Origin of the sequence: Exiguobacterium sp. s124, assembly GCF_018617485.1 — a bacterium.
Lineage (GTDB): Bacteria > Bacillota > Bacilli > Exiguobacteriales > Exiguobacteriaceae > Exiguobacterium > Exiguobacterium aestuarii.
In genome coordinates this window covers 1-54954 of sequence record NZ_JACSKH010000004.1, presented here as the reverse complement: position 1 = coordinate 54954, position 54954 = coordinate 1, and the positions used below count along the sequence as shown (strand labels likewise).

Below are 54954 nucleotides of genomic sequence, written 5' to 3'. Positions count from 1 at the left end.
GGACAGTCACCGATACCGAAATAATCAAGCTGTTTTTGAAGCCGGTCCAGATGTTGATGTACTCGCTGAGGGTAGCGTAGTTATCGAGCAACGCATTACCAGGGATCAGGGTGAAACCAGATATGACTTCTCCGTTCGTCCGAGTCGCGTTGATGATCATCATCAAGAACGGGATGAAGCATATGATCGCAAGAATAGTCAAACTTGCATAAATCAAGCCTCGAATAACACGATGTTTCGACTTTTCTTTTTTAGGTGGCGCCACTTTGAGTGGACGGTCATTTTTACGTTTTGGCTGCGCTTCGCTATCAGGAAGCATACGCCGTGTTTCTGCATTTTGTTCCATCGCTTACGCCCCCTTCTTCTGTGTTGCGCGTTCGTTGCGGAACATTCCTTTGAAGACGATCGCCGAGAAGATGAGCGTGATCAAGAATAAACCGTAAGCGACCGCAGATGCGTAGCCGTAGTTGTTGTATTTGAAGGCTTGGTTATACAAGTAAAGCACCATCGTATTCAACGAACCGTCCGGTGAACCAATTCCATCGGTAATCAACATCGGAAGGTCGAACAATTGAAGTCCACCGATGAGCGATGTGATCATGATGTAGAGAAGGATTGGTTTCAAGAGCGGCAACGTCACTTTCGTAAACATTTGCCAACGGTTTGCACCGTCGATGTGAGCAGCTTCAAAGTAATCCGTTGAGATTCCTGAGACACCAGCCATCACGATGATAAAGGAGTGACCGAACCACATCCATGTCAAGATGAGTGAGACGGATAATTGAGCCGTCACTGGTTCTGCCAACCAGTCGATCGGATTTGAGATCAAACCGATTTTCATCAACACCATGTTGAGTGAACCGTGCTGCCAGTCGAGCAAAATACCGAACAAAAGCGCGACCGAGCTGATTGTGATCAAGTTTGGAAGATAGAAGAATGAACGGAAGAAGTTTAACCCTTTTAGCTTCAAACGAAGATCTGAGAATAAGAGCGCCAATAAAAGTGCCATTCCCATCTGCAAGGCGAAGTTGACTCCCCAAATCTTGATGGTGTTGAAAAACGCTTCGATGAAGTATGTGTCCGTCAACAACCGTGTATAGTTCGCAAATCCGACAATCTCTTCTCCTGGGCTACCGGTGTAGTTCGTGAAGCTATAGTAAAGCGTCAAGAAAACCGGATAAATGCTAAACGTCAAGAAAACAACCCAGAACGGGGCGATGAACAGATAGCCGTAACGATCTAATTTTTTCACGTGTATTTCTCCTTCCATAAGAACCGAGGGAGGAACTTCCTCCCTCGTGTTGGTCATCGTCAGTCTACTACGATGTCTGGGTAAGCGTTCTTAACTTGTTTCTTGAATTCTTTGATTGCATCGTCTTTCGATTTCTTACCTTCTACGTAAGAGTTAACCGCCGCTCCGTAAAGCGTGTCGAGCTGTTGGTCGTATTTCGTAACAATCCCTGGTTTGATTGATTCAGCTTCGCCGAGGAAGAACTCATAGTTGTTCTGTCCACCGAGGAACTCATCGCTGAAGTCTGTTTTGATTTTTTCTGTAACCGGGTTAAATGCGAGGACGTCGCCTGTTTCTTTCGCCCATTCAGTCAAGAACTCTTCATCTTGTGTCATGAGTTTGATGAAGTCGTAAGCTTCTTCTTTATGTTTAGAGTCTTTGTAAATTCCGACCCATGTACCGCCCCAGAAGTACGGGCTTGGTCCGCTTGTAACAGCCCAGTCACCAGCAGTGTCTTTCGCGTTCTCTTTCAAGACAGCGTGGAGACCCCAAGTTGGGAGGACGTAAGAGAAGACTTCTGTTTCCGTTTCTTTGCCGCCTTCTTTAACTTTGATCGGTTTGTCCATTCCTTCGAACCAAGATGGTGACCATTCTGGTGCGAGGGCAGTAAGGTTATTTTCACGAAGTTCTTTCGCGTAGTCGAAGTAGTTTTGTTTCCCTTCAGTCAAGACAAGCTCATTTTCTTCGTTCACCCATGCTTGTGGGTCATCACCTTGTGCGAACCAACGGATTGAACCTTCGTCTGGGAAGAGTTTGTAGCCTTTATCTTTAAGCTTCTCACCGACTTCGAAGAGTCCGTCCATCGAGCTCATCATTTCGCCGACTTCAGCCGGGTCATCTGTACCGAGCGCTTCTTTTGCAATGCTACGCTTGTAGTAGATCCCACCTGGAGTTGTTTGCCATGAAAGGGCACGAACGTTTCCGTCCTTGTCTTTTCCGAGGTCGAAGACGTAAGGAACGATGTCTCCAGAAACTTCTTCTGCGTTGTATGGCTCTTCAGAAAGGTTTTCCCAGTATCCAGCGTCAATCCATTGTTTAAGGAACGCGATTTCACCAGTGAAAACGTCCGGTGCGCCGACGCCACTCTCGAGAGCTGGCTTCAACTTCGTTGCGTAGTCAGCGGTCGGTACGATTGTCAATTCGACTTTAACGCCGTTACGCTCTTCGAATGTTTTGATTGGCTCTTTCAATTCATCCGTGAATGACCAAATTTTTAAGACATCGTCTTTTGAACCCTCTGAAGATGATCCTTCGCTGCCGCCGTCAGAGCAAGCGCTCAAGACACCGACTGAAAGTGCTCCAATTGTAAGTAAGCTAACAAGTTTACGCATGTGTTGTTCCCATCCTTTTTATAAGTAATAGTAGAAAGCGCTTGCAAAAAGAGGTAAATAATTGTCGAAAGCGCTTTCGGTTTGTTCGAAATAAAATATCGAAAGCGGTTTCGATTCTTTCCAAAATGACTTTCGAAATCGCGCTCCCCTCTCCATCTGCTGAAGAAAAGAGAGCGACTTCGAAATATCATTGACTATAAATCACTGTTTGACCGGAGCACAAGATGCTCGTTCTACTAAGCGTACCGGAATGATGCGACGTTCTGTGAGTCGCTCTTTCGCGGTCATTTGTTCAAGTAAAAGTTCTGCTGCCGCTTCCCCGATTTCATCCGTATCTTGGCGAATCGTAGTCAGTTTCGGCGTAATGTATTGGATCATTTCAATGTCGTCGTATCCGATGACAGAGATGTCATTCGGGACGTGAAGACCGTGTTCGTGAATCGCTTCGATGACGCCGATTGCCATTTGATCCCCGGCCACAAAGACAGCGGTCGGTTGATCGTCAAGTTCAAGCAATCGTTCCATCGCTTGCTTCCCTTCGTCGACTGAGAAGAAACCGGCGTTGACGAGGTAGCCTGGTTGAATCGGAAGGTTCAGTTCTTGCATCGCAAGTTCATATCCTTTGATTCGCGCCGCTCCAGCGTCAATCGTCTCATCCCCAGCGATGTGGGCAATTTTTCGGTGACCGAGTTCATGGAGATAATTCACAGCGAGACGGGCCCCTTCGATGTTATCGGAATAGACGACGCTACAATTGGCGCTGTCCATATCGACGACGACGATTGGGATGTCGCTTCGCATGAGCTCCTGAACTTGCTCATCCATTCGATCCGAGCAGATGACGACGATGCCGTCGACCGCACGGTGTTTGAAGTGTTCGAGATAACTCATATCACGGTTGCGCAGGTTACGCGAGGCGAAGATTAAATCGTAGCCTTGCTCCTCTGTCGCGTGACGAAAACTTTCGATGATTCCGTTGAAGAACGGGTGTTTCATCCCGACTTCGTTTGCTTCTGAGAACATGACCCCGATCGCCCATGATTTTTTTGTCGATAACGACTGGGCATGTGCGTTCGGCAAGTAGTCCATCTCAGCAGCGGCTTGAAGAATCTTCGCTCTCGTCTTGTCACTCACGTCTTTGTAGTTGTTCAACGCTTTGGACACTGTCGTGATTGAGAATCCTGTTTTTTTGGCTAAATCATAAATCGTACCCATGTTATTCTCCTCTTCCCGAAAGCGCTTTCGGTAACTTGATTGTAGCGCATGAATTTGTAGGAATCAATTCTTTTTCAAGGAAACTTTTTGATTCTTTTTTCCATTCCTTGTTTCTTCTATATTACTGCATCTAATAATTTTTTGTCGTTAATGTGTCCGTGTATACAGCCACACAAGATTCGTGAACTTTTGTACTTCTGTCTCGCCTGTCACACCTTTGAATAGTCGTTGGAACGGCTTCAACAACTGCTCTAGAACAATTTTTCGAAGACGATCTTGTTTCAACTCATGTGAGATTGCATCGAACAAATCTCGTTGTTCTTCCGTCATCTCGACATGCTCTTCGATACGTGCAGCCATCTCGATTAATTCTTCAATTGTAATGAGATGCTTATCTGTCGTTCCACGCATTTGATCGACCGTGACCGGGTTCAAGACGTGCTCTCCTGTCTCCATCATCCGGGCGGCAATCAACTCGACATACGTATATAAACTCCGCACGACTTTTTGAGGAGAGTAGGCGGCATTCGTAATCCGGTTCGTGAACAAGATGTGTTGCAACATCCCGTTAAAGAGCACCGTCAATTCCATTGAATATGGTCTCACAGACTCTCCGATGATTTCCGTCAAACGCATCGCAATCCATTCAATTTCATAAATGCGATGTTGAAGTACAAGTTTCTTCAATTCATTCTCGTTCGACGACATGATCGATTCAAACAACGCGTGCAAGTTCCGTTCTTCATTCAATTGAATCAAAATCGAAATCTGTTCGATAAAGACGTCACGATCTCGTTTGTCACGTCCCATCTGCATCTCGATCCGGCGCTGTCCGGCATCATACCGCAAGTTTTCGAGGATACTGGCCACACAATCCGTCTTCGATGAGAAGTAGTTATAAAACGTTCCTTTGGATATGTTGGCACGATCAATGATCTCTTGCACCGATGTGTGTTGCACCCCATTTTCGATGAAGAGAGACATGGCAATATCTGCGACTTTTCTCTTTTTCTCTTTCATATTTCCGTGGCTCCGTTCTGTCTGGTTTGTACATCTACTATAGCACCGAAAACCACTTTAGACTAATAGTACAAAATGGTTGCTTTATTTATACAATGGGTATAAAATCATTTCATCGACACTTACCAACACATAACTATTTAGAAAATAAAGGAGCCATCCATATGAAACCAGAATTCCAAAAGAAACCGCCGTACGTCATGCTGGCGGTCCTCTTTGCGGGTGCGTTCATCGCATTTTTAAACAACTCATTACTGAACGTCGCACTCCCATCAATCATGGTCGACTTAGAAATCGCTGACTACTCGACCGTTCAATGGCTCGCGACCGGCTTTATGCTCGTGACGGGTGTGCTCGTCCCGGCATCCGCCTATTTGATCACTCGTTTTTCAAACCGGAGCTTGTTCATCACCTCGATGAGCATCTTCGCGCTCGGTACGGCTATCGCTGCCTTCTCACCAAGCTTCGGCTGGCTTTTGACTGGTCGAATGATTCAAGCCGTCGGAGCCTCGACAATGGGGCCACTCCTCATGAACGTCATGCTCGTCAGCTTCCCGCGTGAAAAACGTGGGATGGCGATGGGAATCTTCGGGCTTGTTATGATTTCGGCACCTGCAATCGGACCGACACTTTCCGGTTATATCGTCGAGTACTATGACTGGCGCGTCCTATTCGAAATGATTTTACCGCTCGCCATCATCGGTCTCGCGCTCGCTGTTTGGAAAGCGGAAAACGTCATGGTCCAAAACAAGGATCAGTCTCTCGACTACTTGTCGCTCGTCTTATCGACACTCGGATTTGGTGGGATTTTGTACGGTGTCAGCTCGGCAAGCTCGGACGGCTGGGATAACCCAATCGTCTTGGCGACGATGATCGTCGGTGCCGTTTCACTGACTGCTTTCATCTACCGTCAACTTCATATGGAGAAACCACTTCTCGACTTGCGTGCCTATAAGCACCCGATGTTCGCACTCGCATCAGTCATTGCGATGGTCAACGCGGTCGCGATGTTCTCTGGAATGATTTTGACACCGGCTTACGTCCAAAGCGTTCGTGGCATCTCCCCACTCGATTCAGGGCTCATGCTTCTCCCTGGTGCAATCATCATGGGAATCATGTCGCCGATCACGGGTAAACTATTCGATAAATTCGGACCAAAATTACTGGCGATTACAGGCTTAACAATCACCGCGGTATCAACCTACATGCTCGCAAACGTCCAACTCGATTCTACCTATACGTACATCGTCTTGACGTACACGTTGCGTATGTTTGGGATGTCAATGGTTATGATGCCAATTATGACTAATGGACTTAACCAGTTACCGACTCGCCTCAATCCGCACGGGACGGCCATCAACAACACGGCCCAACAAGTATCCGGTGCGATCGGCACGGCAGTTCTCGTCACTATTATGAACTCGGTGACGCGCACAGAGGCTGAATCATTGATGACAGGCGTCGATCCTGCGACGCTCACGGAGAGCTCAATGGGTGCCATCACTCAGCAAGCCCTCTTATCTGGGATTCAATATTCGTTCTACGTCGCACTCGGCATGAACCTCTTGGCGCTCCTACTGGCATTTTTCGTGCAGCGCGTGGATGTGCGGAAGTTCGATGATCAAGTAGAGACTGTTGAAGAATTGAAACAAGCGAATTGATAACAGGAAAAGCCGTTCTGAACGAAAGATTCAGAGCGGCTTTTTTAATTTTCTCATTCCCTTCATACACCAATGCCAAGTAAAAATTAAATTTATATATGGTATTATTTCTCAATAGATAAAGTCACTCATAACGGTTCTTGAAGCAATGGGAATTACTGCGCTTCTTCTTGAATAGATTGGTCGATGAGGTATTGAATCATGCTATTATGAAAGTATCGACTTATTTCCGTAATAAATGGCGGATTACATAATTAGAAAAGTCCTCTTGCTATCCTATTTTGTTATCCCTTTAAAAAAATAGTGGGCTATACGGTAGATCTCAAGTAACGAACTGAGATTCTTTAAAACTGTCGAACACACCGAAACATGTTGCTAAAGCTAAACGTTATGGAAATGTAGGGGTGAAAGAACGTGACGTGCAATCAAGTTAAACTCGTGAGTGGAATCGCGCTATTCGTGACTGGCGTGGTTTTGTTACTCAAGCGATAAGGAGCATTTCGGGCAACGTCCGAGTGCTTTTTTTGATTCTTTTTTATAGCCATATAAAAAGCCGTAATACTCATAGAGCGTTACGGCTTTAAAGATTAGTGCCCCCGATATTTCCCGAGCGCCCGCATATTTAAGAGATATAAGACGGCTGCATAGAGAACCAACCCGAGTAAATACATCCAGATACCTGAGAACCCGCTTCCGTATACCATCACTTCCTTGATTGCCGTCGCCCCGTAGAAGATTGGCATGACATAACTCAAGTTCCCGAGTCCATACGGAATTAAGTCGAGCGGAATGAGTCCTGAGAAGAACACTTGCGGGATGATCGTGAACGGAATCATCTGAACGACCTGTAGTTCCGAACGGGCAAATACGGAGATAGTCGCTCCGAAGAGGACCGCTGTCCCCGCCATGAGTAGCATCGTCAACATGACCCACGCCATATTCCCGAGCGAAGACAGCCCGAGCACATAAATCGAATAGAGTACGATGAAAATCGACTGCACGACCGCAAATACACCGTATCCGAGCGTATACCCTAAAATGACTTGTCCCCGCTTGATTGGCGTCATTAAGAGTCGTTCAAGCGTGCCCCCACTCCGTTCTTTGACGAGTGCCATCGCAGAAAGGATGAACACGAAGAAGAATGAGAAGAGTGATAGGAAAACGAAGCCGAACGAATCGAACGTAGATTGGTCTTCTTCACCGTAGACGAATGACGTATCGATCTCGGCTGCCGGGTTGAGCGTCGTCAACGCATCTTGAATTTCACGAACTGCCTTTGACGATTTCGTCGACGGTTCACGTAACGTGATAGTCGTACCTTCCTGATCCATTTCAAAAACGGCATCGACCTGTTCATTGTCTTCGATATACGTTTTCGGATCATCGAACGATGCCTGTTCCACCTCGAGCGTCTCGTCCTCAAATGCGGTGACAAGCTGTTCTAGTGCATTTTCATCGAGAACGACGGTCGGCACGTAATCCGAGTCTCCGAGTAAGAAGTAGACGAGTGTCAAAATGAGGAGCGGTGCGATTAAAATCAAAGCGACACTGCGCTTGTCGTTCAACGTTTGGAAGATGACACGTTTCGCCAAGTTACGCATGGTCATCCACCTCCTCTTTCCCAGCAATTAAGAACAGTTCTTCGACGCGACCGTTCTCGGTCTGGTCAAGCAAATCTTGCACATGATCGTAAGCAATCAATCGTCCATTATAGACGAGTGCAGCACGGTCACATTCGAGCACTTCATCCATGACGTGTGTCGAGACGATGATGGTCGTCCCTTCCGCCCGAATCGTTTGAAACTGATCCCAAATCTGTCGGCGTAAAATTGGATCGATCCCGACCGTCGGCTCATCGAGAAACAACACGTCCGGCTTATGAAGGATCGCAATTGCTAAGGAAAGACGCTTCTTCATCCCTCCCGAAAAATTACGGACGAGTTTATGCCGATCGTTCGATAAATCGACAAGCGCGAGCACTTCTGTGATCCGTTCTTGAAGCGCCTTTTTCCCTAACTTATAAATCGAACCGAAGAAGGCAAGGTTCGCCTCGGCCGACAGGTCTTCGTACAACCCATCGTTTTGAGGCATAAATCCGATTTGTTGGAGCATGGCCATATTCGGCATCTTTGTTTCCCCGATATGGACACTTCCTTTGTCCGGTGCAAGTGCGCCAATCATGAGTCGAATGAGCGTCGTCTTTCCCGATCCGGATGGCCCGAGCAAGCAACAAATCTCTCCAGACGGGATGGTAAAGTCGATGTTGTCGATGGCGAGCTGGTCACCGAACGACTTCTCGACATGTTGCAATTGAATGTTCATGCCTATCACTCCTTTTCGGCGCCTCATCGTGTATACTCAAGATAATCGACACCGTGTTGGTTTATATGTTCAGTATAGACCTCGTTCAGAACAGCAACAATCGTCAATATTGGTCATCGTGTCGGTTTTCCGACAGATGGATGGATTGTGTTGAGAAAAAGGAGAAATAATATGGAACAAACCGATTTACGCGTCATCCGTACGAAAAAATTGATTAAAGATGCCTTCTTCAGTCTCATCGAAGAGCAAGGATTCGAAGCCGTCACCGTCAAGCAATTGACCGAACGAGCTGGAATCAATCGAGGTACGTTCTATAGTCACTATGTGGATAAGTTCGAGTTGATGGAGAAATGCGTCAACGAAATCTTTCGAGAGGCCGAACAAAAGTTGATTCATCATTTGCCACATATTTTCGGAGACGAACGGACCGACAACTCGTACCATTACCTCATTCCGTTCATCCGCTTCATCGAAGACAACCAAATCATCATGAAGCCACTGTTTGGACCGAACGGAGACCCGACATTTCAGACGAAGCTCCGTGCATTCATGCAGGCTGCCTTGTTTCAGCGTTCGCCTGCTACGTTGTTTGACCCGGACAAAATGATGGTGCCGCCCCCGTATCTAGTCGCCTATCTCTCTTCGGCGCACATGGGGGTCATCTACGAATGGTTGAATAATCCGTCAGCAGAAGAGACAGCGGAAGACATCGCTCGCATTATCTATACGATCACGTTTGAAGGACCGCTCGTCGCCGGCGGTGTGAAATCAAACGACTAAAGCCTCCCGCATATTTTTGCGAGAGGCTTATTTTATGAGACGCGAACCTGTACGTGCAAGCTTCCATTCTCTTCAGTTGTCTCCTGATAAACGTTTTGTGACGCCTCCAAATCATGCCACGCGATGCGGTACGACTTCCCTCGCATCCATTCAAACTCAAAAGTGAGGTGCTGTAAGTCCGCGATTTGACGCAGACGGTCAAACGGTTCCTCGTGTCCGCTCCATTCGACTTGATTCGCTGAATCTTTCAATACGAGGTCGAGTCCATGTATCACTTTTTCTTTAATCACCTGACCATCCGTCGCTACACGCATACCGTCTTTTATATCATGCATCCGACATGACTCAATGTCGTCAAACGGGATCATGATCTCATCGCCGTTCGCAAATTGAAGTGTAATTGTTTTTACGATCATCCTACATTCCTACTTTCGTTCAGACTCTGTTCCCTTACTATACAAAACTTTTCTCCGTTCAGGGATGACATCTTTGTGGATGTGGCAAATCCGTAAAAGCATGTTCAATTCATTTGGAAACGGGAATAGAAGAGGTAGCAATCATTCTGTTTTTTGAAAATAATACTTCGGAAAGGCGGCGAATATATGCCATCAGTGGATAAGTCGGTGATCGTCATCGGCGGAGGGCTCGGCGGATTGTCTGCAGCCATCTCGCTCACTCAAAAAGGATACGACGTCTCACTCTATGAAAAGAACGACCATATCGGCGGGAAAGTGAATCGGCTCGAACAGGATGGGTTCGGTTTCGACCTCGGGCCCTCGATTTTAACGATGCCCCACATCTTCGATAAGCTGTTCCGCGGAAGCGGCAAACGTATGGAGGACTATGTGTCCATCAAACGATTAGAGCTCGAATGGCGCTCGTTCTTCCCGGACGAGACCGTACTCGATTTGTACCATGACCTCGAACAGATGCAACGTGCAAATCCTTCCCTATCTCGAAAAGACATGCAGGAATATCGTGAGCTGCTGAATTACGCAGCACGCATTTATAAGACGACAGAGAAAGGATACTTGGCCGAAGGCTTTGAGTCACCTTTAGAAGCTGTCATGAAGACAGGTATTTTCCCAACGCTCTTTGGGTTCGATTTGACGTCGACCATGTATAGCGCCATCAAGAAGCGCATTAGTAATCCGCATCTTCGGGACATGCTCTCGTATTACGTCAAATATGTCGGGTCGTCTCCATATAACGCACCAGCCGTCTTAAACATGATGATTTACATGCAATATGCCCAAGGCTGTTGGTACGTCGAAGGCGGGACTCACAAGCTCGCGGAAGGATTGACGAAGCTTGCCGAAGAGATCGGGGTGAAGTTACATACCGGAGAAGGCGTCGTTCGTGCCCATACGGTAAATGGAAAGATTTCAGCGATCGAGCTTGAGGATGGACGTCTCCGTTCAGCCGATTATTTCGTCTCGAACATGGAAGTCATTCCTTTCTATCAGAAGATGGTCGACGCGGACGAACAGTACGTCGACAAACTCGTCGATAAATACGAACCGGCCAGCTCCGGATTCGTCCTCCATCTCGGGGTGAAGAAAGCTTATCCACAACTGGCACATCATAACTTCTTCTTCTCTGAGAACCTACATGAGCAAATGGACAAAATCTTTGAGAAACACGAATTGCCGGACGATCCGACGATTTACCTCGTCAACGTCAACAAGACCGACCCGACTCAAGCGCCACCAGGACATGAAAACATCAAAATCTTGCCCCACATTCCGTATATTCAGGATGTGCCGTTCTCGGAAGAAGAGTATGCCGCTTTTGAAGAGCGTGTACTCGATAAGTTAGAACGGATGGGGCTCGAGGGCTTGCGCGAACATACGGTGACACGTGACGTATGGACGCCCCATGATATCGAGCGGACATATGGATCGGATCGAGGTGCCATTTATGGGACGGTCGCCGACAAGAATCGAAATGGCGGCTTCAAACATAAGAAACAGAGTGAACTTTACCACAACCTCTACTTCGTCGGCGGAACCGTCAACCCGGGCGGCGGTATGCCCATGGTGACGCTCAGCGGTCAGCAAGTGAGTGACAAAATCGCGAAACGCGACAAAGTGAAATGATTATCTTCAATCCCTCATTCGATATGAGGGATTATTTTTTTGAAACTTTTCCCAATAACCTTCCGTATATTGTGCTACGATACAAACATTCAAACATTCAAACGGAGGAACAGGATGCATCAAATCACAAGTTATTTCTTTATGTATGCCAAAGTTGTCGTCACTGATAAAGTTCCATTCATCTGGACATTCGGAATTCCGCTCATGATCGCCTTGACGCAGTCGTTTTCAGATATTCGCCAAGCAACGACAGCGGAATACTACCCAGGGCTCTCTTATTTCTGGGTGTATATTATTCTTGCTACATATGTGAACGGGGTCGGCATAGAACTCGCCCGTATGCGTGAATACGGACTAATGAAAACGTACGTGATGATTTCTGGGAACAAACTGACGTATGTCATCGCCGTCATCTTGGCGCAACTCTTATTTGCCTCCATCAGCCTGCTTTTATTCACAACGGTCGTCACGCTCGTACACGGGTTCTTCTCGTTCAAGTTGATTGCAACGTCTCTACTCGTATTGATCGGTAGTATTCCGTTCGCGATTGCAAGTGTCGCCATTACGGCACTTCCAGTGAAAGTATCGAGTCTCGGGACATTCGTGAACATACTGATGTTTCCGCTCTTTTTATTGGCAATCAAGTCACCTGATCAATGGTTCAGCTTCCTCAATCCATTCTATGCGCTCCATGAATTCGCGCTCGGATTGCTGCACCTGACGACTCAAGTCGACCTCTCGTTCGGAGTATGGGCGACATCCCTTTCCATACTCGGTTATTTCATCATCGGAGCGATTGCGTTGAAACGCTTCAGTCTCGTCTCACTTATCACACGCTAGGAGGTTCTTATGCACGTAAACCAACTCACTTATCGCTATCCGAAAGCGACGCGTCCTGTGCTCGACAGCGTCTCGTTCAGCCTGCAACCCAATAAGCTGAACGTGTTGATCGGACAAAATGGTGCCGGGAAGACGACATTGTTTGATTGTATGACGGGTACCCTTCCCGTTGACAAAGCGTCACTCGACCTCGTCCCGACGACGGACATGTTGTATTTGACACAACTCATGTATAACCATCATGAATTGACAGGGAAAGACTTCGCCTATTTCATTGGACGACTGTCGCAACGCCCCGACTTCAAGAAACTCGAGTCTTATGTAAATAACCTTTCGACGTCCCGAGAACAAGAACTGTTCGAACATCTATGGACGATGAAACTCGGGAAGATGTCCGTCGGGGAGAAAAAATGGCTCTTCGTGACGCTATTGTCTTCCATCAAGCGTTCTCTCTATTTATTTGATGAACCGACGAGCGGGGTCGACCCGGCGTCCCGCATTCAAATCATGCGCCGCATGCAACGTCTCGTCGACGAAGGCAAGACATGTCTCATCTCGACGCATCAGTTGCACGATTTGGTTCAACTTGATGCCCACGTCATCTTCCTGCATGGTGGACGTATTTTATATGAAGGTGACTTCCAAGACTGGCTCAAAGAATCTGGAACGACCGACCCGGACGAAGCATTCGTTCGGATGGTCGATACACCGCTTGATGATGTGGCGGTGACACGATGAATGACTCGTTTTGGGAACGACACCAGTTCACATTTTATACAATCGGGATGGTCGTCTGCGGCTTTCTCGTTGCGATGTTCTCATAAACAAATCAGCCCTGACGCGTGTCAGAGCTGATTTTTATTGTTCACGACGTGCGCTTCGTAATTCCCGATTCGTCACATGTTCCGGGTCCGCTTCACGCAGTTTACGGTCCATCGTCATGTACCAGATGAGAAACGGGATGACGCCAATCAATGCGATACCGAGTAGTTCCTGCATCGAATCCAATACGAACCACGTGAGAAAGGTGAATATACCAAGTGACGCAAACATAGCGACGACAATGAGAAATTCCCGACGAACGAGGCGTTGGTATTCTTCGTCTTCGTTGAATGTGCGTAACAACTTCAGCCGTCGCCACGCTTGATAGAGCATCGGCAGTTGGGTCACGAGGAAAGAGAAGGCAACCGTCGTCACCGTGACACCTTTTATGACCGAAACAACCAGAAAGAAAAACAGACCGATGATCCCAAATACCGCACCGACCCCTCGGCCATCGAGGTCATGTTCGACCATTTTTGGTATACGTTCTTGTTTATCCATTTACCTTCCTCCTTCTTTATTTCTCCCGATTCATCAGTCCTAATAAGCTCTCGACGACATGCTCGTCATCGACCTTTAGAATCTTCCAGTCGACCCATGAATCTAAAAGAAGACAACTTGCGATAAGCATGGCCCCTCCAAGACTCATCGTGTCTAGCGTGATGTACTTCAGTGAGTAGAACGCCAACATCGACATGACACCGATCAAGAGAATAAACTGAGACACACCTTTTAAATAGATGAAGCGCCGGTATGTGGATGAATCGTTAAACTGTAAAAACAACTGAACTTTATGCCACGTCGCAAACAGAAGCGGCATGAACATCACCGCGCAGAAAATGAACAGAGACAGGCTCATTTTTGAATCATTGAACCATAACCAAAGTGCCGTCACTACACCGATGACCATCACGAGAAGTGGGCCTTTTTTCGTCCACGATTGATCGTATAAGTACTCCATTCGTTCGTCACGCAACATCTCATACACCTCCAGCAGTAAAAATCATCCAATTCGCTCGGTAATTTTATCTTACCAATCTGAAAGCGAAGTTTCGAGGATTTTCCATTAAAAAGGAAAAAGCACCTGATGGGTATCAGATGCTTGTCGTTAACCCGCCTTTGAGACTTTGGCTGATGTGACTCGTGTCTTACCACTCAACTGAAACACGAGTACCCCACCGACGATTAACACAATCCCAACGACCGTCTTCCATGTGAACGGGACGGCCGTCAATCCGAACCAGCCTAACGTATCCCAGAGGAGAGCAAACAGGATTTGTGACACCATGACAATCGAGATGGCGTAACTCGGTCCGAGCCGCTCGACACCTTGCGTCACACTCATGACGACCCCGACGCCGAGGATTCCGCTGAACCAGTACCATGTCTCCATATCCGTCGTTTGGAACAAGGCACTGCCTTCTCGGAACAACCCAATGAGTAGTGACGCTAAAAATCCAAGACAGAGAACGAGTGTCGTCGTCGCCCATGCACCGACACGCTTTTTGACGTTGGCGTTAAACGTATTTTGCACACAGACGAGCATTCCACCGAAGATGGCAAGCATCATTCCAATCGCCACGGTTCTTCCCTCCTATTCATAAATGCTCTCCCCGACAATCTCTATCAACCCTTCTCGATTAATAATCGTAATCATCCTTCGATTGCGCTCAATCAAGCCTATTTCAACAAAACGCCGAAGCGTTCGATTCACATGACGATAACTCGTCCCAATCAAATCGGCAATATCCGTCAATTGATCCACGGTCGAGCCGAGCGTTTGGTCATCTGGCGTCATCGATAACAGATAACTCGCCAGGCGTACTTCAACGGGATAGAACAGGTTGAAGCTGAGCGATTGCGACTTCCGTTCGAATTTCCGGGTGATTTCTTCTAACAAATAATGTAACCAGGCGACTTCTTGGTGTGCGTGCTGGACCAAGTCTTCGAACCGGATGACGAGCATCTCGACTTCCGTGACCGCTTCGACCGTATTCAAGTAAGGAGTCCGCTGAATATACTCGATATCTCCAATTAAATCGAGCGGATATTTAAAAGAAAGGACGAGTCGCTTGCCGGTAGCGGAAGTGTGTGAAACGCGAATCTTTCCTTTCACTAAGAAACGGAGGTGCTCCGCTTCATCACCTTGTGTACAGATGACATCGCCCGCTTCGTAATGGACGAGTTGCAATTTTTGTTGCGCAGCAACGGGCAAAACGTCTAATTCAAATCGTTTCACGTATGCATCAACCATTTCCGTCTCCCCTTACCATTTTAATAAGATGACGCCCGCAATCATCATGAACACCCCGAACAACTGCGCCGCGTTTAAGTTCCGACGTACCATCCCGAACCAGCCGCGCCAATCGATGACGAGCGCAAGCGCCAACTGTGCAATGAGAAACAGGGAAATCGTAAGTGTGACCCCGAGCTCATGAACGGCCGTCATATTACTGAACAAGATGAGCGCCGCAAACGCACCACCCGATAAATAAAGCGGGTTCACATGACGCATCTGTGCATACGTGCGATCTCGCAGTACTAACATGACGAGAAGGGCGACAGCGAATCCCGTGAACTGCGTCAACGTCGCCGCTTGCCACGTCCCAATCTGTGAACTGATTCGCGCATTCGCCACACTTTGTAGCGTCAGAAAGAAGCCTCCACTGATTGCAAACAACACACCTCTCATCTTTCTCCCCCTTTATGACAAACGAATCAATACAATCCCAAGCACCATGACGATCAGGCTCACGAGTTGAACACCGGTGACCGGGTTCTTCTTCGCTCCGAACCAACCGAAGCGATCGATTAGCAAGCTACCACATAACAGCCCGACAATGACGATGATGACAGCAATCCCTGTCCCGACGATCGGAACGATGAGGACGTTTCCTCCGATGAAGAGCGCCCCAATGATTCCACCAAGCCAAATCCACCATGGTTGACCTTTCAATTGTCCGAGCGGAACCGGTTGACGCGAGACGAGTAAAATGAGTAAAAGTGCCATCGTCCCGACAACGAAGGAGACGAGTGCCCCTTTCAGTGCCGATTCAAGCACCGTTCCCAAATAGCCGTTAATGGCCGTTTGCGTAGCACTCATCATTCCCGTGAAAATCCCGAACAGTCGCCAAAGGTTCAAGTTCTCGGTGTCTGTTTCCATCGAGACGACCAACTTGCCTCTTCGGCGGTTGAGCCAGTCGGATAACGCGACCGTTCCGATGACGCCAAGTAAGACGAGTACGACCCCGAACAAGCGTAACGCCGTGATCGGATGCTCGACCGAGTTGAACCAGCCAAAATGGTCAATCAATAATCCCATTAAAATCTGTCCGAAGATCGGCATGATGACAGTCTGGACACTTCCAAGTCTCGGGAACAACAAAATATTCCCCGTTAAAAACAGGACACCTAATAATCCGCCAATCCACATCCAACCAGGACCTTCCCGAATCACTGAGCTCTCAAAGCCGAATGATTGTCCGGTCAACAGGAGCAACAAGGACAAAAAGATGGTCCCGACGGTAAACGATAAAAATGATGCGACGAATGGGGATCCGACCACCTGGCGCAAACGAGAGTTCACGCTCGTCTGCATCGGCAACAAAATCCCAATCGTCAATCCAATCAAAATAGCCAACATGAATGTCTTCCTCGATTCTTCTTCTAGTTCTGTGTACATTGTCAGCTTACGCCTCGGCAACCAAGAAGAAAAGGACCGATGTCCTCAAACAAAAAACGAACCCTTTTCAGGTGTTCGTTTTGGACTCATGGAAACGCTGATCGCGCGCTTCGCGCAATTCTTTCCCTCGCACATGATGGGGATCGAGGGTGTGCAAGTAGCGATTGATGACATATGGTCCAAGAATTGATAGGGCACCGATTCCGAATAACCCGGCAATCGCTAAAATAGGAGATAACAAATCGGCATAATAGGCGGCCAATAGGCAGATGGTCGAGACGAAGCAGAGCCATTGAATCCCGAAGTCTGTATATACCAAACGTTGATAACGCGCATTCTCGTTAAAGGTGAGGAGCAGTTTTGTCTTCCGCCACTCGAGACAGAGGTACGGAAAAAAACTGATGAACACGATGAGCGGTGCGTACAGTCTGTACTGCGCAGCGATTAGGAATGTCATCACGACAGTCGCGATGGCGACGCCCCATCCCCAACGCCATTGACTGTCATCCTGCTCGAGTAACCGTTCAATTCGCTTTTCTTTCGTCAGCATATGTACTCCTTTCGCAAGATCTGTAGTGCTTTATTGTGAGTTTTTATATTTTTAAGTAACTTTTCGCTTCAATCTTATCTGTGACCATTCGCCCGATGTGACGTGGTGTTCATCAAGTGTGGACTGTTTTCGGTCACTCCAACGTGGAAACAAGATGAGACACGGTCCGCCAATGAGAAGTGTCCAACTCATCCACGGTAAGATATTGATTCCAATGAAATGCATAGCAATCAAAATCATGAACCATATTAAACTGATCAACATGACAGCAAAATCGATTCGCAACAGACGATGATAGCGTGTCGAGGGATTGAAGGATTGCTGCAATCTCATCTTGTTCCATTCAAGCCATGTCGTGTAAAGAAGTGCGGCACCTGGTAAGAGAATGCTATATGGGCTCCATGTCGATAGAAAATAGATGGATACGCCTAGCATGACTACACTCACGATGATGTTGAGACGGGTGAATCGTTTCTCAAACTGTTCAATTCGTTGAAGTCGTTCCGCTTTATCCACGGTGTCACCTCAATCTTTCACGAAGTCGAGTTTGATTTCGTGACGCATTGGCTGCTCCACGTCATACTCAGGAATCTGTCGGTCGAGCTTTTTCTGTGCGACTTGCAATAAGATAACCCCGCCCAAGAATACAACGAAGAGCGACCATTCCGGCCAATTGATCAAGACGATGAATGGGAAGAGAATCGCCAACAAGACGAGTAGCCCCATTTCTGATACATACTGCCAATCGATGATCCGTTTGGCTTGTTCCACATCCGTTAACTTTCTAACAAAGCGACGCTCTCGTCCGATTGCGAACAACATACCCGCTAATGTGATCCCTAATGGAATGATATATCTTGACGCACCGTCTGACTGGAGTGCCAGAAAGACGAACATCCCGGTCAGACCTGCCAGCCCCATTCTCCAAAAAAGCCAACGCTGCTGATAACGATAAATCGTATTGATTCGTTCTTGTTTATTCATCTCATTCATCCTTTCAGAATCGTCGAATCTCGCGACGTGTCGGTTGTTCCGGGTCGAGCCAGCGGATTTGTTGATCGAGCTTCTCTTGCGCCCATAAGATGTAAAGCAATGCCCCACCGATGAGGACCACAGGAATCCAAGACCAGTCTATGATTCGGATGGCTAGCGGATTGACGAGTCCGAGCAATGCGATAAAGAGGAAGTCCAGGTGATACTGCAGTGTCACGACACGTTTCACCTGTTCCTGGTCCGACAATTGACTGATTGCCTCGGCTTCATTCGAAAAAAAGTAACGCGTCGCAAGTAACACTCCACCGATGATGGCGAACCCGATCCAGATGTTCCCGTCAGTTCGCATGAGGAAGTAAACTGCAAGACCTGCCGGAAGCGCTAAAAGTAAGCGTTGCAAAAGCCACTTTCGATTTGATTGTTTGATTGTATGTAGTCGTTCTTGTTTATTCATCTCGTTCACCTCTTATTTCACTATACGGGATGAGCATGAGAAAAGTTCCGTTATTTTACATTTTCGTACCAAAGTCATGTTTCTTGACGATATGACCGTCTCAGCTTATAGTTTAGTTAACTTAACTATATCTTAAAGAATGAAAGTAAGAGGTTATCAACATGAGTTTATTAAGCAATTCCCGATTTGTGTTTACCTGGTTATCCGGGATGACGCTCACGCTCGGGTTTTCAATTTTCTTCTTGAGCGTCTCGTGGTTAACCATTGATGTGTTGAAACAACCGACGCTACTCGGAATCATTTTGACCGCAGTTTCGTTACCTCGCGTTGTCATGATGGTGTTCGGTGGTGTGTTCGCCGATCGGTTCCAAAAGAGTCGCTTGTTATGTTTAACGAATATCGGGCAAGGCGTGTTGATGTTAATTGTCGTCTCGCTCCATTTTGCAGACGCATATTCGGTGGCAGCACTCTTGATCATCTCCGTATTGTTTGGTCTTTTAGACGGCATGTCTTACCCAGCACTGTCATCACTTATGCCTTCAATCGTATCAGGTCAACAGTTACAACGGGCGAACTCCCTCTTCCAAGGGTCACTCGAGCTGATGTTCGTCATCGGTCCGTTCCTCGCAGGGATTCTACTGACGTGGGGAAGTTTTGGTCTCAGTTTCGGCACAGCCGCTGCCTTGATTTTCCTCTCGGCGATTTTGATTATGCCTCGGCTAATTCAAGATCACATTCCCGAGGTCGCTCCACTCTCACCAAAAGATGTACTCGTTGATTTGAAAGAAGGGATTCGTTACGTATCGAAGACACCTGTTTTACGAAGTGGAACGTTCGCAATCGCCATCGTCAACTTGTTCGTCATGGGACCACTCATTATGAGTATCCCGATTCTCGTCGGTGCGGTCGGCGGGACGGCTTTTGATTTAAGTATCATCGAAGGCGGACTCGCTGTTGGAACGTTCGTCGCAAGCTTCCTGATTCTATTATTGCGGTCGGTTCATCGTGGACGCTTCGTCTTCCGCGCCCTATTCCTGACACTCGGTGCATTCTTCCTCTACACGCAAGTTCAATCGATTCCGCTTCTCGCCGTCGCGGCTTCTATGAGCGGATTTATGATCATGCTCGTGTATTTACCGACCGTCACCATCATGCAGGCACAAAGCGAACCTGATAAAATCGGGCGCGTCATGAGCATCATGTCGCTTGCCGCCTCTGGCCTTGAGCCGATTGCGTTCGCCATTTTATCGGTGCTCGTCGCCTTATCTGTACCGATTCAAACGCTCTTATTGGCATTTGGTATAATCGGACTAGTGTGTGGTGTCCTCTTGTATTTCCGGAGCGAAACGTTCCTACAGACACCGTAAAGAAAGGATGAATGACACGTTGAACGAAACACGAAAACAACAAGTCCTCACGATGTATCGTCAAATCGATGAACTCGACTTGCTGTTCACGAAATATTTTACGGAACTGAACGAGTTCGAGTTGAGTTATCAACAAGAACAGATGTTGCTTCTCTTTAAGCGCCAAGAGACGTGGACAACGACAGAGATCGCGACGAAGATGTCCATCTCCAAAAGTGCCGTCAGCCAGGTGCTCAAAGTGCTCGAACAACGTGATTTCGTCGTTCGGGAAAAAAACCCCGAGAACCTTCGGGAAAGCTTCATCCGGCTCGGTCCGAACGGTCTGGCGTACTCGAAACAAATCGATGCGATTGAAGAGCGCCTCGCCGAAGAGATGTTTTCGGTCCTCGAGGATGACGAGATGAAGATGATCAATCGCTCGCTCGCGTTGATGATTCAGAAGTTTAAATGAAAAAGACAAATCGTCTCTAGTCGGACGATTTGTCTTTTCTTTATGTCAACCCTTGAACAACTCGCTCCGCCGACCGCAACGCCCCTTCGATATGTCCCCCAAACTGGGCATCTGTCTCCGAACCAATCAAATGAAGTCGGTCTCCGAGTTCAATCGGACCGTAAGCTGGGAATGCCGTGAGCGGCATGAGGTCGTCAGATGTCGCTGTCTCTGATTCTGTCGACCAGTCCATGTAATGAAATCGCACGAAGTCATTTGCTTTCGGACCGTATAACTTCTCCAGCTGTTCGATGACACGCGTCTTTACCTGTCCTTCTCCTAACGTTTCCCGTTCTCCCGGTGACAGACGGAAGAATCCGAACAATGCGCCTTGACCGTCCATTGGCGAAGCGTCATGAATCTCTTGAAGTGGACCGACCCAGCTCATCCCAAAGCCAGACAGACCTTCTTCTCGCCAGAACGATGTCTTGTATACGATGAGGGCTTTTGCCTGGGAGGCCATCCATGTGGGAGTCGTTTTGAGCGCTTTTCGCGTTTGCGCTGACAATGCCGGTTCAATTTCCACTTCCGCAACGAGACGTGGTGGAATCGCAAGGATCACGTCATCCGTGTGATGCACCGTACCATTTTGGAACGTCAGGCGGACTCGGTCTGACTGTCGCTCGATCGAGGTCAGGCGGTGTCCAAGCCGAACGATGTCATCGGGCAACTTCGCATACAGAGCTTCCACCAGACTCGTCATCCCACCGACTAAACGCTTGGATAAGACGATGCTCTCTTCCGGCAACACATGTCGTTCCGGCGCAAGTGTTGTCTGGCGTTCGAGGACCATTTGTCCTGTCGTATGTTGAACGAATGACTCGAGTCCAAGTCTATCCACGAGTTCAGAGATGGTCTTCTCCGTATCCGGCCAATACCACGTCGGACCGAGGTCATAGCCGTCCTTCGTGAAGATACGTCCACCAACTCGGTCACGTGCCTCAAAGATTGTGACGTCATATCCTTTTTGATGAAGTTGGGTCGCAGCATAAAGTCCACTGACACCAGCTCCGATGATGACGATTTGTTTTTTCATCATATTCACATCCAATCCACATCATTCAAGTAATCAAGAAGCTGTTGATTCGAAATATCGTTTTGTATTAAGAATGTCTTTCCCTGAACCACTTGTTGATCTTCAGGGTAGTAAAGCCTCAAAATTTCCAAGCATTCGTCTACGGTCGTCGCAAAACTCTCATCCTTCACGTTGATGGTCAAATACCAACCTCGGATGACGCGCTTCACGATGGAGCGCTTCTCCAGATGTGACATCTGTCCACGAAGCAATTTAGACTTAGCTGCTTCAATCGAGGAAACCAAGTCTTGGTCCAACGCCTCACTAACGCGAGCATCCGGCTTCATGCGCGGGAATTGAGTCGAAACATCTTCCCCGTCGACACACGTACATAGATGTCTTAGCCAAAATCCCCATTCAAAACGGTTCGCAGGATCGAGCGCCGCATCCAGACGCCCGATATCATAGTCGATTTTAATGACTTCCGGATGCTCCGTTAGCAATCGCTCCGTCTGCTCCACCAATTCCGTCGCATCGACATCCTCATGCACGAGCACCGTCAAATCTAAATCCGATTGTCCAGCAACGGCCGTCCCGCGACCGATGCTTCCGTATAGGTATATGCTATGTAACTGTTCACCGAATGCTTCTTTCACCAATTCGATTGCTTTGAAAAGGACCGTTTCAAACTCAGGCTGTATATGACGGATGGACGTTTGGTTGATGACGTAACCATCCTCGTCCGTGCCAAGACGGGTCGGACACTTTATAGAACGCTGTCGATTTGTTGAATTCATCCTAATTGAGACCTCTTTTCGATTCTTTATGTTTAGCCTAACGAATGTTTAATATAAAATGCTACTGTTACCCTTGTCATGATGGATGGATTTGGAAGTATAATAGGGTATAGACAAAGGGGGAAGTATTCGTGAATATCATCATCAGTTCATTGTTTGCAAGCCTTGCATTTTTCTTACCAATCATCGCCATTGTGTTCGGAATTGTTTGGCTTGTCAAAGTGGTCAATCGATTTGAAAAACGCGCAGCGGAGAAACTTGAACTCGAGCGTCAAAACGCTGAACAGTTTAGGGTATTAATCGAACGTCTCGACCACATCGAACAACAATTAGATTCGAACACAAAACGCAGCTGACGTAAGTTAGCTGCGTTTCGTCTGATCACACTTTCCATTCAAACGGTTTAGATCGAATGAGTCCGAGCTTATACCCGATCCGCCATCCCATCCCCGTTACTCGATCCAACCAGTTGTTACCTCGTCCAACAAATGGCATGACCCCTCGCACTTGCGTAAGCTCGATACGATGGGTGACATACTGATAGATCAACCCGACATTTGGTTGGTCCGCGACGGACGCTTCGCACCATGCTTTGTCAAAGATACGCTCCCACGATTGACGCACGAACAGTTCGTCCGGTTCGTCTTCTCGGTCATATTCTTCTAACGTCTCATACAATGGAAAGTTACTAAGCACATGATGCCAATAGGAAAACTCGGATGCTAACACTTCTTCATCGGGTATCTCAACGGTCAAGACGACACCTCGGTTCCCCTCGCCAATATGTCCATCTCGTCCTAAGTCGGGGAACTCATCCCAACACCAGATTGGATAGTTCCCATTTAATGAAATACCAATACGCTTCTCGTATTGTTCGACCATCCAATCATAGGCAGGCTTGAACTCTTCCAATCCGCCTTCACTGAACAACGCATATTCTCCACTCGCTTCAAGACATCCTTTCTTCAAAGCTTGCTGCCACGCTTCTTCTCGTTGATATGTGTAGTAGATACCCAAAACCTTTCAATCCTTTCATCGTTCCTCTTCTGCTAGTTTAAAAGATTTCAGCAGAAGTACCACGATAAAAAAATAACTCAGTCTTTTTATATGATGGGTCGAAATGAGACAGGAGAAGATAGATTGATCAGAGATGAAGGACGACCATACTCCATCGATTCGTCGATGAACGTCTCTAACGTGCGCACGTTCTCCGTCACCACTTTGACAAGGTAGCTATACTGCCCGGCTAAGCGATGACACTCGATAACAGCCGGCTGTTGACGACAAAATTCACGGAACGCCTCGCACCGATGGGTGTCATAAAGAATAAAGGCAGTCATATGTTTATCCATCTTTTCGGGATTGACGATTGCCCGGTATCCTGTAATGACTCCGCGTTCTTCGAGTCGCTTCACCCGTTCGGTCGTAGCGGGCGTGGACAATCCAATCTGTCGTCCTAATTCGGTTATCGAGATTCGGCCCTGTTGTTGCATCACTTCAAGAATATGACGATCAATTTCATCCATTTGGCATTCACCTTTCAAAAATAAAGTGAAACGGTACATAATCCGTTCTTTCTTAAGTCATTCGCTGAAACTTCCGTCAAACCTTTATGTATCTATACTCCACTGTTGCATACACTTGAAGTAACCAATTCAAGGGGGAAGCTACATGCAAACACCAGTCATTCCATTACTCATCATCGATGTCCAACAAGCCTTTCATGATCCAAGCTGGGGAAGCCGCAACAATCCACAGTGTGAAGAGAATATCGCACGGTTAATTGAAGCGTGGGAAGCGCAAAATCAACCCATCATCTATGTACAACATGTGACACAAGTACCGACTTCACTCTTTTATTTCAAAAAAGACGGTCATTTGTTCCAAGACTTTATACAACCACGGGAACAAGATGTCATCCTGACGAAACAGGTGAATAGCGCCTTCATCGGAACGGACTTACAGGAACGACTCGAATCACTTGGTGCGACACAGATCGTCATCACCGGATTGATCACCAACCATTGTGTTGAGACGACAGCTCGGATGGCGGGTAACCTGGGCTTCAATCCAATCGTCGTATCCGATGCGACAGCAACGTTCGACCGTCAATCGATCAGCGGGACATGGATTCCCGCAGCGGTCATCCATGACGTGTCGATCGCTAGTCTAAATGAAGAATTTGCATCGATTCAGACGACGGAAACGATGCTCCAGTTCATTCAACAAAAAGAAGTACAGCCCTTCTCATGAAGGCTGTACTTCTTTGATGTCATCCTGCTTGATCTTGAAGCGCATAAACAAACGTCAACATTCGTCCAGGTATTCTTGCCGATATCGTGTAGGACAAATCAAAGGGCAGTAAACGTATGCAAGGTTATATGTCATTCAAGTAATGGTAGATGCCCTTCTCCTTTTCTAATCTTGCGTTTTTCAATCAATCTGGCCGGCTTTTCCCCGACTGTACAATCGATGCGTCACATGACATGCGTCGACTTGCTTCAATTTGCGGTCAAGGCTCTCGGATGCAACGATGACAAATAAAACGAGACTACAAGCCAACAGCAATCCCGAACTGTATTCTTCTCTATACAAAATCATCGTACTCAATAGCACAAACGTTCCAATCATTCCAAGACCTAGAGCACACTCATACCAAACGAGTCGTCGATATCGCACGCTTTCGTTAAATGTCAAAAGAACATTCGTCCGAAACGCAATCTTGATACACGCTGTGATGGGAAATAAGACGATGAACCAAGTGATTTCGGCTAACTGTTGATGACCACCCCAGTAAAACAAAGCACCACTGAAGACAATCAAGAGCCCTACTTGAATCGCAAGACGGGTCGAGCGTTTTCCAGATGCGTACATATGATTGAAGCGCTCATTTAATTTCACTGATGCATTCACCTCACGACATAACTTTTCGTTTCATCTGTCTCCAGTGCACAAACGCATTCGCAAACCAGATGACTGTCAACAGCGGAAACATGATGTTCATCCAGTTCGTACGTTCAATGTGAAACAAAGGAATCGCAAGAAAAAGAGCCAAGTTCAATATACCTGCTACGAGATACATGACAAATAGCAATCGGTGATTCGATTTCATCGTAAATCTTCCGCACTCAAAATCGGATACTTCACTGCGTTTTTCACGAGCTTGTCTTCAATCGCTTTTGACACATCGATGTCAGCAGCATGCGCCAACGTCAGCGCATAGATCAACACGTCTGCCAGTTCTTCTTCCATCTCCGTCTTTTTCGTCTCAAGCGCTTCTTCACTCGAGATCCATTGGAACACTTCAAGTAACTCACTCGCTTCGAGCGACAGGGAAAGTGCCAAATCTTTCGGGTTATGATGGAACGACCAGTCGCGCTCATCACGGAATTTAATGATCTCGTCCATTAATCGTTGTACTTCGTTCATACTCTTCACGTCCTCATTCACAATTTTGTTCTCATTAAACATAATTCTATATTACCAAAAGATGGCACTTTAATACGCTTTTATCTGTTCACATCTACCCCTAATACATTCTTGTGAATGACAAATAATACGGACTAAAAAAGAATCGCCTGAGAAAGGGCGATTCTTTTCATATACACTTATTTATGTTTCGCCGGTGTCCAACGCTCCTGTTCACTCGACGCAGGGTAATCAATTCCGTCTGGATAGGCAATCAGTTCGATGAGTGATCCCCATGGTGCCTTCCCGTATACACCTTGGTTATCTCCATTGTCTTCAACGCCGGCTAACGGATGTGGTTTCGATAACAACTGTCCACCCGCACGTTCAAAGCGCTGAGCCGCCTCTTGCATATCATCCACATAAATCGCGAAGTGATGTAAACCGTACGATGAGATTCCAGTCGGTTCGGTTTCTTTCACATGGGCGACTTGAAATAATTCAATCGACGGTCCCGATTTGATTTGAAGCAGCCGCATATGGATAATTTGTTGTCCGTTTGGTAAGTCCAGTTGCTGCTCCACCTCTTCCCCTTGCATCGGTTCATCTTCTGGACGCTGCACGTCATAACAAATCTCAGCGTCGAACGCGTCCTTCAAAAAAGTAGTTGCCTCCTCAATAGAAGGCACTGTCATTCCGATGTGATCAATTCCTCTGTTCATGATGAGTCCCCTTCCATTGTTGACGAATCCGATCCATCCACGTCATGACATCCCGTGAATAAAGTCGCGTCTCGTCAGATTCACCAGAAATGACACGGTGCATCGCGTCGATTTCATAGCGTAATGCCTGCTCCGTCTCCCCAAGCTGAACGGTCTCGACCGAGCCATCTTTCGTATACGTGATAGTCGCCTCCGTTGCACGAGGAAACGCATTGACGGTAATGTACCCGTCTTCTCCCGCGACTACTCCTTGCTTCGGTAACTTTGTCCGCATTGCCAATGTGATGTTCACCATTTGATTTGAGCCCGTTCGAAGGATCGTACTCGATTGTTCATCAACCCCGGTCCTATAAGGTTTCATCGTCGTCATCACTTCCACTACTTCTTCATCTAAGAAACTTCTAGCGAACGATAAAGCGTACGTTCCGATATCGAGCATCGCACCCCCAGCCAATTCCGGATTGAAGAAACGATTAGACGGATCATCTTCTTTATAACTGCCGAACGTCACATGAATCATATTGACTCGTCCGATTGCACCTGCCTGCACACGCCGTCTCAACTCTTCAAAGAGTGGCATATGATAAATCGTCATCGCTTCGAGCACAACCACCCCTTGATTGTCAGCCAGACGATGAATATTCTCGAGTTCCTCACTATTTAAAGTGATGGCTTTTTCGCAAAGGACATGCTTTCCATGAGCAATCGCTTGTTCCATCATCGAATAGTGGAGATGATGAGGCGTCGCCACATAGACGATGTCGATGTCAGGTGACGACAACATCTCGTCTAACGTCTGGTACACATGTTTCACACCATGTTCTTGCACAAATTGTTCGGACTTTTCAACATCTCGTCCCCACACTCCGTAGGCAATCCCCTCTGATTGTGCGAGTGCTTGAGCGAATTCTGTCGCAATCGTTCCAGGTCCAATGATTCCCCATTGCTTCATTCCACTTCCCCCGTTTCTGTTGAATAGACGACTATATCCTGATTCGATGCGACGATGATGTGCGTGACGACATCTGTGAACAAGGACGTATCGACCACACCACGTACTTGAGATAGTTGGTGTTGCATCTCAATCGAATCTTTAGACGGGTGGACGACCACGTCGAGTAATCGGTTTCCGTTCACCGTCACTAGTGCTCCATCACTGTTCAAACTTTGACGAACTTGTAGAGATTCCACCCATGGGAGCTCTTGGACTTTCTCGCTAACATAGGTAAATGCTTGTGGAAGAACTTCTAAGACAACCGGATGATCGAACGTCAATCGTTCCACAAATTTAGAGTCATCCACCAGTAATACATATCGCTTCGCCATCGTCGCGATGAGTTTTTCTTCTGTATGAATCCCACCTCCACTTTTCAGGGCGTGGTGTCGAGCATCGACTTGGTCACAACCGTCAAAGGCAAGGTCGATCAGCGAGACATCCCCTGTCTCGACAACCCGAAGTCCTTTTTCCAAACAAGCGCGTCGTGTCACAAATGAAGGTGTCACGATTGTCACGTCCAGTTGATTCGCATGAATCCTATTGATGAGGTGTTGAATCGTACTGCCACCCCCAAGACCGATTGTCATTCCTGACTCAATCCAAGGGAGCGCGGCTTCCGCACACTTCTCTTTTACATCCATCCGTTCATTCCCCCTGTAACAGTTGTTGGGCTGTACGATCGGTTGTCACGATGACATCAATTAACTGATGCTCGGCGGCTACTCGAATCGCATCTACTTTCTCACTTCCATAGGCTACCCCGATTTTAAGTGGGACCTTTGCGAGTTGTTGGTGCTCGATATGGACCGTCCTGTCTGATAAGGACGTCGTCATGAGTTCCCCGTTTTGATTATAAAAATTCGAACAAATATCCCCGACGATTTGTAGGTCGTTCATTTCCTCGGTGAACGTCTGGCCATAGAAGGCCAACCAGTTGGTTTCTTGGTTCAGTTGGGATGACCCAATCCCAAAGAGAGCAATGTTCATCCGACCCCAAAGCCCCACGACTTCTTGAGCATGTGTCGACTGGGTTAGTGCTTGCTTGATAGCGGCATTCGGTAAAATAGCAGGAACGTCAATTAGCTTAGAACGCCCACGCCATTTTCGCGAAGCGTCATAGGCTAACGTGTTCGCATGGAAACGACTTTCTAGTTTTCCGTCCGGACCACCGATTAGAGGGACGCATTGGATACTTGAATACGCTTCTTTCGGTGCGAATGCCTCCACAACGGCTGCTAGTGCGGTTCCCCATGAAAAGCCAATCACATCATTGTCAGTGATGATTGTCCCGATATATGTTGCGCACGCTTCCCCCATACGTTGTAATGTCTCTTCGCGTTGACCTGACTTTTCAGGTACAAGGATGACATATTTTAGACCAAACCGCTCTTTCAGTTGAGCTGCCACGTCAATCGATTGATAGCGATCATAATCGATTTGAAACTTCACAATCCCTAATTCCCGGATGCGTTTTAACATGCGACTAACCGTGGCCCGATTGACATCGAGTGTCTCTGCAATCTGGTGTTGTGTTTGATTCTGTTCGTAATACAAATGCGCTACTTCGTAAAGCCTCTTCAGTTCTTCTGACATTCAGCCACACCCCTTTTGCACAAATGTACACTTAAATGAACATTTGTGCAAATTGGGATGCATTTGATTTAAAGAAGGCACAAAAAAACGCGTCACATAGATGTCGTGACGCGGAGTTCGTATTCTAACGATTTACGAAAAAGGATCATTCTCATCGCTGAGTCGGATTCGAAATAAAAGAAATGGAACAAACAGAAGACTCAAATAGCCTAATGTAAACAGCCGTTGCGTTTCACCAGAAATATATTGTGTGTGTCCACAGTTCGGACACGCTTTTCCGTCTTTTGAGAATCCGAGTGACCATACCTCTTTCGCTTTCCTCTTATACTGACAATTCGTGCAACGTGATACTATCGAAATCTCCCCCTTTCTCACTTATTACGAACAAAGGGAAAGGAAGTTTCGATTTTCAACATTTTCATATTCCTTGGTTATATCATGGAGATTGACGATTTCGACTCATTCGCGCAATAAATTAGATCACTTAATGTCCCTACTCAATCATGAAGCAAACGTCCATCGTCATTCCATTGTCCGTACATTTCATTTGCTCTCGTCTTCTCAATCAATTTATTGAGACGTTTCGTATACAACTCACGGTCTTGACGAACGCTTTGAATCGTATCAATTCGAATGCGGCGATATAATTCAGGAAACGCCATGAAGTTCTGATAGACTTGAGGATTTTCCTGTAATCGCAATATGATTTCTAAATCAACGATAAATGATTTAACGCTCATATCAGGAAGAACACTCAATCCTCGTGCTTGCATCAGTTCGAGTCTTATCAAACGTCTTACCCTCTCTTTGTTCAGCTCCGTCCAATTACTCTTCTCTCGTCTTGGTGAAAATCGTTGGGCGAATTCTCCCTCTGCCGTCTTCTTTGCAATCCCATCAATCCACCCGAAACATAACGCCTCTTCCACAGCATCGAGATAGAGTAATCCGTCCCCACTATTCTTTCGGCTGAGAATGACCCAACAAAAAGATTCATCATTCGCATGTTCATGAAGCCATTCTCGAAATTCACTTCGCTGTTTAAAGCGTAATACTTTGTCGATTTCCATAACGCTTGTCCTCTCTTCTATTTTCTTCATTATCCTATCTGTACGAGAAATAGAAAACTCTATCTAAGAAGCACAAAAAAACCACCCACCAGCTTTCGCTGATGAATGGTTCCTTTAAAGGCGTATGACTTACATCATGCCGCCCATTCCACCCATACCGCCCATGTCAGGCATTGCAGGAGCATCTTTTTCTGGCTTGTCTGCGATGACAGCCTCTGTTGTGAGGAACATCGCTGAGACAGATGCTGCGTTTTGAAGTGCTGAACGCGTCACTTTCGCTGGGTCGACGATACCATGTGCGATCATGTCGACGTATTCGCCAGTTGCCGCGTTGTATCCGACACCGACTGACTCGTTCTTGAGTTTCTCAACGATGACCGAACCTTCTTCACCCGCGTTTTCCGCGATTTGACGGACCGGTGCTTCGAGGGCACGAAGGACGAGTTTGACACCAGTCGCTTCATCCGCTGTCACTTCTGCAAGCAACGCACGAACGGCTGGGATGACGTTGATGAGTGATGTCCCACCACCCGCCACGATTCCTTCTTCGACGGCCGCACGTGTCGCGTTGAGTGCGTCTTCGATGCGGAGTTTACGCTCTTTGAGCTCTGTCTCCGTAGCTGCACCGACTTTCACGACGGCTACGCCACCTGCAAGTTTCGCGAGACGCTCTTGGAGTTTTTCACGGTCGAAGTCAGACGTTGTCTCTTCGATTTGGTTACGAATCGTTTGAACGCGTGCTTTGATTGTTTCTTCGTTCCCTGCACCTTCGACGACAGTCGTTGTGTCTTTTGTGACGACGACTTTCGATGCGCGACCGAGCATGTCGAGTGATGCTGATTTGAGGTCGAGACCGAGGTCTTCTGTGATGACTTGACCACCTGTGAGTGTCGCGAGGTCTTCGAGCATCGCTTTACGACGGTCACCGAATCCTGGTGCTTTGACGGCTACCGCGTTGAACGTACCACGGAGTTTGTTCAAGACGAGTGTCGCGAGGGCATCGCCTTCGATATCTTCTGCGACGATCAAGATTGGCTTCCCTTGTTGCACGACTTGCTCGAGCACTGGAATGATTTCTTGAATGTTTGAGATCTTCTTGTCTGTGATCAAGATGTATGGATTGTCGAGTGACGCTTCCATCTTGTCAGAGTCTGAGATCATGTAAGGTGACAAGTATCCACGGTCGAACTGCATCCCTTCAACAACATCGAGTTCTGTCGTGAAGCCGCGTGATTCTTCGATTGTGATGACACCGTCGTTGCCGACGCGTTCCATCGCTTCTGCGATCAATTCGCCGACTTCTTCGTCCGCTGCCGAGATGGCCGCGACTTGTGCGATCGCTTCTTTCGACTCGATTGGTTTTGAAATCAATTTCAATTCTTCGAGTGCACGACGAACCGCTTTGTCGATCCCTTTACGAAGGATCATCGGGTTCGCACCCGCTGTGACGTTCTTTAGGCCTTCACGAATCATCGCTTGTGCGAGGACTGTCGCTGTTGTCGTACCGTCCCCTGCGACTTCGTTCGTCTTCGACGCGACTTCGGCAACGAGTTTCGCGCCCATGTTTTCGAAGCGGTCTTCGAGTTCGATTTCTTTCGCGATGGTCACACCATCGTTCGTGATGAGTGGTGAACCGAATTTCTTCTCGAGGACGACGTTACGTCCTTTTGGTCCAATCGTTACTTTGACTGCGTCAGCGAGTGCGTCGACGCCGCGAAGCATCGCGTGACGTGCATCTTCTGAGAATTTGATATCTTTTGCCATCGTTCATTTCCCCCTAAAAAAGTTTTTGAATAATGGTGCTTAGCCTACGATTGCGAGAATGTCGCTCTCGCGAACGATTAAGTACTCTTTTCCATCATGCTTCACTTCGGTACCTGCGTACTTCGAGTAGATGACCAAATCATTTTCTTTCACGTCGAGAGCGATACGCTCGCCTTGGTCTGTCACACGGCCCGTTCCGACTGCGATGACTTTCCCTTGTTGCGGCTTTTCTTTCGCCGTATCAGGAAGCACGATGCCCCCGATCGTCTTTTCTTCTTTCTCCACGACTTCGATGATGACACGATCGCCTAGTGGTTTTAACATGGAAAAACCCTCCTCCGAATATGAATGATGTAATGTGTATCGTAAGGTTTTAGCACTCAGTTAAAAGGAGTGCTAACATTGATAAGTGTAGTATGCAACGATTAAAAAATCAAGTGGGGAACATCAAAAAATGCTCTCACTCGCGGTCAAGAGAACTTATTTGTTACAATGAGAAAAAGGTAGGTTCATTCTTAAAATTAAGGACGTGTTGAATTGGCTACATTAAACTCAAACCAATCGATAAATACCCGTTTTTCGATGGCGCCTAACATTCGTCTCCGGCACCTCACCCCGATTTTATTATATGCGTTCGTCCAACTGTTCCCGCTCGTCATCCGTGAAGTACGACCGGAATGGTTAACCGAAACGTTCATCGGGCTCTGGATGGCCATCGGGTTTACCGTGACGATTGTATTGTCGTTATTACTCATTTGGCCGGACTTGAAGCAATATAAGGCACAAGGTGTTCAATCTAACTTGAATGACACGGTAAAATGGATCGGACTCGGGATTTTGATGCAATATGGGCTCGTCATCGTCGCGAATTTGATTGAAACAGCCATTTCAGGCGAACTTGTCGAATCGATGAATACACAAACCATCGCCGATATGGTGGAAGTCATCCCACTCATGATTTTGCCTGTCATTTTGCTCGGACCGATTATCGAAGAGATTCTCTTCCGTCATATTTTGTTCGGGAACTTGAACGTGCGCTTCGGATTCTGGATTGCCTTCGCGGTCAGTTCGATCCTATTCGCGCTCATCCATCAAGACAATCGCTTCCTCGTCTATATCGCGATGAGCTTTGCGTTCTCATACGCTTATGCGAAGACGAGACGCTTGATCGTCCCAATCGCGATTCATGCGTTCAACAACGCGCTCGTGATGCTCGTACTATTTTTAATGTAGAAATGAGGTGGCAGTTATGCCGCGACAATTAAAAGTGATGATGCTCTTCAGTCTTTCGTTCGGTGTGTTGTTCACCGTCCTCGCGTACTTCTCGGTACAAGAGTATGGGTTCAGCTTCTGGACGTACTTCATCATCGCCGTCGCCGCTTACGACTTTTTCAAAGTGTATCAAATCTTGGCACTCGCTCGAAAAGTCAAAAAAGAAGGCACGGACAAATCCGCATAATGAAACCCCGAGTCTTACGAGCTCGGGGTTTTTCTTATCGTTGCAACTTTCGATTGATCTTGTATTACTTCTTGATAGACACTTCGAATGAGCAGTCCACGCAGACCAAACAACACACCTAATGTGACATAAATGGCATCAATCAGTAGGATTTGTGGTTCATCCAAGAAGAAATTGATGACCACTCCAATGACCAGCAAACCGTAAATCGTGATGTTCATGAGTGTCGCATCGACTTGTCTCATGATTCTCTTCGTCACCTTTTCTTCAAGCTTTTCAATCTCTTCGTGTCGATAACCATAAATCGCAAACCCTAGCCCTGTGATTGACAAGGCAACGAATTCACCATCCCATAGCGCGAACAAAAACAGTCCTACAAAAAAGATCATGAACCCAATGAGTAACTTCTTACGCACGATACCCCTCCTTACGACGGAATCCATAGTTTCGCAAAATCAAAATAACCGAACAAATCGACACAGACATCCTTCAACTCGACCGGGAACGGGATCGTCCGCTCCTCGTTATAGAGCGGGATAAAGTACGACTTTTCTTTCAACTCGCGTTCGATTTCCCGGTGAAGGGGTAACCAGTCCTCAAACGGCAGGTCATCATATTGTCCGATCCGCTCCGCCATCCCCTCTATATAAGGGAATACTTTATGCGGGGGCGAGTACTCGTTCGTCATGAACTGTTCAAACCCGAGCGTCACGTTCCGCTCGAACACTTCCCCATGAACGACCAAGTCGACGTATTCATAATACGTTTTGTCATGAATCGAATCTTTGAAGCTGATGGGTACGAACTCATAAGCAATCCCGTGACGTGTCAACATCTCGGCAATCCAATCAGTCGTATCGTTCGTGTAGTCTGTCTGTTTGATGCGTATCGGACGATCGAACGTGACAGGTGGCCCTTCTGGAACATCATACGTCTCACTCAGCGAGCCGAGAAATCCTCGGTCGTTCGGTGTTCTTCGCTCATTCAACGTCCCAATCTCCGGACGAACCTCCGCAATCAATCGATGCATATAATGTCGCGCCTCTTCATTGACGAACACACTATTCGGATGACTGTTTAAGATGACAAGCCCGAACCCGGACGGTGTCGAGATGTGTCCGGTCTCTTTCGAGTCCCGTGACGAGATTCGATACGTCGGGTCATATCCATCCGGCACTTTGATGAACTCGACCCGGTCCAAAAGTGCCCGGATCCCAAAATAGTTCTCGAAGGCGAGAAGGACCGTCTTCTCCTTATCATGTCGGTCCAATTGAAACGGACCCGTCCCGACGCTTCCTTTGGCAATGCTCGTATGAATCATCGACAGTTTCGGGATGTAGGAGTTCCGGCGTCGGTCGAGCGTGACATCGACACGATACGTTCCGTTCGATGCGATATGCCGGACATGCCGATACATATAGCGATACACATCCGACTGAACGAGCGTACGCAAACTTTTCGTCACGTCTTTACTCGTCATGAGCGACCCATCATGGAAACGAACCCCTTTCCGAAGAAACAAGACGAGCGTACTTCCCTGCCATTCGTAATGATGGGCAAGTTCCCCCGTGACTTCTCCAGTCGCGTCAATCATGAAGAGACGATTGAATACGTTCTGGACGAGGTGGGCACTATGAATGTCAGCCGCCTCGAGCGGATGTGTCGTCAAAAAGTTGCGACGGCGTGGGATGATGAGCGCATCGCTCGATGTCTGGACATATCCGAACTTCTTCTCAAGTTGGCGCATGAACTGCCCTGCCTGTGCAGGCGACCAGTCCCACTCCAACTGACTCGTCACCGCTTCGACCGACTCTTTCTCCATGCGTTCGAGTAGCTGTTTTGCCAAATCGCGCTCAACGTGTCGCAGCCATTCGAGTCGCGTCAAGTTTCCCCGTCCGCGTCCGCTCGTATACGTGAGCCATCCTTCTTCCTGCCACCGTGCCAAATGGCGCTTCGTTTGTTTCGGGCTTAAATGAATGGCTTCCGCCATATCGGAAATCGTGTACGCCCCGTTCCGACACTCTTTCCATAATCGAAATAAATACGCATCCACCTCGCATTCCCCCTTAAAAGTGGACATCATTCCCCCATGTCGTCCATTTTTCAAATCCGTTGTCTTGTTTATCATACAGGTACAGAATGGAAGGTGACAAGATGAAATGGAAAGATATACCTAAACCCATAAAAGTACGACTCGTGACATCATTTTTCAATCGTTCGGTCTCATTCGCAATCATGCCGTTCATGGCACTTCTCTTTGTCAAAGCGTTTAACGAATGGATTGCGGGCGTCTTCTTAGTCTCGCTCGTCTGTCTTGGATATGTAATCGGGTTGATTGGAGGATACCTCGCCGATAAATTCTCACGGAAGCGACTTCTCGTGTTGACGGCAAGTCTCACAGCATCAATGTTTCTCGTCATGACGCTCAGTCTTCAATTTGACCAGATGATTGTCTTCATGATCGCCTACACGATTTTCACGGTCACGAACAACCTTGGACGTCCGGCGATGAGCGCCATCATCATCGATGCGACGACACCTGAGAATCGAAAAGCCGTGTACGCGCTCGATTACTGGTTAATCAACTTATCCATCACGATTGGGACGGCGCTCGGGGGCTGGCTCTATGTCAGCAACCAACTCTTACTGTTTTGGATTTTGACGTTCACGTCGAGTATGTTGCCGATTGCGTACGGCATTTTTCTCGAAGACACGAAACGGACGTGGACCTCACAAAAGCTACGCCTCGTCTTCGTCGACGTGTTCCAAAGTTATCAAATCGCCTGGCGTGACCGCCCGTTCGTCAAAGTCGTCTTCGGCTCAATGTGTATCCTCGCTGCCGAGTTCTCGATGGGTAGTTATGTCGCGGTAAGGCTCGCCGATTCATTCGAACCGCTCTCGTTTGAAGACTGGACAATCAACGGGGTGCGGATGATGAGTCTCATTCAAATCGAGAACACGCTCATCGTCGTCGCGTTGACGTTCTTCATTCAACGTCTCGCTTCCCGCTTCTCGAACAAGCACACGCTTCTCGGCGGACTCGCGTTGTACACGATCGGTTACGCCGTCATCACGAGCGCGAACTCGATAATGCTTCTCCTCGGCTTCATGCTCATCGCCACGTTCGGCGAATTATTGTACTCGCCGGTATTGAATACGGAGAAGGCGAACATGATGCCAGAAGACCGACGTGGTGCGTACTCGGCATTTGCGGGAACCTCATTCGCCGGTGCCGATTTCTTATCGCGCTCGACGATTTTAATCGGTTCGCTTCTCACCCCGTTCATGATGAGCGTCTACATCGGACTATTGGTCAGCTTCGGCTGTTTCCTCGTCTATAGCGGCATCTACGTAAAAGAAAAACTCGTCCTACGACGAGCGGCGTCCTAAATCAAAACCATCCCTTCTCATGAGACGGGATGGTTTTTGTCGAGTGACATGACAAGCATGATTGTTCGCCCCACTTCATAATCCAATCACTGCCACGGTCAATCCACCGTAGACGAATCCGAGTACAATCGCACTGATGGCCATTCGTTTATATTGTGGGTATTGATATAACGCAATCGCACCGCCGACGACGTGTACGAACGCGACGATGAACGTCAAAATCGCTAATACCATCTAAATTCTCCTCTATTTTACAAATAAATTTTAGTAATTCATGGTAATTCAAATGTTTTTAGATACAATAAAATCTGCATTCATTATATCAATCTTAAACAAAGAAAGTAGGAAATCATGATGAATTATTCAACGTCACAACTGACGACAGAAGAAATGTTGTTCGTGAACAGCGAAGTTGAAAAACGAAAGCCAAACCTTCTCGTCGCATACTTGCTTTGGTTCTTCCTCGGCGGCTTTGGTGGACACCGCTTCTATTTCAAGAAGACCGGTTCTGCCATCGGAATGCTCGCTCTAATGGTTATATCACTCGCCCTTACATTGGTTTTGGTTGGCTTTGTCGGGCTCTTCATCGTAGGAGTTTGGACACTTGTCGACGCCTTCCTCATGCCAGGTTGGCAACAACGGGAAGTCGAAAATATCGAACGCGAGACAATCGCACAATTGGAAGCGCGCGAACAACGACAAGCAGGATTCTAATCAAAAAGACGATCGAGGCATCTCGCCCCGATCGTTTTTTAGCGTTCTTTTAAGTAGAATGCGAAATCCCGTGTTTTCCGTTCTTTCACCGCGTAATGAATCCATAGCCACGCTAACCCTTCTAGTTCGCGGGCGAGCTTCAGACCGTGGAGTGGGTGCGTATCGAAACCAATCTTGTTCGATAGCTCGACGACAAGCCGTACCGCCTCTTCATCATCCCCTGCAACGAACATGACAGACCCATTCGGATTGCCTAAATTCTCGACCCCTGTCTGATTGAACGCCTTCACAACTTTTGTATCAGGAACGAGTCGCTGCAAATACTCCGCACCCGACACCCCATCCGGTCGCTTGACCTCGTTAAACTCGATCGCAATCGGATTCGTCACATCAATCAATACTTTCCCGTCCAGTCCGTCAAGTGTCGGCAATAGGTCGACTGCGGCCGCGAACGGCGTACAGAGCAGGAGGACATCACTCCTCAAGGCGACCTCTTGTAACGTCAACGTGCCTTCCCGCTCCGTCCGTGTTCCATACAGCACCTCATAGCCTTCTCGTTCGAACTGTTCGCCGAGCGTGCGTCCGACTTTCCCGGCACCTAAGATTCCGAGTTTCATCACTCACAACTCCTCGTCTGTCCGCGTGACCGTTCCTCCAAACTCCTCTGCGAGCCCGTCTAAAATCGATGGGTCGAATTCTTCCCCGATGGCCATAACCCCGGTCTGACCTGGTTCGATATTACCGACCGTCCGTTTGAATGTATCTTGAATACCTTGCATATGCTTCACGTCTTTCGTGCCGCCGATGAGACCACCTGTGAGTGTTCCGAATAAAATTCCGAACGGTCCACCGAGGATTCCAACCGCCATCCCGATGAGCGCACCTTTCGTCGACTTGTTGACCGGTGCGAGTTGCGCCGCATCCTCGAACGAGAACGCCCCGTTTTCTTCACGCTTGATGATGACCAATTGTTCGAATCCGACGAGTCCATCCGAATGATACTTTTTCAGCTTACTGAACGCCTGATACGAGATGGCCTCTTCTGGGAACGTGAACGTGACGATGTGATACGGTTGTTTTTCCTTTTTAGCCATGAAAAATTCCTCCTTTAAGGTAGAAAGCATGACGAGCACGTACGCTACTCTATTTCCCCGAGTGACTTGTAAATAATCTACATACACCAATTAATCAATGCGGACAATGATGCGCTCGCATGGTAAAATTTACATATCACTCATAAGGAGATTTTCTATGCAACGTACTCTTCGAAAGTCGGCGACCGACCGCTCCATTGCCGGAGTATGTGGCGGAATCGCTGAATATGTGAATATCTCTTCTTTTGAGATTCGTCTCTTATTCGTCTTTTTGCCAGCAAACTTTCTCATCTACATCTTACTTGCCAATTTGATGAAGGATGAACCGCACTATCTATAAGAAAACGCGAAAGCTGTTAGCTTCCGCGTTTTTTTGTTAGGCATTCACTTTGTCTTTCATCGCTTCAAGCGCACCGCTGTTCAAGAAGTGCCATGGTTTGTTGTAGTGTGGCTGGAAGAAGAAGTCGACATATGCGAGTTCTTCGATCGTCATCTCGTTTTGGATGGCAAGGGAGAGCGTATTGACCGCTTGTGTCAAATCCGCTTTCGACAACACTTGTCCTCCGACAATGCGATGTGTCCCTGTCTCATAGACGAGTTTAAATTCAACTTTCTCTGCGGTCGGCATGAACTCCGGACGATACGCATCCTCGATGACGACACTTTCTACGTCGAGTCCGAATAGGGATGCCGCTTCTTCTGTCAGACCAGATGACGCAATGTTCCAGTCATAGAGTCGTAGTCCTGACGTTCCTTGTGTCCCTTGATAGCGGACACGAGGCTGCATCATGTTTTCTGCGACGAGCGTTCCCATCCGGACCGCATTCGTCGCAAGTGGGATATAGGCGTGTGTACGCGCCGGGTTGTAGTAGACGGCACAGCTGTCGCCTGCCGCAAAGATGTCCGGGTTGCTCGTGCGCATATATTCATCGACGATGATGGCACCGTTTCCGAGCATGTCGACCTGTCCTTCTAAGAGTCCTGTGTTCGGACGAAATCCGACACACAAGATGACAAGGTCCGCCTCGAATTCACCTTTGTCCGTCACGACATGTGTGACGTTTCCGCTCGTTCCACGGAATGCCTCGACCGTCTGACCAAGTTCGAGGTCGATTCCGCGACTTGTCATATCCGCTTCCAATTGATCCGTGAACGACTTGTCGAGATATTTGTTCAAGATACGGTCGGCACTGTCGATGAATGTGACATGTTTACCGTATGCTTCAAACGCCTCGACGAGTTCGACCCCGATATACCCCGCCCCGATGACGGCAATCTTCGTCGCGTCTGTCGCCCGCTCGATAATGCGTTGTGCGTGCGCATAGTTTTTACAAAGTTCGATTCCATTCATTTCGATTCCTGGGAGCGTCGGGACGATCGGCCATGAACCTGTCGTGACGATCAAGCGGTCATACGTGTCATGCACGTCTTCTCCCGTCTCGAGGTTTTTGGCGTGGACCGTCTTCGCTTCGGCATCGATGGATAGGACGTCATGTTTCATGCGCATTGTCGCTCCGAGTTCTTCAAGTTCACGTGGAGATGAGTAGAATAATTCTTCTGCACGTTGGACGACCCCACCGACGTGGAGCGCAATCCCACACGAGAGGAAACTGACGTTGTCGTTCCGCTCGTAAACGGTGATGTCGAGATTGTCGTTCTTTGCGAGTAACCCTTTGACAGCTGCTGTTCCTGCATGTGTACATCCGATGACTGCGATTTTCATATGAGTCGTCTCTCCTTTTATGTTAGACAGTACGTTTCTTTTCACATTGTGATAAACATCACATTTAATTCTTGACCTTAGTGTACTATTTCACAATATAGGATTCAATGACTATGCTCACTATTTCACGTAAGAGTGTCTAAAATTTGAACAGTATGAACTTCCAATTGAACTATAGTGTAGTGCACATAAAAAAGCATCGTCCCATTTACGGAACGATGCTTATTTCTCATTCATCTGTTTCATTAAATCCATCTGTTCTTGCACCATCGCTTCTTTCTCCCGACGTAGCACTCCTTTATAGGCGACGCGTGAAATCGATAAACTGATTTCATATAGGAAGAAGAGTGGCAACGATACCATGAGGTGCGATGTCAAATCCGGCGGTGTGATGAATGCCGCGACTACGAATAGCGCGAAATACGCATACTTACGAATCTTCGATAAGAAGTATGGTGTCACGACACCAATCCGGGTCAAGAACATCGTCACGACCGGCAATTGGAACAATAGACCGAACGGGATCGTCAGTTGCAACAAGAACGTGAAGTAATTGTTGGCTCCGATGATTTGTTCGAGTCCGAGGTCTTGCCCGAGGTCCGTCGAGATATCGAGGACGAGCGGGAACAACCAGTAGTAGGCGAACGCAAGACCGATCAAGAACAATCCGAAGATGATCGGGATATAGGCAAGGGTGCCTTTCCGTTCATTCGGATGCAGACCGGGTGCGACAAACGCCCACACTTGATACAGTAGGAATGGGCTCGCCGCAATCAGGCCGATGATGAGCGCTAAGTTCAAGTAAATCATGAGCGGGTCCGCGACACCAAAGGCGTTCAGTTCGAGCCCGCGTTCGACGAGATCTTCTTGCAAGTACGCGAGTACATATTTGACACTCGGCAAAGCCATCAAAAAGAAGGCAAAGACGACAAATGCAGATAGCATCAGTCGTCTTCGCAGCTCTGTCAAGTGATCGGTGAGTTCCCGCTCTTGATCAGGTTGATGATTCATGGCTTACTGCTCTTTCTTTTCGATAGCTTTCTTGTCGTTCTCGTCGTGCTCGTTCATCATGCCGTTCGTTGCATTTTTGAACTCACGAAGTGTCTGTCCGGCCGCGCGACCAAACTCCGGTAATTTCTTCGGTCCGAAGATGATGAGCGCGATGATGGCGATGATGAATAGACTCGCCCCACCCGGAATTCCGACGACGAGTGATGATGCTAGTAATTCCATTATTGATGGACCCCCTCAGCGGTTGGATAGTGTTGCATAAAGTAAATGAGTGACTGCAGCTCAATCGACAAATCGATGTGATGAACGCGAACCGTGTCCGGTACGGTAAGTCGTGCCGGTGTGAAGTTCAAGATGCCCTTGATGCCGAAACGCACCAAGTCGTCTGCGACGGACTGCGCATAGGCAGAAGGTACCGTCAAAATCGCGACGTCAATCTTGTTTTGCTCCATAATCTGTTCCATCTCATCGACGTGATGAATTGGGACGCCTGACATCGTCGTGCCGACTTTTGTCTCGTCTGCGTCGAACCCGACGACGATATGTGTGTTATTGTTTTTAAGGAAGTTATAGTTGACGAATGCCGTCCCAAGGTGACCGACCCCGACCAAGGCGACATTCGTAATCTCGTCCTGATTCAGTGTCTTTCGGAAAAAGTCTAACAGATACTGCACGTTATAGCCATATCCCTTTTTACCGAGCGCACCGAAGTACGAGAAATCACGGCGAATCGTAGCCGAATCGACCTTGACCGCCTCACTCAGTTCTGCTGAAGAGACACGTTGTTTCCCTGACGCATGCAGGCTTTGAATAAATCGATAGTATAGTGGCAACCGTTTGGCTGTCGCTTGTGGAATCTTTGGTTCGTTTTGACTCAACGGAAAGAGCCTCCTTTTTACGACACGTTACAAACGAATCTGAATTTCATACACCTTGATTGTAAACGAATTCACATGACCACTCAACGAATATACCTAAAATCGCTGAAAAATACAGTATACTAAATAGAGAGAAAGGGGTTTTTTCACTTGATCCTACTGCAAGTCAATAACTTATCCAAATCCTTCGGCGTTGAGCCGATTTTAGAAAACGTAAAACTCGAAATCCAAGAAGGCGAACGCGTCGCCCTCGTCGGTCGTAACGGGGCCGGGAAGTCGACGCTTTTGAAGGTCATCGCTGGTGAATATAACTATGACTCTGGGGACATCATGAAGCCGAAAGACGTCACGATCGGCTATCTCGCCCAAGACTCAGGGCTAGAATCCGATGAGACCATTTGGAACGAGATGCTCACCGTCTTCACAGGCTTAATCGAGCAAGAAAAGACGCTCCGTCGCATGGAAGCAGATATGGGCTCGGAACGGATTTTAAATGACGCTGCGGCGTACGAACGTCTCCTCTCTTCTTATGATGAAGAGCAGCATACGTTCAAAGAACGTGGCGGATATCAATATGAAGCAACGATCCGCTCGGTCCTCCACGGAATGCGTTTCTATCCGGACGATTTCGAACGTCGCATCGACACACTCTCCGGTGGACAACGGACACGCCTCGCCTTGGCGAAGATGCTCCTTCAAAGTCCCGACCTACTCATCTTGGACGAGCCGACGAACCATTTGGACATCGAGACGCTTGCCTGGCTTGAGAAGTACTTGAGCGGCTATAAAGGCGCCGTCCTCATCGTCTCCCACGACCGGTACTTCCTCGACCGTGTCGTCTCGGTCGTCTATGAGCTGTCGCGTCACCGCAGCCGCCGTTTCGTCGGGAACTATACGAAGTATCTCGAGCAGAAGGCCGCCCTCTACGAACAAGAAAAGAAGCAGTTTGAGTCGCAGCAAGAAGAGATTGCCAAGATGCAGGACTTCATTCAGCGAAACATCGCCCGAGCGACGACGACGAAACGTGCGCAAAGCGTGCGGAAGCGTCTCGAGAAAGTCGACCGCCTCGATGCTCCAGATGGTGACGAGCGCAGTGCCGTCCTTTCCTTCTCCATCAAACGCCAAAGCGGAAACGATGTATTGAGCGCGAGTGACCTCGCCATCGGATATGAGGACGCAATCGCCCAACATCTTCGCTTCCAGCTACAACGCGGTGAATCGGTCGCCCTCGTCGGTCCGAACGGAGTCGGGAAGTCGACATTACTTAAAGTGTTAACGAAACAGCAAGCCGCCCTCACTGGCGAGATTCGCTACGGGACCGGCGTCGAGATCGGCTACTACGATCAGGAACAACAAAACTTGTCCGACGCGAACCGTGTCATCGATGAGATTTGGAATGACTGGCCGCTCATGCGCGAACAAGAAGTCCGGAGTCTGCTCGGACAGTTCCTATTCAGCGGCGATGATGTCATGAAGCGTGTCCACGAACTCTCTGGTGGCGAACGGGCACGACTCACGTTGGCCAAATTGAAGCTCGAGCAGCCGAACCTGCTCATCTTAGATGAGCCGACGAACCACTTGGACCTCGACTCGAAGATGATTTTAGAGAACGCGCTCCTCGACTACCCAGGTACGATCCTCTTTGTCTCACACGACCGATACTTCATTGACCGACTCGCGACACGTGTGTTAGAAATCACGCCGAACGGCATCGACGAGTATCTCGGTGACTACTCGTATTACGTCGAGAAGAAAGAAGAACTCGAAGAACTCGCGCGTCTCGCTCGTGAAGAGACGAAGCAGGTCGTCGTGAAGAAACAGCGTGCCGACAAAGAGCAGCAACGGGAAGAGCGTCGGATCAAACAGCGCATCGAAGAAATCGAACTTGCGATTGAGCAACATGAGAACCGCCTTGATGAAATTGAACAATTGCTCTGTGAACCGGATGTCTTCAACGACTTCGCCCGCGCCCAGGAGTTGTCGACCGAATCGGACGCAGCGAAAGAATCAATCACAGCTCTCTATGCGGAATGGGAGGAACTCCATACATGATGCGTACCCGTGCCATGCGAATCGAGTTCATCCAAGCGTTCCTCACGGGACTGGCCTACATTGTGCCGACCGGAACCGAGTTCGTGTCTGAACTCATCCGAGGCGAATCGACGATCGTCCCGTCTATTCTCTTTTACTTTTTACCGGTCGTGATCGGTTTCATTATTCAGACGTGGCCAGGCATTCTACTCAGTCTCTTCAGTGGACTGCTCATGAGCACGCTCTTCATCCGTATCGTCGTCTGGCCGGTCGATGTGACCGTTCATACGTTTTATGCGCCCGGATCAGTGTGGGCCCACTTCTATGAAGAGACGCTCTTCATGTGGATTCTCGCCCTCCTTGTGTTTATCGTGAGCCGCATCAATACATGGCATCGCGAGAACTATCGACAGCCTAAAGCTTGAACCGTCCGTCCTCTTTTTTGCGAGAGGACGGCTTTTTGATTTATGTATAAATTTATTTATAGATTAGGCTTTTTTTCTTAATTTGTTTTTCGTTAGAGTGCGCGTTATTCTAGTCACGTACCGAAACAACGGATTATTTCTTAGGAGGAATGACAGATGAGTAAACATGTATTAATGGTCGTGACGAACGCAAAAGAAATGAAGGACGGTCACACGACTGGACTTTGGTTATCCGAATTTGGTGAGGCATACGTCGAGTTCAAACAACAAGGATATGACATCACAGTCGCTAGCCCGAACGGTGGTCAATCTCCAATCGACGCACGCAGTTTAGAAGGAGAAGTACCGGCTGACATTCAAGCGACGGCTCCTCTTCTCGAAGATACGATTGATTTGAAGACGATCAGCAACTTCGATCAATTCGATGCCATCTTCATGCCAGGTGGTCACGGAACAATGTTCGACCTTCCACAAAGCGAAGCGTTGAATGTTGCTATCCGTTCACTATTTGAAGCAGGTAAAACGGTTGCTGCCGTCTGCCACGGTCCCGCTGGTCTTGTCGGTGCGACATTGTCTGACGGGACACCACTCGTGAACGGTAAAACGATTGCGACGTTCACGGATGAAGAAGAACGTGCGACAGGTCTTGATATCTACATGCCGTTCCTACTTGAAACGCGTCTTCGTGAACTCGGTGCGAACATCGTGCTCGCAGACAACTTCACAGAAAACGTTCAAGTCGATGGAAACTTGGTAACAGGCCAAAATCCACAGTCGACGGTTGCTGTCGCAAAAGCCGTCATCCACACGTTAAACTAATCGATTCTTTCTCGTTGCCAATCGATGAAAGAGGATGACCCGTCTGTTCGAACAGACGGGTCATCGTTCTTAGGAGGAATAAAGATGATCACCATTTTAGCTAACATTAAAGCGAAGCCTGGTCTCGGTTCAGCACTCGAGACACATTTACGCCAAGTCGTCACCCCATCACGCGCCGAGGTAGGTTGCGTCTTCTATACGTTACATCGTGTCGAAGGAAACCCGGACGCGTTCGTCTTTTACGAAAAGTGGGCAGACAAGGCGGCACTAGATGCGCATATCTCCTCACCCCACTATCAAACGTATCGCAAAGAAGCAGAAGCATTGCTTGATAGTCGCGATGTTCAATTTTTAGAAGAACTTAATGGACATTAATCGAAAAAAGTAGGGCCCACGTGGGTCCTACTTCATTTTGCATCCTGCAGCGCTTGGATGACTTGGTTGATCACGGGATCGTGTTTCGACTCGGTCCGATGCGCGAGGTAAATAACGTTCGTCGCAAAACGCTCAGGTGCTACGACTTGCACGCTTCCCCGCTCGAGCGCATGTCGAATCAAATAGTTCGGCAAGATGCTGATGCCACACTTCGACTCGATCGCCGCAAGGATCGCATCGACGTTTGGTAAAATCATCTCCGGACGGATGTCTGGACGTTCCCCGAACTGCGTCTGGTAGTAACGACGGATGATGGGCAGCTCCAATCCGTAACTGATCCACGGCTGGCGGTCCATCCAGTCTTTCAACTCGTCGGTCGGGACTTCCCAATCGTTCGGTGCCACTAATAGAAACGATTCGTCGGCAATCGGAACGTATTGGATCCCTGGCTCCTCCATCCGCTTTGTCGCAATGACGAAGTCGAGTTCCCCGTCCGCCAAGCGTTTGATCAAATCCGCGGTCATTCCAAAATCTGCGATGTACTGTGCAATATCAAGCGGTAAAGCGGGTATAATCTCATGTGTGACGAACTCGGTCGGTCCACCGAACTTGAGGACGGGACGCGGTTGCTCGCCGGAGACATATTTCATCTCAAGTGACAACTCTTCGAGACGGTCAATCAACCCGACCACTTGCGTGTACAGTTCCTTCCCCGCATCCGTCGGAATCATCTGACGTGGTGCACGTGTGAAGAGGGACGTCTCGAGCTCCGCTTCAAGTGCGGCGATATGTTGGCTGACAGCCGGCTGTGTTAAAAATCGGACACGCGCCGCAGCCGATACGGAACGTTGTTGGTACACGTGGATAAAACTGCGATACCATTCAAAATCAATCATCTGTGTAAACTCCTTTTGTATTCGTTACCTTCAGTATAAAAGGGAGTAAATCATAAGAGAAATAACATTTAAAGGATACATCGATAAATAAATTTATAAGGAGTGGATTGAACATGAAAGCTTTATTACTGCATGAACCGAACACATGGCAGACGATGCAAATCGAGGAGGTTGACGCACCGACACTTCGTTCCGGCGAAGTGTTGATTGAAGGGGAATACGCCGGCCTCAACCCGGTCGACTATAAAACCGCAACCAACGGCAAACCGGAATGGTCTTACCCCCATGTACTCGGACTCGATGTTGCCGGTACGATTGCCGCTGTCGCGGATGACGTGACGAATGTGAACGTCGGGGACCGCGTCCTCTATCACGGCAACTGGAATGAATGGGGCGGCTTCGCTGAATTCACTCGTGCCAAAGCACACATGGTCGTCCCAATCCCTGAATCTATCTCGTTCGCTGATGCGGTCGCGTTACCGACAGCCGGATTCACAGCATACCAAGCCATCTTTGAAAAACTCCCGATGAATGCGATCGATACGATCCTCATTCACGCCGGGGCCGGTGGTGTCGGCGGATTCGCGATTCAGCTCGCGAAGTATCTTGGGAAACGCGTCATCACGACCGCTTCAGCGCGCAACCATGACTGGGTCAAACAACTCGGAGCTGACGAGGCGATCGACTACAACACGGAAGATTGGCAACAACGGGTGATGGAACTGACGAGTGGTCACGGTGTCAATGCCGTCATCGATCCCGTCGGTCGGGAGACGGCGACCGCTTCCCTTCACGTCATCGCCTACAACGGACACATCGCCCATATCGCAGGTGCCCCTGACATGAGTGTCATCAAACCGTTCACACGTGTCATCTCCTACCATGAGGTCGCGCTCAATGCGATCCATCATCAACAGGACCGCGTGAGCGAGGCGAACATCGTCCGCATCGGTACGCACATGCTCGAACTGCTTGCAGCGGGTGAGATTCGACCGATGATTCAAGAGACGATTCCATTCGCGGACATCCCGAAGAAATTGGTCGAACTGTCAGACCGACACGTCGTCGGGAAAATCGTTGCCAACTTGAAGGCATGAAAAAAGAGGTCAGCGTATCATCATACGCTGACCTCTTTTTATAATCAGAAGTATCGTAACGGTTGGAATCCAATCGTATGGAAGTCGAGCTTCGTCCCGTCTTCTGCAATAAAGAAGACAGCCTCGTTCGTATCAACGTCACGTGTGAACACTTTGTAGAACGTCATCGCTTTCTCTCCATTTGTCACATAGCGTGCCTCATGTGTCGAGATGACTTGTGCGAACAGTTGCTGTTCATCGAGTTCCTCAATCAAAGCGTCAAACTTCGCAGCCTCTTCTTCCGTTGCCTCGCGACCTCGCTCGATTTCATAATAAGCATCGCTCGCCTTCGGCTGTACACCAAGATTGCGATCAACGACGATCACACGGTCTGGCTTTTGATCGACGACACTCGCGTAGCCATATAATGACTCAATCAGCGTGTTTTCTCCGGTCACACGACCAATGCCCTCTAATGACTCTTCTCCAGTCAACGACTTCACTCGCGTCTCTTCTGGGACAATCTCCTCTTGATAGGCGATATTGTAAGCGCGGATGATCTCTCGTACTTGTAAGAACGTCGCAACGACGAGCAATACGATAAGTCCTCCGATGATGATGCGTTTCGTCATGTCTCTATTTCCCCCTAGACTGTCATGCTCTCTTCTAAGGATAACCCAGGAACCGCATTCATCGCTAGTGTATCGCGCTTGCCGCGCACATACGCGTGATGTGCCGCAACCCCGATCATGCCAGCGTTATCCCCACACAGATTAAGTGGTGGGATGACGAGTTGAATCCCTTCAACTGTAGCAGCTTCCTGAAGCGCAGCACGAAGTCCACGGTTTGCCGCGACACCACCAGCGACGAGCAATTGCTTCGCCCCTTTTTCTTTCACGGCGCGAATCGCTTTCTCGACGAGTACTTCGACGACACTCGCTTGGAAACTCGCTGCCAAGTTTTCCGGGATGACCGTTTCTCCGCGTTGCTCCGCATTGTGTACGGCGTTGATGACTGATGACTTCAAGCCACTGAAACTGAAGTCGAAGCTACCTGGTTCAAGACGGACGCGGGGGAAATTGTACGTGTCTTCCCCGGCCGCTGCCAAACGATCGATTGCCGGACCTCCCGGATATGGAAGACTGAGTGTGCGTGCGACTTTATCGTACGCCTCCCCTGCCGCGTCATCACGTGTCTCACCGATCACTTCGAATACACCGTGTTCTGGCATATAAACGAGTTCTGTATGTCCACCTGAGACGACGAGACAGACGAGTGGGAACTGCATCTCTTCGACGAGTTCGTTTGCGTAAATATGTCCCGCGATATGATGGACGCCGATGAGTGGTTTTTGATGGGCGAACGACAATGCTTTGGCCGCACTGATGCCGACGAGAAGGGCACCGACGAGACCCGGTCCTTGTGTGACCGCGACCGCATCGACGTCTTCCATCGTCACGCCTGCTTCGCTCAACGCATCGTCAATAACATACGTGATGCGCTCCACGTGATGACGAGACGCCACTTCAGGGACGACGCCACCAAATCGTTTATGACTCTCAATTTGAGAAGAGACGACGTTCGACAAGAGCGTCTTTCCGTCTTTGACGAGCGCAACAGACGTCTCGTCACAGCTCGACTCAATCGAGAGAATCAGTGATGTGTTCATTCTGAGTCACTTCCTAACTTCGCCCAATAAATATAGGCGTCTTCATTATTATCCTGATAATAACGTCTTCTTCGTCCGGCTTGCGTAAATCCAAACTGCTCATACAGTTTTTGCGCCCCTACGTTCGACACGCGGACTTCTAACGTCAATCCGACAAGCCCCTTTGACTTAGCAAACGCGACAAGTTCCGCTAACAGTTGATTCCCGATCCCTTGCCCACGAAATTCGGGTAAGACGGCAATGTTTGTGATATGTCCTTCATCGACGATTTGCCATACCCCTACAAAACCGATAACCCGTTTGTCATAGACCGCGACAAAATAAATGGCCTGTTCATTCCGAAGCATCTCGTTCATGAACGCCTCTTTTGTCCACGGAATCGAGAACGACGCCTCTTCGACTTTCGTCACTTCCTCGACATCGAGCCACGTCATTCGACGAATTTTCACGTCAGCCATTGTTTTGTCCCTCTAACCATTTTGCTTCCGCTTCGGCGAGTCGCAAATACTCTGGTTCAAACGCATGGACGTCATTCGTCTCATCACTGAAAACAACCAAATCGCTCGCACGACCGTAACGATGAGCAGCCGGTGCTTCGACATACTCATATTCGCTCAACACCTCACGGAACGGTTCGACGTCTCCAACGACGAGGAAACGTCCTTGACTATTGAGTCGCAACCAGTCGGCGACTGACGCATGTTGATCGTGCGTCAGTGCCTTGTTGTGCTGATAATATCCGATATAGGCGTTGCCACGTCGCGCGTCAATTAACGAGACGACCGGCAAGTCCGTATTCGGTGCCGCTGCCATGAGTTGAAGGGCAGATACCCCGATTAGTGGAATGTTCAGCGTATAAGCGAGTGTCTTCGCTGTCGTCACTCCAATCCGAATTCCTGTGTACGACCCAGGTCCTGTCGTAACAATGATCCGTTCAAGCATATTCGGTCTCCACTTGACCGCTGCCATGAGCTGTTCAATCATCGGCATGAGTGTGACCGCATGATTTTTCGAGACCATGACTGTCGCTTCAGCTTGAATTTCTCCAGCTTCACTTAATGCAACAGACAAACGTGTCGTTGCGGTATCGATCATTAATTGCTTCATGCGAGCACCTCCTTGGCGATTCGAACGTAACGGTCACCTGTTGGAGCGAGCGTCAATTTCCGTTCCTCGTCACTGACCCGTTCAATTGTGATGGCCAGGCGTTCTTCCGGAAGAGAAGACTCAATCAAGTTCGACCACTCCACGATGGCAACACCGTCACCGTTGATGTATTCCTCAAGACCGATGTCATCCCCCGTATCTTCGAGACGATAGACATCCATATGATAGAGCGGCAAACGCCCTTTGTATTGTTTCATAATCGTAAACGTCGGACTGTTGACGTTCCGCGTGACACCGAGTCCTTTTGCGAACCCTTGTGTGAACGTCGTCTTGCCCGCGCCGAGGTCACCGTTTAATGTGATGACCGTTCCTGCTTCGACGAGCGTAGCCAAACGTTCTGCCACCGCTTGCGTCTCCGCCGCAGAATGCGTAATCAATGTATACATGAATGGTTCTCCTTTTATCACTTCTCATACGTACTCATTGTACACTTCATTTTAAGCAAAAAAAAACACGAAACGCTATCGTTTCGCTATCTCATTTAAAAATTGGTTGCGGGGGCTGGATTTGAACCAACGACCTTCGGGTTATGAGCCCGACGAGCTACCAGACTGCTCCACCCCGCGACGACATATGAAATTAAATAAAAATTGGTTGCGGGGGCCGGATTTGAACCGACGACCTTCGGGTTATGAGCCCGACGAGCTACCAGACTGCTCCACCCCGCGATGGTTTGAATTGTTTCGACATCCTCTATAATAAGCGAGACAGTTATAAAAAGCAACCTTTTTCTCAATGTTTTTTGAAAAATGGAATCGGGAACACATATAACAGTATAGAATTTAGAGAAAAGGGGCGCGACCGCCATGTCCAAATGGGGAAAACGATTCAAGAAATGGTTCTTTTCGGAGATCGAAGCCGATATCACCTTTGACCCGGCAGCACTCATTCCGAAGCAGGTAGTGACCGGAACACTGCACGTATCGAACCCGACGACAACCGTCGTTCGACTACAAGAACTGACACTCAATTTTTTGACGACCTTTAAAGACATCACCATGGAAGGAAATGAATTCAATCGGGAAGCCGACATTCAAGAAGTACCGATTCCGCTGTCTGTCGTACTAGAACCCGGTGCGAAGGAGGATGTTCCGTTCTCCTTCGAATTGACGATGTATGCCCCTTCTTCCGCAGGTGCCCCTTATAGCGTGGAGGCGACTTTATGGGACAAGGACATGAAACGTGTCTGGTTTGACGTGATTGAACACATTGAAATCGAACCGATGCCTGAACTGAAACGATTGCTCGACGCAACTGCTCATGCTGGACTTGAACCAATGTTTGTTCGTAACGTGATTGATCCCCTTGGGGAAGAGCGTCCTTATCCATTCGTTGAGAAGTATGGATTCAAGCCAATCGGTGAATGGGCCGACGAGTTTGAGGTCGTCAAATCGTTTTGGCGCCTCCACGAAGATGGGATCGACCTCTACTATTGGCTCGACAACATCGAGACTCAGCGCACGCTTGAGTCGATGGCGACCGACGTCGAATTGCGTCATCGTTCCCTCACGTGGGAACAACTCGAACGTGAGCAAGAACAGCTCGGTCTCGGTATTCAAGATACGTTACGTAGTCACCGCTCCTCGTGAGCGGTTTTTTCAATTTGAATAATATCCCCACTCGTATTGACGATGGTTTGGAAGTGATGGCGATACGGATGCATGAACAACTCATATTGAAGACGTCGCTCGTCATGGGAGGCGCGTAAGTAATCCAGTTCCATTCCCCGTTCCTGGATATCACGATTCGCTCTGCGTCTAAATTCTGTTTCTCCGTCGGTATAAAGATAAATCGACTGGTCAAAAGAAGTGAGATCAAGAAAAGCGACACTCATGCCCTCAACAATCGTAATCGGCTTCTCGGGATCAATCCATGTCCGCTCTAAATATGGGACGTCAATCGTATAAAATCCAATCCCTTCCCGAATCATACGGACATCACGCTCGAGTGAAAGCAGATGATGCGCAGACGGATGACAAGCCGTCATCTTATAGTGATGGGGTATTCCATCGTGTTCATACGTGAGTAATGTTTGTTTCCGTAACTGTGAATCTGTGATGTACGGGTCGGTATGAAACAGGTTTACATCCCCTAATCTTTCTCGTAATCGTTCAGCCAATGTAGATTTACCGGCCGCTCCATGCCCCGAGATGGCAATCAACGTTCGTTGCCCCGGTCTCACCCTTTGTTCGATTTCATCGATGAGTCGTTCCATGATTCTCCCCCTTTGGTACACTAGATAATAGAAAGGAAGTGTATCAATCTCATGTCTACTTGTCCATTTTGCCATCCCACGCTCGATCCACATCAAACAATCGTTGCTGAGAATGACTCTTGTTATTTTCTCATGCACGACCTCGAGCAGGACGTTCTCGTCGGCTCAGGCGTCATCGTCCCGAAAGCGCACCGCACGACGACATTCGACTTAACATCGTTAGAATGGCAGCATACTAACGAATTGCTTCACATAGCAAAAGAACATCTTGATCGAACCTTTCAACCTGACGGATACACACTCGGTTGGAACGTCGGCACGGCTTCAAACCAAACCGTGCCTCACGCTCATCTACACGTCATTCCTCGTTATGATTCAGGACCTCATGCAGGGAAAGGACTTCGCCACTGGTTAAAACGACCGGAGTAAATAAGCAGCTCATCGCGTGAGGATGAGCTGTCTTCTTTTTTCATCAGTCTCTTCGAGTCGCTGTTCGAGATTTTCTACTTGTATGGTCATACGTGCAATCAACCGATTGATTTCCTGATTGAGTTCATTTACATGATCAAGCGATTCATTGATTCTACCGTGCATGGTCCATTCGGAGAAAATGTCATCTAAGAAGTAATCCGCAAACTGAATGAGGGAGCCACGTTGAACATGTAACTCTTCGACCACTCCTTGCACGTCGGCTAATTCACGGGAAAAACGTTCCAATGCAGATTGAAGTTCATGCATCGTCTGTTCGGAAGCATCCAATGCATCATGCTTCATCGCAGTCGCAATCAATCCTCCACCAAAGAACGTATCATACGTCGACCATCCCTTTGCGCTGTCTAAATGCTTCAGTGTTTTCGCAATTGTTGCTCTTGCGAATCTTCCCGCCTCAATCGCTTCCCGATATTCAATAAGAAGTTCATTCATCTCCGCTTGTTGATGTGTCAGACGGTGAAGATCTTTTCGAACAGCCGGGTCTTTAGTAAGATGTGCCTCTTTGGTTTCTAAGAATGTCTCCCATTCATCATCGATCGTTTCATAGGCCTCCAGCTTTTCTCGTAAATCTCGATGTTCAAGCGTCAATTCGTCAATCATCGCCTCATGTTCACGTAACTTCAGTTCGGCTCGAGCAGCTTCCTCTACCTCTTTTGTACGCTGTTCATCAAATGTCCCTCTCCACTTGCGCCATGTATTCACGAGTGAAAAGCTTTCAAGATCGTAAACATCACGCTGTTCCTTTGTAAATGTATTGAGCAACTCTTTTCGTACGGTTTCGTGCTCTTTCAACTGTGCTTCAATTGTCTTTTGCTTACGGACAAGTCGATCACGCTCGGCAAGACGCTGTTGCAACTCTAATTGCACATCTTGAAAATCTTTCATTGGTCTTCCCCTTTCGTTTCATACATCGGATTCAATAAGACATTGGTTCATTGTCGTATCCAGGAGTCTCGACATTCACATCTCTTACTGGTAACTGCAAAGTGTCTGCCTTTTGTCGAAAGCTTGCAGTTAAACGTCTTTTATAGTAGCTAATCGAATATACAAAACACTCCCCTCTTTCTCATACTTTGTACGAAAAAGAAGGGATAAAGTTTCAATGAAACAAAAAAACGACCGAGCGTTATGCTCGGTCGTCCTCTGCGTTGTTGCCTGGCAACGTCCTATCCTCACAGGGGGAGATCCCCCAACTACTTTCGGCGCTGAGACGCTTAACTTCCGTGTTCGGCATGGGAAC

At 48.1% G+C, this 54954-nt stretch carries 70 protein-coding genes, 2 tRNA genes and 1 rRNA gene (1 of these 73 only partly in view); 21 read left to right on the top strand and 52 right to left on the bottom strand.

Annotation, left to right across the window (positions count from 1 at the left end):
- The 5 genes from KNO85_RS13680 to KNO85_RS13660 all read right to left on the bottom strand — a co-directional run.
- Positions 1 to 346, bottom strand: the 5' end (the start) of a protein-coding gene (locus KNO85_RS13680; protein WP_214790947.1) for a carbohydrate ABC transporter permease. The gene continues 584 nt to the left of window position 1, outside the view; only the first 346 of its 930 coding nucleotides appear in the window; its start codon is at positions 344 to 346; its stop codon lies off the left edge, out of view.
- Between the two features lie 3 nt (positions 347 to 349).
- Entirely contained in the window at positions 350 to 1252 is a 903-nt protein-coding gene (locus tag KNO85_RS13675) for a carbohydrate ABC transporter permease (RefSeq protein WP_214696921.1), read from the bottom strand.
- 59 nt (positions 1253 to 1311) lie between these two features.
- Complete coding sequence (locus tag KNO85_RS13670) at positions 1312 to 2622, bottom strand: ABC transporter substrate-binding protein (RefSeq protein ID WP_214790945.1); 1311 nt, start codon at positions 2620 to 2622, stop codon at positions 1312 to 1314.
- A gap of 201 nt (positions 2623 to 2823) precedes the next feature.
- On the bottom strand, positions 2824 to 3837 hold the full coding sequence (locus KNO85_RS13665; protein ID WP_214790943.1) for a LacI family DNA-binding transcriptional regulator: 1014 nt from the start codon (positions 3835 to 3837) through the stop codon (positions 2824 to 2826).
- Positions 3838 to 3984: 147 nt separating this feature from the next.
- Positions 3985 to 4857 carry a TetR/AcrR family transcriptional regulator gene (locus KNO85_RS13660; RefSeq protein ID WP_214696929.1) on the bottom strand — a complete coding sequence of 291 codons (873 nt, stop codon included), beginning with the start codon at positions 4855 to 4857 and terminating at the stop codon, positions 3985 to 3987.
- Between the two features lie 164 nt (positions 4858 to 5021).
- Between KNO85_RS13660 and KNO85_RS13655 the strand changes: the two genes are divergently transcribed.
- On the top strand, positions 5022 to 6518 hold the full coding sequence (locus KNO85_RS13655) for a DHA2 family efflux MFS transporter permease subunit (protein ID WP_214790942.1): 1497 nt from the start codon (positions 5022 to 5024) through the stop codon (positions 6516 to 6518).
- Positions 6519 to 7105: 587 nt separating this feature from the next.
- On the opposite strand, the gene KNO85_RS13650 is transcribed toward KNO85_RS13655, so the two are convergent.
- Positions 7106 to 8119 (bottom strand): ABC transporter permease, encoded by a 1014-nt coding sequence (locus KNO85_RS13650; protein WP_214790940.1) that lies wholly within the window; start codon positions 8117 to 8119, stop codon positions 7106 to 7108.
- Positions 8112 to 8840, bottom strand: a complete 729-nt coding sequence (locus KNO85_RS13645; RefSeq protein WP_214790938.1) for an ABC transporter ATP-binding protein — start codon at positions 8838 to 8840, stop codon at positions 8112 to 8114. Before KNO85_RS13645 ends, KNO85_RS13650 begins: the two co-directional genes overlap by 8 nt.
- Positions 8841 to 9011: 171 nt before the next feature.
- Here KNO85_RS13645 and KNO85_RS13640 point away from each other — a divergent pair, with 171 nt between their 5' ends.
- The gene (locus KNO85_RS13640) at positions 9012 to 9620 is read left to right on the top strand and encodes a TetR/AcrR family transcriptional regulator (protein WP_214790936.1); all 609 of its coding nucleotides are present in this window, start codon (positions 9012 to 9014) and stop codon (positions 9618 to 9620) included.
- Positions 9621 to 9652: 32 nt separating this feature from the next.
- On the opposite strand, the gene KNO85_RS13635 is transcribed toward KNO85_RS13640, so the two are convergent.
- Positions 9653 to 10036 (bottom strand): hypothetical protein, encoded by a 384-nt coding sequence (locus KNO85_RS13635; RefSeq protein WP_214790934.1) that lies wholly within the window; start codon positions 10034 to 10036, stop codon positions 9653 to 9655.
- Positions 10037 to 10222: 186 nt separating this feature from the next.
- Between KNO85_RS13635 and KNO85_RS13630 the strand changes: the two genes are divergently transcribed.
- The 3 genes from KNO85_RS13630 (at position 10223) to KNO85_RS13620 (ending at position 13297) form a co-directional block, all read left to right on the top strand.
- The gene (locus tag KNO85_RS13630; RefSeq protein WP_214790932.1) at positions 10223 to 11719 is read left to right on the top strand and encodes a phytoene desaturase family protein; all 1497 of its coding nucleotides are present in this window, start codon (positions 10223 to 10225) and stop codon (positions 11717 to 11719) included.
- 114 nt (positions 11720 to 11833) lie between these two features.
- Positions 11834 to 12559 (top strand): hypothetical protein, encoded by a 726-nt coding sequence (locus KNO85_RS13625; RefSeq protein ID WP_214790930.1) that lies wholly within the window; start codon positions 11834 to 11836, stop codon positions 12557 to 12559.
- Between the two features lie 9 nt (positions 12560 to 12568).
- A complete protein-coding gene (locus KNO85_RS13620; RefSeq protein ID WP_214790928.1) occupies positions 12569 to 13297 on the top strand; it encodes an AAA family ATPase in 729 nt (242 codons plus the stop codon).
- Positions 13298 to 13417: 120 nt separating this feature from the next.
- Here KNO85_RS13620 and KNO85_RS13615 read toward each other — a convergent pair whose 3' ends face one another.
- The 10 genes from KNO85_RS13615 to KNO85_RS13570 all read right to left on the bottom strand — a co-directional run bounded on the left by KNO85_RS13615 (position 13418) and on the right by KNO85_RS13570 (position 19060).
- Positions 13418 to 13882, bottom strand: coding sequence for an APC family permease (locus tag KNO85_RS13615; protein ID WP_214790926.1), 465 nt, complete (start codon positions 13880 to 13882; stop codon positions 13418 to 13420).
- 16 nt (positions 13883 to 13898) lie between these two features.
- Positions 13899 to 14360, bottom strand: coding sequence for a hypothetical protein (locus KNO85_RS13610; RefSeq protein ID WP_214790924.1), 462 nt, complete (start codon positions 14358 to 14360; stop codon positions 13899 to 13901).
- Between the two features lie 129 nt (positions 14361 to 14489).
- Positions 14490 to 14963 (bottom strand): DMT family transporter, encoded by a 474-nt coding sequence (locus KNO85_RS13605; RefSeq protein ID WP_214790923.1) that lies wholly within the window; start codon positions 14961 to 14963, stop codon positions 14490 to 14492.
- 12 nt (positions 14964 to 14975) lie between these two features.
- Positions 14976 to 15635, bottom strand: coding sequence for a Crp/Fnr family transcriptional regulator (locus KNO85_RS13600; protein WP_214790921.1), 660 nt, complete (start codon positions 15633 to 15635; stop codon positions 14976 to 14978).
- Positions 15636 to 15647: 12 nt separating this feature from the next.
- Positions 15648 to 16073 carry a DMT family transporter gene (locus KNO85_RS13595; RefSeq protein WP_214790919.1) on the bottom strand — a complete coding sequence of 142 codons (426 nt, stop codon included), beginning with the start codon at positions 16071 to 16073 and terminating at the stop codon, positions 15648 to 15650.
- A gap of 12 nt (positions 16074 to 16085) precedes the next feature.
- On the bottom strand, positions 16086 to 17063 hold the full coding sequence (locus KNO85_RS13590; protein ID WP_214790917.1) for a DMT family transporter: 978 nt from the start codon (positions 17061 to 17063) through the stop codon (positions 16086 to 16088).
- A 67-nt stretch (positions 17064 to 17130) separates the two neighbouring features.
- Entirely contained in the window at positions 17131 to 17613 is a 483-nt protein-coding gene (locus KNO85_RS13585; RefSeq protein WP_214790915.1) for a hypothetical protein, read from the bottom strand.
- Between the two features lie 51 nt (positions 17614 to 17664).
- The gene (locus tag KNO85_RS13580; RefSeq protein ID WP_214790913.1) at positions 17665 to 18129 is read right to left on the bottom strand and encodes a hypothetical protein; all 465 of its coding nucleotides are present in this window, start codon (positions 18127 to 18129) and stop codon (positions 17665 to 17667) included.
- A 9-nt stretch (positions 18130 to 18138) separates the two neighbouring features.
- On the bottom strand, positions 18139 to 18597 hold the full coding sequence (locus tag KNO85_RS13575; RefSeq protein ID WP_214790912.1) for a hypothetical protein: 459 nt from the start codon (positions 18595 to 18597) through the stop codon (positions 18139 to 18141).
- A 13-nt stretch (positions 18598 to 18610) separates the two neighbouring features.
- Complete coding sequence (locus KNO85_RS13570; protein ID WP_214790910.1) at positions 18611 to 19060, bottom strand: hypothetical protein; 450 nt, start codon at positions 19058 to 19060, stop codon at positions 18611 to 18613.
- A 161-nt stretch (positions 19061 to 19221) separates the two neighbouring features.
- Here KNO85_RS13570 and KNO85_RS13565 point away from each other — a divergent pair, with 161 nt between their 5' ends.
- Positions 19222 to 20427, top strand: a complete 1206-nt coding sequence (locus KNO85_RS13565; protein WP_214790908.1) for an MFS transporter — start codon at positions 19222 to 19224, stop codon at positions 20425 to 20427.
- A 19-nt stretch (positions 20428 to 20446) separates the two neighbouring features.
- Positions 20447 to 20878, top strand: a complete 432-nt coding sequence (locus tag KNO85_RS13560; protein ID WP_214790906.1) for a MarR family winged helix-turn-helix transcriptional regulator — start codon at positions 20447 to 20449, stop codon at positions 20876 to 20878.
- A gap of 40 nt (positions 20879 to 20918) precedes the next feature.
- On the opposite strand, the gene KNO85_RS13555 is transcribed toward KNO85_RS13560, so the two are convergent.
- Positions 20919 to 21953, bottom strand: coding sequence for a flavin monoamine oxidase family protein (locus KNO85_RS13555; RefSeq protein ID WP_214790904.1), 1035 nt, complete (start codon positions 21951 to 21953; stop codon positions 20919 to 20921).
- Between the two features lie 5 nt (positions 21954 to 21958).
- Positions 21959 to 22729, bottom strand: a complete 771-nt coding sequence (locus KNO85_RS13550; RefSeq protein WP_251130714.1) for a nucleotidyltransferase domain-containing protein — start codon at positions 22727 to 22729, stop codon at positions 21959 to 21961.
- Between the two features lie 131 nt (positions 22730 to 22860).
- Between KNO85_RS13550 and KNO85_RS13545 the strand changes: the two genes are divergently transcribed.
- Entirely contained in the window at positions 22861 to 23085 is a 225-nt protein-coding gene (locus KNO85_RS13545) for a hypothetical protein (protein ID WP_214790895.1), read from the top strand.
- Positions 23086 to 23110: 25 nt separating this feature from the next.
- On the opposite strand, the gene KNO85_RS13540 is transcribed toward KNO85_RS13545, so the two are convergent.
- Together KNO85_RS13540 and KNO85_RS13535 are read right to left on the bottom strand one after the other, a co-directional pair.
- Positions 23111 to 23746, bottom strand: a complete 636-nt coding sequence (locus tag KNO85_RS13540; protein WP_214790893.1) for a DUF3841 domain-containing protein — start codon at positions 23744 to 23746, stop codon at positions 23111 to 23113.
- An 86-nt stretch (positions 23747 to 23832) separates the two neighbouring features.
- Positions 23833 to 24255 carry an Lrp/AsnC family transcriptional regulator gene (locus KNO85_RS13535; RefSeq protein WP_214790890.1) on the bottom strand — a complete coding sequence of 141 codons (423 nt, stop codon included), beginning with the start codon at positions 24253 to 24255 and terminating at the stop codon, positions 23833 to 23835.
- 145 nt (positions 24256 to 24400) lie between these two features.
- Here KNO85_RS13535 and KNO85_RS13530 point away from each other — a divergent pair, with 145 nt between their 5' ends.
- The gene (locus KNO85_RS13530) at positions 24401 to 24982 is read left to right on the top strand and encodes a cysteine hydrolase family protein (RefSeq protein WP_214790888.1); all 582 of its coding nucleotides are present in this window, start codon (positions 24401 to 24403) and stop codon (positions 24980 to 24982) included.
- Positions 24983 to 25162: 180 nt separating this feature from the next.
- Here KNO85_RS13530 and KNO85_RS13525 read toward each other — a convergent pair whose 3' ends face one another.
- The 10 genes from KNO85_RS13525 to groES all read right to left on the bottom strand — a co-directional run bounded on the left by KNO85_RS13525 (position 25163) and on the right by groES (position 32604).
- Positions 25163 to 25630 (bottom strand): hypothetical protein, encoded by a 468-nt coding sequence (locus tag KNO85_RS13525; RefSeq protein ID WP_214790886.1) that lies wholly within the window; start codon positions 25628 to 25630, stop codon positions 25163 to 25165.
- 13 nt (positions 25631 to 25643) lie between these two features.
- Entirely contained in the window at positions 25644 to 25841 is a 198-nt protein-coding gene (locus KNO85_RS13520) for a hypothetical protein (RefSeq protein WP_214790885.1), read from the bottom strand.
- The gene (locus KNO85_RS13515; RefSeq protein WP_214790883.1) at positions 25838 to 26158 is read right to left on the bottom strand and encodes a nucleotide pyrophosphohydrolase; all 321 of its coding nucleotides are present in this window, start codon (positions 26156 to 26158) and stop codon (positions 25838 to 25840) included. Before KNO85_RS13515 ends, KNO85_RS13520 begins: the two co-directional genes overlap by 4 nt.
- Before the next feature lie 179 nt (positions 26159 to 26337).
- The gene (locus tag KNO85_RS13510) at positions 26338 to 26859 is read right to left on the bottom strand and encodes a VOC family protein (protein ID WP_214790880.1); all 522 of its coding nucleotides are present in this window, start codon (positions 26857 to 26859) and stop codon (positions 26338 to 26340) included.
- Positions 26843 to 27811, bottom strand: a complete 969-nt coding sequence (locus KNO85_RS13505) for a Gfo/Idh/MocA family protein (RefSeq protein ID WP_214790878.1) — start codon at positions 27809 to 27811, stop codon at positions 26843 to 26845. The genes KNO85_RS13510 and KNO85_RS13505 overlap by 17 nt, the downstream gene beginning before the upstream one ends.
- Positions 27808 to 28497, bottom strand: a complete 690-nt coding sequence (gene rpiA / locus KNO85_RS13500) for a ribose 5-phosphate isomerase A (protein WP_214790876.1) — start codon at positions 28495 to 28497, stop codon at positions 27808 to 27810. The genes KNO85_RS13505 and rpiA overlap by 4 nt, the downstream gene beginning before the upstream one ends.
- Positions 28498 to 28501: 4 nt before the next feature.
- Positions 28502 to 29449, bottom strand: a complete 948-nt coding sequence (locus KNO85_RS13495; protein WP_214790874.1) for a sugar-binding transcriptional regulator — start codon at positions 29447 to 29449, stop codon at positions 28502 to 28504.
- Positions 29450 to 29946: 497 nt separating this feature from the next.
- Positions 29947 to 30516 carry a YdeI/OmpD-associated family protein gene (locus KNO85_RS13490; RefSeq protein WP_214790872.1) on the bottom strand — a complete coding sequence of 190 codons (570 nt, stop codon included), beginning with the start codon at positions 30514 to 30516 and terminating at the stop codon, positions 29947 to 29949.
- A 129-nt stretch (positions 30517 to 30645) separates the two neighbouring features.
- Positions 30646 to 32280: a chaperonin GroEL gene (groL, locus tag KNO85_RS13485; protein WP_214697033.1), complete on the bottom strand. Its 1635-nt coding sequence runs from the start codon at positions 32278 to 32280 to the stop codon at positions 30646 to 30648.
- Between the two features lie 39 nt (positions 32281 to 32319).
- Positions 32320 to 32604, bottom strand: a complete 285-nt coding sequence (groES, locus tag KNO85_RS13480) for a co-chaperone GroES (RefSeq protein WP_074032569.1) — start codon at positions 32602 to 32604, stop codon at positions 32320 to 32322.
- A gap of 213 nt (positions 32605 to 32817) precedes the next feature.
- On the opposite strand from groES, the gene KNO85_RS13475 reads away from it, so the two are divergent.
- Positions 32818 to 33513: a CPBP family intramembrane glutamic endopeptidase gene (locus KNO85_RS13475; protein WP_251126208.1), complete on the top strand. Its 696-nt coding sequence runs from the start codon at positions 32818 to 32820 to the stop codon at positions 33511 to 33513.
- 16 nt (positions 33514 to 33529) lie between these two features.
- Entirely contained in the window at positions 33530 to 33739 is a 210-nt protein-coding gene (locus KNO85_RS13470; RefSeq protein WP_015880600.1) for a YdiK family protein, read from the top strand.
- Positions 33740 to 33753: 14 nt separating this feature from the next.
- On the opposite strand, the gene KNO85_RS13465 is transcribed toward KNO85_RS13470, so the two are convergent.
- The gene (locus tag KNO85_RS13465) at positions 33754 to 34155 is read right to left on the bottom strand and encodes a hypothetical protein (RefSeq protein WP_214790870.1); all 402 of its coding nucleotides are present in this window, start codon (positions 34153 to 34155) and stop codon (positions 33754 to 33756) included.
- An 11-nt stretch (positions 34156 to 34166) separates the two neighbouring features.
- Positions 34167 to 35792: an ABC transporter substrate-binding protein gene (locus KNO85_RS13460; RefSeq protein WP_214790868.1), complete on the bottom strand. Its 1626-nt coding sequence runs from the start codon at positions 35790 to 35792 to the stop codon at positions 34167 to 34169.
- A 101-nt stretch (positions 35793 to 35893) separates the two neighbouring features.
- Between KNO85_RS13460 and KNO85_RS13455 the strand changes: the two genes are divergently transcribed.
- The gene (locus tag KNO85_RS13455) at positions 35894 to 37129 is read left to right on the top strand and encodes an MDR family MFS transporter (RefSeq protein WP_214790866.1); all 1236 of its coding nucleotides are present in this window, start codon (positions 35894 to 35896) and stop codon (positions 37127 to 37129) included.
- Between the two features lie 75 nt (positions 37130 to 37204).
- On the opposite strand, the gene KNO85_RS13450 is transcribed toward KNO85_RS13455, so the two are convergent.
- Complete coding sequence (locus KNO85_RS13450) at positions 37205 to 37363, bottom strand: hypothetical protein (protein WP_026824443.1); 159 nt, start codon at positions 37361 to 37363, stop codon at positions 37205 to 37207.
- Positions 37364 to 37483: 120 nt separating this feature from the next.
- Between KNO85_RS13450 and KNO85_RS13445 the strand changes: the two genes are divergently transcribed.
- Complete coding sequence (locus tag KNO85_RS13445) at positions 37484 to 37843, top strand: TM2 domain-containing protein (RefSeq protein WP_214790864.1); 360 nt, start codon at positions 37484 to 37486, stop codon at positions 37841 to 37843.
- Positions 37844 to 37881: 38 nt separating this feature from the next.
- On the opposite strand, the gene KNO85_RS13440 is transcribed toward KNO85_RS13445, so the two are convergent.
- Together KNO85_RS13440 and KNO85_RS13435 are read right to left on the bottom strand one after the other, a co-directional pair.
- A complete protein-coding gene (locus tag KNO85_RS13440) occupies positions 37882 to 38460 on the bottom strand; it encodes an NADPH-dependent F420 reductase (RefSeq protein WP_214790862.1) in 579 nt (192 codons plus the stop codon).
- A gap of 3 nt (positions 38461 to 38463) precedes the next feature.
- Positions 38464 to 38937 carry a hypothetical protein gene (locus KNO85_RS13435; RefSeq protein ID WP_214790860.1) on the bottom strand — a complete coding sequence of 158 codons (474 nt, stop codon included), beginning with the start codon at positions 38935 to 38937 and terminating at the stop codon, positions 38464 to 38466.
- Positions 38938 to 39094: 157 nt separating this feature from the next.
- Here KNO85_RS13435 and KNO85_RS13430 point away from each other — a divergent pair, with 157 nt between their 5' ends.
- Complete coding sequence (locus tag KNO85_RS13430) at positions 39095 to 39277, top strand: PspC domain-containing protein (RefSeq protein ID WP_214790858.1); 183 nt, start codon at positions 39095 to 39097, stop codon at positions 39275 to 39277.
- A 36-nt stretch (positions 39278 to 39313) separates the two neighbouring features.
- On the opposite strand, the gene KNO85_RS13425 is transcribed toward KNO85_RS13430, so the two are convergent.
- The 4 genes from KNO85_RS13425 to KNO85_RS13410 form a co-directional block, all read right to left on the bottom strand.
- On the bottom strand, positions 39314 to 40660 hold the full coding sequence (locus KNO85_RS13425) for an FAD-dependent oxidoreductase (RefSeq protein ID WP_214790856.1): 1347 nt from the start codon (positions 40658 to 40660) through the stop codon (positions 39314 to 39316).
- Between the two features lie 222 nt (positions 40661 to 40882).
- A complete protein-coding gene (gene tatC / locus KNO85_RS13420; RefSeq protein WP_214742996.1) occupies positions 40883 to 41671 on the bottom strand; it encodes a twin-arginine translocase subunit TatC in 789 nt (262 codons plus the stop codon).
- Positions 41672 to 41674: 3 nt separating this feature from the next.
- The gene (tatA, locus tag KNO85_RS13415) at positions 41675 to 41893 is read right to left on the bottom strand and encodes a twin-arginine translocase TatA/TatE family subunit (RefSeq protein ID WP_034770678.1); all 219 of its coding nucleotides are present in this window, start codon (positions 41891 to 41893) and stop codon (positions 41675 to 41677) included.
- The gene (locus KNO85_RS13410) at positions 41893 to 42549 is read right to left on the bottom strand and encodes a redox-sensing transcriptional repressor Rex (RefSeq protein WP_214790854.1); all 657 of its coding nucleotides are present in this window, start codon (positions 42547 to 42549) and stop codon (positions 41893 to 41895) included. The genes tatA and KNO85_RS13410 overlap by 1 nt, the downstream gene beginning before the upstream one ends.
- A 150-nt stretch (positions 42550 to 42699) precedes the next feature.
- Between KNO85_RS13410 and KNO85_RS13405 the strand changes: the two genes are divergently transcribed.
- From KNO85_RS13405 to KNO85_RS13390, 4 genes are all read left to right on the top strand, one after another.
- Positions 42700 to 44601: an ABC-F family ATP-binding cassette domain-containing protein gene (locus KNO85_RS13405; RefSeq protein WP_214790852.1), complete on the top strand. Its 1902-nt coding sequence runs from the start codon at positions 42700 to 42702 to the stop codon at positions 44599 to 44601.
- Positions 44598 to 45005, top strand: coding sequence for a hypothetical protein (locus KNO85_RS13400; protein WP_214790850.1), 408 nt, complete (start codon positions 44598 to 44600; stop codon positions 45003 to 45005). Before KNO85_RS13405 ends, KNO85_RS13400 begins: the two co-directional genes overlap by 4 nt.
- A 156-nt stretch (positions 45006 to 45161) precedes the next feature.
- Positions 45162 to 45824, top strand: coding sequence for a type 1 glutamine amidotransferase domain-containing protein (locus tag KNO85_RS13395; RefSeq protein WP_214790848.1), 663 nt, complete (start codon positions 45162 to 45164; stop codon positions 45822 to 45824).
- 84 nt (positions 45825 to 45908) lie between these two features.
- On the top strand, positions 45909 to 46199 hold the full coding sequence (locus KNO85_RS13390; protein ID WP_214790846.1) for a putative quinol monooxygenase: 291 nt from the start codon (positions 45909 to 45911) through the stop codon (positions 46197 to 46199).
- A 32-nt stretch (positions 46200 to 46231) separates the two neighbouring features.
- Here the strand turns inward: KNO85_RS13390 and KNO85_RS13385 are convergent, their stop codons facing one another.
- Positions 46232 to 47095, bottom strand: coding sequence for a LysR family transcriptional regulator (locus KNO85_RS13385; RefSeq protein ID WP_214790845.1), 864 nt, complete (start codon positions 47093 to 47095; stop codon positions 46232 to 46234).
- Positions 47096 to 47208: 113 nt separating this feature from the next.
- On the opposite strand from KNO85_RS13385, the gene KNO85_RS13380 reads away from it, so the two are divergent.
- Entirely contained in the window at positions 47209 to 48192 is a 984-nt protein-coding gene (locus tag KNO85_RS13380; RefSeq protein WP_214790843.1) for a zinc-binding dehydrogenase, read from the top strand.
- A 44-nt stretch (positions 48193 to 48236) separates the two neighbouring features.
- On the opposite strand, the gene KNO85_RS13375 is transcribed toward KNO85_RS13380, so the two are convergent.
- The 7 genes from KNO85_RS13375 to KNO85_RS13345 form a co-directional block, all read right to left on the bottom strand.
- On the bottom strand, positions 48237 to 48803 hold the full coding sequence (locus tag KNO85_RS13375) for a hypothetical protein (protein WP_214790841.1): 567 nt from the start codon (positions 48801 to 48803) through the stop codon (positions 48237 to 48239).
- A gap of 14 nt (positions 48804 to 48817) precedes the next feature.
- On the bottom strand, positions 48818 to 49840 hold the full coding sequence (gene tsaD / locus KNO85_RS13370; RefSeq protein ID WP_214790839.1) for a tRNA (adenosine(37)-N6)-threonylcarbamoyltransferase complex transferase subunit TsaD: 1023 nt from the start codon (positions 49838 to 49840) through the stop codon (positions 48818 to 48820).
- Positions 49837 to 50298: a ribosomal protein S18-alanine N-acetyltransferase gene (gene rimI, locus KNO85_RS13365; RefSeq protein WP_214790837.1), complete on the bottom strand. Its 462-nt coding sequence runs from the start codon at positions 50296 to 50298 to the stop codon at positions 49837 to 49839. Before rimI ends, tsaD begins: the two co-directional genes overlap by 4 nt.
- Positions 50291 to 50947: a tRNA (adenosine(37)-N6)-threonylcarbamoyltransferase complex dimerization subunit type 1 TsaB gene (gene tsaB, locus KNO85_RS13360; protein ID WP_214790835.1), complete on the bottom strand. Its 657-nt coding sequence runs from the start codon at positions 50945 to 50947 to the stop codon at positions 50291 to 50293. The genes rimI and tsaB overlap by 8 nt, the downstream gene beginning before the upstream one ends.
- Entirely contained in the window at positions 50944 to 51393 is a 450-nt protein-coding gene (tsaE, locus tag KNO85_RS13355) for a tRNA (adenosine(37)-N6)-threonylcarbamoyltransferase complex ATPase subunit type 1 TsaE (RefSeq protein ID WP_214790828.1), read from the bottom strand. Before tsaE ends, tsaB begins: the two co-directional genes overlap by 4 nt.
- Before the next feature lie 103 nt (positions 51394 to 51496).
- Positions 51497 to 51573: transfer RNA gene (locus KNO85_RS13350), tRNA-Met, on the bottom strand.
- A 25-nt stretch (positions 51574 to 51598) separates the two neighbouring features.
- A tRNA-Met gene (locus tag KNO85_RS13345) sits at positions 51599 to 51675 on the bottom strand.
- A gap of 138 nt (positions 51676 to 51813) precedes the next feature.
- On the opposite strand from KNO85_RS13345, the gene KNO85_RS13340 reads away from it, so the two are divergent.
- A complete protein-coding gene (locus KNO85_RS13340; RefSeq protein WP_214790827.1) occupies positions 51814 to 52596 on the top strand; it encodes a sporulation protein in 783 nt (260 codons plus the stop codon).
- Here the strand turns inward: KNO85_RS13340 and KNO85_RS13335 are convergent.
- On the bottom strand, positions 52581 to 53222 hold the full coding sequence (locus tag KNO85_RS13335) for a uridine kinase family protein (RefSeq protein ID WP_214790826.1): 642 nt from the start codon (positions 53220 to 53222) through the stop codon (positions 52581 to 52583). The two genes, KNO85_RS13340 and KNO85_RS13335, sit on opposite strands and share 16 nt — an antisense overlap.
- A 51-nt stretch (positions 53223 to 53273) precedes the next feature.
- Between KNO85_RS13335 and KNO85_RS13330 the strand changes: the two genes are divergently transcribed.
- Positions 53274 to 53651 (top strand): HIT family protein, encoded by a 378-nt coding sequence (locus KNO85_RS13330; RefSeq protein WP_214790825.1) that lies wholly within the window; start codon positions 53274 to 53276, stop codon positions 53649 to 53651.
- Between the two features lie 9 nt (positions 53652 to 53660).
- Here the strand turns inward: KNO85_RS13330 and KNO85_RS13325 are convergent, their stop codons facing one another.
- Complete coding sequence (locus tag KNO85_RS13325) at positions 53661 to 54599, bottom strand: coiled-coil domain-containing protein (RefSeq protein WP_214790824.1); 939 nt, start codon at positions 54597 to 54599, stop codon at positions 53661 to 53663.
- Positions 54600 to 54867: 268 nt separating this feature from the next.
- A 5S ribosomal RNA gene (gene rrf / locus KNO85_RS13320) occupies positions 54868 to 54954 on the bottom strand; the annotation flags it as partial.

Coding starts and splice junctions, on each gene's coding strand:
- KNO85_RS13670 (WP_214790945.1), bottom strand. CDS start 2,622: ATGCGTAAACTTGTTAGCTTACTTACAATTGGAGCACTTTCAGTCGGT.
- KNO85_RS13665 (WP_214790943.1), bottom strand. CDS start 3,837: ATGGGTACGATTTATGATTTAGCCAAAAAAACAGGATTCTCAATCACG.
- KNO85_RS13660 (WP_214696929.1), bottom strand. CDS start 4,857: ATGAAAGAGAAAAAGAGAAAAGTCGCAGATATTGCCATGTCTCTCTTC.
- KNO85_RS13655 (WP_214790942.1), top strand. CDS start 5,022: ATGAAACCAGAATTCCAAAAGAAACCGCCGTACGTCATGCTGGCGGTC.
- KNO85_RS13650 (WP_214790940.1), bottom strand. CDS start 8,119: ATGCGTAACTTGGCGAAACGTGTCATCTTCCAAACGTTGAACGACAAG.
- KNO85_RS13645 (WP_214790938.1), bottom strand. CDS start 8,840: ATGAACATTCAATTGCAACATGTCGAGAAGTCGTTCGGTGACCAGCTC.
- KNO85_RS13640 (WP_214790936.1), top strand. CDS start 9,012: ATGGAACAAACCGATTTACGCGTCATCCGTACGAAAAAATTGATTAAA.
- KNO85_RS13635 (WP_214790934.1), bottom strand. CDS start 10,036: ATGATCGTAAAAACAATTACACTTCAATTTGCGAACGGCGATGAGATC.
- KNO85_RS13630 (WP_214790932.1), top strand. CDS start 10,223: ATGCCATCAGTGGATAAGTCGGTGATCGTCATCGGCGGAGGGCTCGGC.
- KNO85_RS13625 (WP_214790930.1), top strand. CDS start 11,834: ATGCATCAAATCACAAGTTATTTCTTTATGTATGCCAAAGTTGTCGTC.
- KNO85_RS13620 (WP_214790928.1), top strand. CDS start 12,569: ATGCACGTAAACCAACTCACTTATCGCTATCCGAAAGCGACGCGTCCT.
- KNO85_RS13615 (WP_214790926.1), bottom strand. CDS start 13,882: ATGGATAAACAAGAACGTATACCAAAAATGGTCGAACATGACCTCGAT.
- KNO85_RS13610 (WP_214790924.1), bottom strand. CDS start 14,360: ATGTTGCGTGACGAACGAATGGAGTACTTATACGATCAATCGTGGACG.
- KNO85_RS13600 (WP_214790921.1), bottom strand. CDS start 15,635: ATGGTTGATGCATACGTGAAACGATTTGAATTAGACGTTTTGCCCGTT.
- KNO85_RS13595 (WP_214790919.1), bottom strand. CDS start 16,073: ATGAGAGGTGTGTTGTTTGCAATCAGTGGAGGCTTCTTTCTGACGCTA.
- KNO85_RS13590 (WP_214790917.1), bottom strand. CDS start 17,063: ATGTACACAGAACTAGAAGAAGAATCGAGGAAGACATTCATGTTGGCT.
- KNO85_RS13585 (WP_214790915.1), bottom strand. CDS start 17,613: ATGCTGACGAAAGAAAAGCGAATTGAACGGTTACTCGAGCAGGATGAC.
- KNO85_RS13575 (WP_214790912.1), bottom strand. CDS start 18,597: ATGAATAAACAAGAACGAATCAATACGATTTATCGTTATCAGCAGCGT.
- KNO85_RS13570 (WP_214790910.1), bottom strand. CDS start 19,060: ATGAATAAACAAGAACGACTACATACAATCAAACAATCAAATCGAAAG.
- KNO85_RS13565 (WP_214790908.1), top strand. CDS start 19,222: ATGAGTTTATTAAGCAATTCCCGATTTGTGTTTACCTGGTTATCCGGG.
- KNO85_RS13555 (WP_214790904.1), bottom strand. CDS start 21,953: ATGAAAAAACAAATCGTCATCATCGGAGCTGGTGTCAGTGGACTTTAT.
- KNO85_RS13550 (WP_251130714.1), bottom strand. CDS start 22,729: ATGAATTCAACAAATCGACAGCGTTCTATAAAGTGTCCGACCCGTCTT.
- KNO85_RS13535 (WP_214790890.1), bottom strand. CDS start 24,255: ATGGATGAAATTGATCGTCATATTCTTGAAGTGATGCAACAACAGGGC.
- KNO85_RS13530 (WP_214790888.1), top strand. CDS start 24,401: ATGCAAACACCAGTCATTCCATTACTCATCATCGATGTCCAACAAGCC.
- KNO85_RS13520 (WP_214790885.1), bottom strand. CDS start 25,841: ATGAAATCGAATCACCGATTGCTATTTGTCATGTATCTCGTAGCAGGT.
- KNO85_RS13515 (WP_214790883.1), bottom strand. CDS start 26,158: ATGAACGAAGTACAACGATTAATGGACGAGATCATTAAATTCCGTGAT.
- KNO85_RS13510 (WP_214790880.1), bottom strand. CDS start 26,859: ATGAACAGAGGAATTGATCACATCGGAATGACAGTGCCTTCTATTGAG.
- KNO85_RS13505 (WP_214790878.1), bottom strand. CDS start 27,811: ATGAAGCAATGGGGAATCATTGGACCTGGAACGATTGCGACAGAATTC.
- rpiA (WP_214790876.1), bottom strand. CDS start 28,497: ATGGATGTAAAAGAGAAGTGTGCGGAAGCCGCGCTCCCTTGGATTGAG.
- KNO85_RS13495 (WP_214790874.1), bottom strand. CDS start 29,449: ATGTCAGAAGAACTGAAGAGGCTTTACGAAGTAGCGCATTTGTATTAC.
- KNO85_RS13490 (WP_214790872.1), bottom strand. CDS start 30,516: ATGGAAATCGACAAAGTATTACGCTTTAAACAGCGAAGTGAATTTCGA.
- groL (WP_214697033.1), bottom strand. CDS start 32,280: ATGGCAAAAGATATCAAATTCTCAGAAGATGCACGTCACGCGATGCTT.
- groES (WP_074032569.1), bottom strand. CDS start 32,604: ATGTTAAAACCACTAGGCGATCGTGTCATCATCGAAGTCGTGGAGAAA.
- KNO85_RS13470 (WP_015880600.1), top strand. CDS start 33,530: ATGCCGCGACAATTAAAAGTGATGATGCTCTTCAGTCTTTCGTTCGGT.
- KNO85_RS13455 (WP_214790866.1), top strand. CDS start 35,894: ATGAAATGGAAAGATATACCTAAACCCATAAAAGTACGACTCGTGACA.
- KNO85_RS13450 (WP_026824443.1), bottom strand. CDS start 37,363: ATGGTATTAGCGATTTTGACGTTCATCGTCGCGTTCGTACACGTCGTC.
- KNO85_RS13445 (WP_214790864.1), top strand. CDS start 37,484: ATGAATTATTCAACGTCACAACTGACGACAGAAGAAATGTTGTTCGTG.
- KNO85_RS13440 (WP_214790862.1), bottom strand. CDS start 38,460: ATGAAACTCGGAATCTTAGGTGCCGGGAAAGTCGGACGCACGCTCGGC.
- KNO85_RS13435 (WP_214790860.1), bottom strand. CDS start 38,937: ATGGCTAAAAAGGAAAAACAACCGTATCACATCGTCACGTTCACGTTC.
- KNO85_RS13430 (WP_214790858.1), top strand. CDS start 39,095: ATGCAACGTACTCTTCGAAAGTCGGCGACCGACCGCTCCATTGCCGGA.
- KNO85_RS13425 (WP_214790856.1), bottom strand. CDS start 40,660: ATGAAAATCGCAGTCATCGGATGTACACATGCAGGAACAGCAGCTGTC.
- tatC (WP_214742996.1), bottom strand. CDS start 41,671: ATGAATCATCAACCTGATCAAGAGCGGGAACTCACCGATCACTTGACA.
- tatA (WP_034770678.1), bottom strand. CDS start 41,893: ATGGAATTACTAGCATCATCACTCGTCGTCGGAATTCCGGGTGGGGCG.
- KNO85_RS13400 (WP_214790850.1), top strand. CDS start 44,598: ATGATGCGTACCCGTGCCATGCGAATCGAGTTCATCCAAGCGTTCCTC.
- KNO85_RS13395 (WP_214790848.1), top strand. CDS start 45,162: ATGAGTAAACATGTATTAATGGTCGTGACGAACGCAAAAGAAATGAAG.
- KNO85_RS13390 (WP_214790846.1), top strand. CDS start 45,909: ATGATCACCATTTTAGCTAACATTAAAGCGAAGCCTGGTCTCGGTTCA.
- KNO85_RS13385 (WP_214790845.1), bottom strand. CDS start 47,095: ATGATTGATTTTGAATGGTATCGCAGTTTTATCCACGTGTACCAACAA.
- KNO85_RS13380 (WP_214790843.1), top strand. CDS start 47,209: ATGAAAGCTTTATTACTGCATGAACCGAACACATGGCAGACGATGCAA.
- KNO85_RS13375 (WP_214790841.1), bottom strand. CDS start 48,803: ATGACGAAACGCATCATCATCGGAGGACTTATCGTATTGCTCGTCGTT.
- tsaD (WP_214790839.1), bottom strand. CDS start 49,840: ATGAACACATCACTGATTCTCTCGATTGAGTCGAGCTGTGACGAGACG.
- rimI (WP_214790837.1), bottom strand. CDS start 50,298: ATGGCTGACGTGAAAATTCGTCGAATGACGTGGCTCGATGTCGAGGAA.
- tsaB (WP_214790835.1), bottom strand. CDS start 50,947: ATGAAGCAATTAATGATCGATACCGCAACGACACGTTTGTCTGTTGCA.
- tsaE (WP_214790828.1), bottom strand. CDS start 51,393: ATGTATACATTGATTACGCATTCTGCGGCGGAGACGCAAGCGGTGGCA.
- KNO85_RS13340 (WP_214790827.1), top strand. CDS start 51,814: ATGTCCAAATGGGGAAAACGATTCAAGAAATGGTTCTTTTCGGAGATC.
- KNO85_RS13335 (WP_214790826.1), bottom strand. CDS start 53,222: ATGGAACGACTCATCGATGAAATCGAACAAAGGGTGAGACCGGGGCAA.
- KNO85_RS13330 (WP_214790825.1), top strand. CDS start 53,274: ATGTCTACTTGTCCATTTTGCCATCCCACGCTCGATCCACATCAAACA.
- KNO85_RS13325 (WP_214790824.1), bottom strand. CDS start 54,599: ATGAAAGATTTTCAAGATGTGCAATTAGAGTTGCAACAGCGTCTTGCC.